This window comes from Cobetia sp. 2AS (genome assembly GCF_029846355.1).
GTDB lineage: Bacteria > Pseudomonadota > Gammaproteobacteria > Pseudomonadales > Halomonadaceae > Cobetia > Cobetia amphilecti.
The window spans coordinates 518882-576552 of the sequence record NZ_JARWKQ010000002.1 but is presented as its reverse complement, the minus strand read 5'-3'; the positions used below and the strand labels follow the sequence as shown (position 1 = coordinate 576552).

The following is a 57671-nucleotide window of genomic DNA, read 5'->3' as shown; positions in this document are numbered from 1 at the left end:
AGCTCATTACGGAGATCCGCTCATTACGGAGATCCGCTCATTACGTAGATCAGCTCATGGCGTCGTTCACTTCCAGACCTGGGAAGCGAAGCCGCGCCAGTAGTCATCCATGTCGCGATAGCTGGTCATGTCATACAGGCTGAACTTGCGATTGAGGCGGGCGCCACCATCGCGGGTCAGCGGATTCCAGGCCAGGCCGACAGTGTCACGGCTGGAGTGCATGAAGAACGCATCCAGCGGCAGCACGATGTAGAGGCCCTTGTCGAAGCTACCCTCCCCGAAGTCGTCGCCGGCATCGGTGAAGGTGGCCCAGGCGCCCATGCGTGCGCCATTGGCGAAGCCGCGTGAGACATCCAGCGTCATGCCGACATCTTCTGCCAGGTAGCGGCCGAAGCTGGCCTTGGCCAGTACGTCTTCATAGCCGGTATCCCAGTAGATGCTGGCATGGCCAGTGGTGGTCGAGTAATCACGCAGGCCGAACTGTTGATCGAACTCGCGCTGCTTGACCCAGTTCACATCGACCCCGTAGGCCAGTGGTGAGCCCAGCGGGCGATAGAGCACCTCCGCGCCGACACCGGCATACATCATTTCCAGAATGCCGCCGTAGGCCATGCCGTACCAATCGCGCCCGAACTGGTGAGTGCGGGTGTACTGCAGGTTGTCGATACCGACGTCGGTCTCTTCGATATAGCGACCGATATAGGAGCGAACCCTGGGCAGCTTGGAGTCCGAGATGTAATCGAACTTGTCGAAGTTGTCGAACAGGGTCAGCTGTGCCGAACCGGAGAGCCAGCCGTGACGATCGGTACGCCAGGCAGCGGAGCCGCGCAGATAGGCCTGATACAGATAGCCATCCGGACCGCCGATGTTCTGGTTGAGGCCAGGCGAGAAGCCGGCACTCCAGCGATCATCAGGATTCTCGAGCAGCACCTTTTCACCGCTGTAGCGGGCCGCGCCTTCGCCATGCGCATCGGTCGGCTCGGTGGCTGCCAACGCATAGACGCTGTGGGTATAGCGCAGCTGCTGGCGCGCATCGTGTCCGGCGCTGACGACATCGGCGCGCGAGTGGACATCTTCGCGCGTGTCCAGGCCGCCGGAACGCAGGCGGTAATGGAAGCTCTCGAAATAGTCATCCAGCCGGTTGTGCAGCACGCGGTTGGCACGCCCTTCGGCCTGAGCGGTGGAGCGGAAACGCGTGCTCTCGCCACTGACGATCAGCGCCGTTCCCTCGCGCGAGAGGCTATCGACACGAATGCCCGATTGCGCCTGAATCTCGCGGGAGAGCTCAGGCCAGCTGACCTGGTTGCGCGTGGGGGCCTCGGCATTCAGACGCTCCGGCGGGCTATCCAGCTTGGCCTGCGAGAGCCCGGCGAGATCCACCCCGAAGTTGACGCCGAACATCGCGGTATTGCCACGCTCCCAGCCGGCCTTGACGGTCAGGTTGTCAGTCACGCTCAGGCGGGCACCCAGGTTGATCGGGCTGTCCTGCTCTTGATCGTTGTCCTGCGGCTCGCTCTGATAGTCATTGCCATCAAGCTCTGCCATCAACACCAGCGGGTCCCACGGTGTCTGCCATTCCACGCCGCCGAAGATACCGACATCGCCCTTGAACAGGCTGTTGAGGGAGAACTCACCGCCCTGATCTCCGCCGGTCTCACCACGGCCTGGGCGGTCGTTGTAGCTGTCACGCACCCAGCCGAGCGGGTTGCTGATATCACCGCGTGAACCGAGATAGCCCCAACCCAGCCCCAACGTGAAGTCGAGGTCATACCAGCGCTTGCTGGCGACCAGGTACTCACTGCCGAACAGGCTGGTACCGCCCATATCGCGCAGGCCGACCGCGACTTCAGGCAGATAACGACTCTCTTCCCACAGGCGGAACTTGGCGTCGACACCCTTATCCAGGTAATCGCGGTCACCGGCGATGGCTTCGCCGTACAGGCGGTTGGTGACTTCCGTGTAGCGGAAACCGACCTCCAGCCAATCGAGCGGCTGCAGGCTGACGTTATAGCGCCGGTAAGGCTCGACCTGGCTATAGGAGAAGTGAATGCTGCCCGCTTTCTGCATGCGCGCGGTGGGGGTCTGCATCAGGCCGACGCCGCCGAAGTCCGATTGTCCATGCCCGAGGCCACTGAGACGTGTCTCGATCGGCTGCGGACCATCCAGCAGGCCGGCGTAGGTCATCGGGGCCAGCAGCACGCCCGCACTGAGCATGGCCAGCTGCCGGATGGCGCGCGTCAAGGGAGTGAGCCGGGCACGTGCCGGCGCCATGGAAGTGAAGTGCGAATGATCCATGCTGTCTGCTGCCATCCTTTGCCTGCCTGAGCACGAGGCGTCCTGCTGTGTCATTGTCACGTCGCTCATGGAGTGTCGCCCTGAGGGAGCGAGCCACTGTCCGCGTCATCACGGTGATCACTGTCATTACGGTTATCACGGTCATCACTGTCAGCGTATTGCCGCGCTACCTGCAGATAGTCGCGCTGCTGCGGTCCCCCCGTGATGGCGTCTACGCTGCGGCACTCCTTGCCCGGCCATTGCAGACTCAACCACTCGGGCAGGCTGCGATTGACCCAGGCGGCTGCCGCCGAGATACGCGGCATGTTGACCACGACACGGTCGCCCGGCGCCAGCGTATAGGGCTGGTCATTCCAGGCGCTGATGCCGCGGACGATGATTCTGCCGCCCAGCGTGATGATACTGGCGTGTTCCGAGTCCGCCTGCGCGCCCGGCAGGCCAGCGATGGCGTCGTGCAGCGTCAGGCCGGGGCGCCAGTCCAGCTGGCGCACGCCAACGGCACTCCAGAGCTGAATGCGCGTCTCGGTCTGACATTGGCCTATCCAATCACCCTTCGTGAGCGGGATGTCCAGGCGCGGAAAACGCCACAGAGCGATGGGATCGATCCGTCCGACCTGACGCCCCTCGATCGGCGTGCGGCCGATGATGCGCATCCAGTGCTTGAGGCCTTCAGCTGACAGCCGATCATCAAAGACGGCCTGCGAACTCAACTGACGCAGCTCGAAGAACAGGCGACGCCCCAGCTGACGAGCCCTGTCGCGTGTCTGTTGGGTGGCCACGAACGCATGCGGCCACTCGATACCATTGGCATTCGTCAGAACGCCGAGCTGGCGCGATAGCGCCTCACTGATGGTCAGAGTCTGGGCGCTGGCCTCCTGGTCTTGGGATGGGCCTTGCGATGCTGCCGGAGTCTCGCTGGCGAGCGCTGCGCCAGGTAGCAAGAGGGCACCGCAAGCAGAGGCGAGCATCGCGACGCCAAGGGCGGCCTTCAGACGTTCATGCAGATAGCTTTTCACGACACCTCGACGGGCAAGAGACACGACACCTGGATGGACAGAAGACACACTGCCGACTCGTGCAGCCGGGGCGGCATGATCATGGCGCTGAAAGAAAATTTCTTGGCATTTACCACCAGCCACGCGCGACCTCCCAGCTCCAATAATGAGAATCCGGCCAGGGTTGAACATCCGCCGCCCAGATTCTTGGTGCCGCATTGGCATCAGTCGCGGGGGGATCATTCACAGTAGCAACCGCATAGCGATTGACGCTACGCGAGCCATCTTGCCAGAGGATGTTTTCCTCACACTGGGCAACTGTCTGATCGCCCAACGGCAAGGCCTGCACGGCGGGGGCCGCGCACTGCCAGCGTGCCTGGCCCTGCGCATAGCCCTCTATCCCGTCGGCGCGCTGCCAGCGAGAGTGAATCACGTAGCTGGGCGTGGTTTCGCCCCTGTCCAGCGCAGACATCAGCGTGGTCAGTGATACATCGCGTCGCATGTCCAGCAGGTCGGTATCGAAGCCGGCGGTACCGCTCAGCCAGCCGTTCTCCAAGCGCACGAAGGCATGATCCGCCGTTTCAAAACGTGCCAGCTCTGTCGTGCTCGAAGGCTGTCTTGCCGTCGACTCAACAGGCGTGGCGGAAGAGGGCAGGGCTGCCAGAGGTGTCAGCCCTGCGTGTTCTTGCTGATAGGTCGCGTCCGTTGCGTCCATGTCTTTGCGGGTCGCTGTCTCCAGAGACGCCAGCACCACCATCCCGGTGTTGCCGTCATAGCTGAAGCGCAGCGTGGCATAGGGCAGCGCGCGCGCGCGCTCGGCATCGAATTGATCGCTGCCGAGTATTGCGCTGGCCGTCTGCCCCAACTGCCCCTGCTCAAGTGCGGAGCAGCCCCCAAGCATCAATGCGCCGGACACAAGCAAAGGGGCCGCCAGGCGGCCCCCCATCATGATGGATGTCGGCTTCATGGTGATCAGAAGGTACCTGTGGTGCCGGTGGTGCCGGTGGTGCCAGTCGTGCCGGTAGACCCTGTGGTGCCAGTCGTTCCGGTCGTACCCGTTGTGCCAGTGGTACCGGTGGTGCCTGTCGTGCCCGTTGTACCGTCACCATCCCCCGGCTCGCCGCCTTCATCCGGATCACTGCCGTCATCAGGGTCGGTCGTGCCGGTAGAGCCTGTGGTGCCGGTCGTGCCGGTGGTACCAGTTGTGCCGGTAGTCCCAGTCGTGCCATCGCCGTCACCCGGGTCCGTGCCATCACCCGGATCAGTGCCGCCATCGCCACCATCACCCGGACCAGTGCCGCCATCGCCACCATCACCCGGATCAGTGCCGCCATCGCCACCATCACCCGGATCAGTGCCGCCATCGCCACCATCACCCGGATCAGTGCCGCCATCGCCACCATCACCCGGATCAGTGCCGCCATCGCCACCGTCACCCGGATCAGTGCCACCGTCGCCACCATCGCCCGGATCAGTGCCGCCTTCGCCACCATCACCCGGATCAGTGCCGCCGTCGCCACCGTCACCCGGATCAGTGCCGCCGTCGCCACCATCGCCCGGATCAGTACCGCCATCGCCACCATCACCCGGATCGGTGCCGCCGTCGCCACCATCACCCGGATCAGTGCCACCGTCGCCACCATCACCCGGATCAGTACCGCCGTCGGCACCATCACCCGGATCAGTGCCGCCATCGCCGCCATCACCGCCATCACCTGGATCAGTGCCGCCGTCGCCGCCATCACCCGGATCAGTGCCGCCGTCGCCGCCATCACCCGGATCAGTGCCACCGTCGCCACCGTCACCCGGATCAGTACCGCCGTCGCCACCGTCACCCGGATCAGTACCGCCATCGCCGCCATCACCCGGATCAGTACCACCGTCGCCGCCAGTGCTACCGCCACTGCTGCCGTCACCACCGGAGGCGACGGTAGCAGCGACACCGACCGCCGCCGCCAGGCCAGCGGCGACAGCTGCAATGGTGCCAGCGGCCATGCCACCAGCGGCGCCAGCGCCTGCTGCCGCACCGCCAGTACTGCTGCTTCCTGTGCTGGAAGATGCTGTGCTGGAAGGTGCCGAACCTGTCTGAGCCGGTGCTTCACTTTCGGCACGGGCTATCCCGGCAACCAAAGGAGATAAGGCCAGTCCCGCGATGACCAATGTTGTAGCAGTGCGTTTCATGTGCGTTCCCTTGTCTTCCCGTGTAGGAAATTCTCACGCTCTCTGTGTTGGCACAGGCGCTGATATGACTTGCTGGGCGATTGATTCTTTCTGAGAAACAATAGAAGGTGTTGGAGACTTGTCGTGCACAACGTTCTATCGCCTCGTGAGACAGATTTCAATACGCGAATGTTGTGGAAATTAACAGAGTTCAGGTTGTTGGTCGACTGACATCTAACCGTAAACAACCATCGAATATGATGATCGCGGCATCATGCTTGACAAGAAAGGCCTCGGACTCTCGACAATAATCGCAAGAAATGCGAGTCGGTAAAAATTGGCCAATCTCGGAAGAGAGCATACGGGCTTGAATTCTGGGTCGTGAAACTCGTTATCTTTATCGGCAAGCCCATTTCAATACTGATTGATGATGCTTTGATGGGATGGCTAGTCATTTTGTTATTGGTTAATTGGTACTTTGTGTAAACTTTTCGTTTCTGATTGATGCTGATGCGTATCGCGGTCAGCCGTGGCCGAGCTCGGTGTCTCCTTTTGGATACGCAATGATTCATGATCTAATGCCCTGCAATGCGGCTGCTGGTGCCCAGAGGTCCGCATAATACTAAAAATATCAGTCATTTAGGTGTTATCGTCTCGCTTTCACGCCTTGGTGGGCGGCAGGGGAATATGAATAAAGGGTGGAATGAGAGTCCCAGAATGCAGTATCATGCGTCCCTTATTGAAAAGGCTGTGTTTCTTTTTTGCGACGCAGGAAGGATGGGTCACCGGTGGAACGACATGCCGCGTTGACGACACGCAGGAAGGATCTTGCGCTTGCGGTGTTGGTGTCTCTACCAACGCCCGATAGATTTTCTCCTCAGCAGTGTCGGTAACAGGCTGTCATGGCGTGTCAGCCATTGGATTTGCAGTGACTGGTACCATCCAGGCAGTGCGAGCCGATAGGGTTGTACAAGTCTTATTAGTTCGAAACCTGAATACTGTACTCATTTGAACAAAAACAAGTCCTCATCTGATAGCACTGGCGATCTACAAGACGATTGCTCTGCTAGGGTTTATTGCGTCTTGAATTTCGGGATTACCTTTCTGGTTTTTAAGTATTAGCTAATTTAATTTTGTGCTCGATATCTGTCCACGAGTTCAGTGCGCCGGATTTTCCTCAAGAGGAATGATCTTGCCTTGAATTCGGGTTGCCACTCGCAGCAAGGCTTTCTTGCGTCAGTGAAGGATTGATGCTGGCTGGGAAACAGGTGGCCAGGCACGACACAAGCTGGAAGACATCAAGATCTTCATGTCAGGGCCTCAGGGATGCGCCGTCAACCACCCTGGGGCGGTAGCGTGCCTAAAACCAGGTCGCGCTCACGAAAGGTCGATGGGGTCGGGGAGACACATCGCAGGCCTAGTGCAATGCAGGCCGATATCAGACAGCTCTCTGACTGTCCTCGAGATTCACCCAGCGCATCCTTTTCTACATTCTGTCTCTTCACCCTGACTGTCACGTCGGGATTGGGATGCTGAGCCTATTTTCGGTTGACGACTTTCGATTGACTCCGTCGCGGCATGACCACGACGCCTTCTCTTCCAGGGCAGCATGAGGCTGCCCAATCCATCTTGCAGTTTTCGGGGGTTTTACATGATCAAGGTCACCATGTTTGGCAAGGGCTGTGCGCTGTCACCGCGCCCCCGCCTGGCAATGACCACCGCGCTGTTGATTGCCATGTTGTCTACCACGGGTTGTGCTTTCGCACCGGGTAGCCATATGGATTATCAGGCAGAAACGGCAGATATCGATGAGTTGGTTGATATCCAGCCGATTACACCGGGATTGGTGGCGAGCTATCGAGCAATGCATTCTCATAGTGGTCACCCTATGCCAGCTGAGCTTCGTGACGCGATAGATGAGTATGTGTACCGCGTCGGGAAGGGGGATGTTCTCGATATCATTGTTTACGACCACCCGGAGCTGACATCACCTGCAGGAGAAGAGCGCGGTGCAGTGGAGGCTGGGAACTTAGTGCGCAATGACGGGACTCTTTTTTATCCTTATATTGGGCGCGTGAATGTCAGTGGTCTGACCTTGGACGAGATTCGTGACCTGCTGACGCGGCGCCTCTCGACTTATCTTACCGACCCTCAAGTGGACGTCAAAGTTGCTGACTTTCGTTCCAAGCATGTTTACATCTCTGGTGAAGTCGGAACCCCGGGACAGTTACCTATCACGACGGAACCCCTCACTGTGCTTGATGCCTTGAGTCGGGTTGGCGGTGCAACATCACGTGCCAATTGGCATCGTATGATTTTGACGCGTGATGGACAAGAAACCCAGATATCACTATATGCGCTCATGCGAAAAGGGGATCAGCGAGAAAATCACCTATTACGAGATGGGGATGTAATACATATCACTAGCGCAGAGGACCAAGGAGTCGCAGTGATGGGGCAGGTTCTACGCCCTGGTAATGTGGCTCTGGGCAACGAGCGATTGACTCTGACGAATGCGATTTCACGCTCTGGCGGGATCAACGAGACCAGTGCTGAAGCTTCCGGGATTTTTGTTATCCGTAGCAAGCCTGAATCAGAACAGCAGCTGGCAACGGTCTATCAGCTAGATGTCAAAAATGCAGCAGCATTTACACTAGGCCAGCGATTTATTTTGGAACCTGGCGATATAGTCTATGTCACGACAGCACCAGTCGCGCGGTGGAACCGGGTTATCAGTTTATTGTTGCCCAGTGTTGAGCTTCCCGGATCGGTTGCTGATACAACAAGCGAGCTTAGCAATCAATAAAAGCTTACTGCGCTATTGATCTAAGTATTCGTAACACCTAATTCTTGCACCTTTACGCTTCGGAATTCTCATGTCACAGACCCCCACTCCAGTCACACCTGCAGATGATGATTTGGACCTCGGCCGATATTTTGGTCTTTTGGTTGATCACAAATGGTGGATTGTCACCATCACAGTTCTCTTTGGGGTGATGGGCAGTGTATATGCCACGCTTCAAACTCCTATCTATCGCGCAGACTCACTCGTGCAGATTGAAAGCGGGTCGAATGCTGGTCCTATTCAGGGTCTGGCTTTCATGACAGGCGAAGAATCCAAGATCGAGGCTGAATTGGGTATTCTGCAATCCCGTATGGTACTGGGACAGGCCGTTGACCAGCAGCAGCTCACCTTGTCAGTCACACCGGTGCGTTTTCCGATCATTGGGGAGTTCCTCTCGCGCCAAGGTATGACAAAACCTAGTTTTTCTGACAAGAGTGCATGGGCTGGTGAGAACATTAGTGTCGGTAAGCTACAGGTGGATACTGCATTAAATGGCCAAGCTCTACAAGTACGCATTCTCAATGAAAAACGATATAGAGTAGTACTAGCAGAGCGGGAGCTAGGTGTTGGGGAGGTCGGAGTTAATGAAAGCTTTGCCGATGGGCGTGTAGCACTACGTATTGCAGATATACAAGCAAGACCGGGTTCGACTTTTAACTTGCGCCTGACATCGCGACTTGCAGCCATCAACAGTCTACGTGGTCGCCTGAGTGTTAACTTGCAAGGTAAGGATAGCGGCCTTCTGCAACTGGCACTGCAAGGGCCAGATGCTGATCAGGCCCGCCGAACGTTGGATACCATCAGCGAAGTTTATCTATTACAGAATATTCAACGGCAAGCTGCAGAAGCTGAAAAGAGTCTTGCCTTCCTTGAAGATCAAGCGCCTAAGGTTCGCAAGGAACTCGGTGATGCGGAAGATTCTTTGAATGCTTACCGCTCGAAGCAGGAAAGTGTTGACCTATCTATGGAAACGCAAACGATGCTGACACGCTCAGTCGAGCTGGAAAAGCAGCTCAATGAGCTGAATTTCTCTGAGAAGGAGCTCCGGCGTCGCTTCACTCCGAGCCACCCTCAATATCAGGCACTAATGGAAAAGAAAGCACAGATAAGTAGAGAGAAAGAGCAGCTAGAGTTACAGGTAGAAGATTTACCGGAAACACAGCAACAGATTTTACGCATGCGCCGTGATGTAGAGGTCAATCAGGAAGTCTACGTTCAGTTGCTTAATAAGATCCAGGAGATGCGTATTGCCAAGGCAGGGACGGTAGGCAATGTGAGAATATTGGATGAAGCTGTTGCACAGCCTACCCCTATTGCACCACATAAGAAACTAATCATTATGTTGACAACTATTATGGGCGGGATGCTCTCAGTAGTTGCAATACTGGTGATAGGCCTATTGCGTCGTGGCGTCGAGGCTCCTGAACAGTTGGAAGCGCTAGATATACCAGTATATGCCACTGTGCCACTATCAGAGGAGCAGGCGAGGAACTCAGTAAATCCTAGTACCAAAACTGAGAAAGTAAAAATAAAAAATAAGCGAAAGAAAAGGCTTGATGGGTTGCTTGCCTCAAGAGCGCCGACTGATATCTCGATTGAAGCTTTGCGTGGGCTTCGTACAAGTCTTCATTTTGCTATGCTCGATGCGAATAATAATTGCGTCATGATCACAGGCCCATCACCAGGAGTGGGTAAGAGTTTCATCAGTGCCAACTTTGCTGCCGTTTGTGCCCAAGGGACTCAGAAAGTATTGGTGATCGATGCTGATATGCGTAAGGGGCATATGCACGAAGCTTTCGGGGCCAAGAGTGCTGGAGGCTTGTCTGAATACCTATCAGGCTCAAAAAGCTTGGATGATATAATACGTGCAAGTGATATAGTTGGACTTTCCTTTATAACTCGTGGAATTGCTCCACCAAATCCTGCAGAGCTTCTGATGCAGAATGGATTCTCGAAAATGTTACAGGAAGTCTCGGAGCGATTTGATTTAGTTATCATTGATACGCCCCCGGTGCTCGCAGTAACAGACGCTGCGGTTGTCGGTAAACAGGTAGGCACCACATTGCTTGTAGCACGTTATGGATTGAACCCGCCCAAGGAAGTCAGTATCGCCAAGCATCGCCTTGGTAATAGCGGAGTGCAAGTGAAGGGCGCAATTCTGAATGCTGTCGAACGTAGGGCAGCCACTAGTTACGGTAATTACGGCTATTATAATTATAGTTATAAATAACCGTAGGCGTTCGGGAGGGGTCATGAAGACTCAAAGAGAATCAGCGATGAAAGATGGTACATTTACGATGGAACATCAGCGACGGTATTCACGCTATCACGAGCGTTTGATAGCCAGCAAACGTCTACAGACTTTTTTCGGGGTATTGTTAGTTGTTGTTCTACCCGCAGTATACCGATGGGGCTTCGACTTTTGGCTGACTTCGACGACAGCACAGTGGAATGCTTTCATTGGGACCGCCGCCGCTTTTACGCTATCTATAATACTTATTAACCGATTATGCCAATTACCCGGTGCTAAATCATTTACCTACGTCATTCCTACAGTAACTTTATCCTATATAATATTGATTGTTATCTGTGGTTTATTAGAGATTGATATCTCTCGTCTGCAGATTGGTATCTCTTTTATCATGGCGGTAGTGTTTGGGGGGGGGTTCTATTATGTGGATTCAAAGCTCACGACAAAGCGGTTGGCAGTGGTGCCCTTTGGTAAAGCACTAACGCTTTGCGTACAAGAGAAAGAGACTGTCCGCTGGTACATGTTAGACAATCCTTCATTGCTCGGAATAAAGCGTATTGATGCTATTGTAGCGGATCTGCGTGGTGATCTCCCAGAGGATTGGCAGCGCTTTTTAGCTGAATGCACTATTCACCGTATTCCTGTTTATCATGCTACCCAAGCTCACGAGATGATTACTGGCCGTGTATTGCTTGATCACCTTTATGCCAATGAATTTGGCTCTCTCACCCCCAATGAAAGCTATGAAGTGATCAAGCGTGCGCTGGATATTCTAGGTGCATTACTCTTACTACCTATAGTGAGTCCTATTATGTTGATTACGGCTATGGCTATACGTCGCGATAGCCCGGGGCCTGCGCTTTTTTGTCAACCACGCATGGGCTTCCATTGCCGTCCTTTCAATGTCTTTAAGTTCCGTAGTATGTATATGAATCATGAAGGGCAAGGGTTCACCGAAGGTGACGATGACCCGCGAATAACTCGCGTAGGACGAGTTATTCGTAAATATCGACTGGACGAGCTTCCTCAGCTTGTGAACGTATTGAAAGGTGACATGAGTTTCATTGGTCCTCGGCCCGAATCTATGTCTCTAGCAAGTTGGTATGAGAGGGATGTGCCATTCTTTCATTACCGGCATGTCGTCCGTCCAGGAATTTCAGGTTGGGCACAAGTAGAACAAGGTTATGCTGCTGAGGTAGACGGTATGATCGAGAAATTAGAATACGATTTTTATTATATAAAAAATTTTTCAATATGGCTCGACTTATTAATTGTTTTACGCACTTTAAGAACTGTAGTTACAGGTAAAGGTAGTAGGTGATAGTATTTGGTGATAAAACTTTTAAATAGAGCACTGAATATCATGATAATAGTATATTTTGACGTAGGTCACTTGTCACCACTTTTCGGTTAGAGGCAGCCTAACCCTCTATCGTTTGATAGGGCTATCAAATTATCGGGTTCTGTTCACTGAAGCAGAGCATTATAAGAAGAAGAAGATTACTCTCCAATGTAACCTCTAAGCCAGATGTAGCCGATACTATCTGGAGAATAGTTGATTAATATGCTGGAACCATCAAGCTGTCGTGGGTCGTGTCGGGAGAGGGGGCACTATCTAAGTAATCGTATACTACGAGTCTATTGCATGTAAAAGTTGTATTCACTAGCCGATGAAACACCTGAAGATGTCTTCTACGACAGCTCAGTGATTGGCGGTTTTGTGAGTATTGATCTGGCTATCCTGAGCGAGCCGGATGCGATTACATTGCTTCGCATCTGACATATGTTTAAAAATATGCTCTGATTTAACTTCTCTTCGAAAAATAAAATTCACTTAGCCTGAAATTGACTATTTATGACTGAGGATACCATTATCGAAGCTAGAATTGTATTCGTCGCAGCCCTTCACCAAGATCGAAATCAGGGAGCACGACTCCAGGATAAAATAGATCTGTAAGGTAATTTGTGGTATTTCGATTTGAAACACCAAGCAGGCGTCTAAGCCGTGGCTGAGCGCCGCATTTCCAAGTTGCTACAACAGTTAATGTGGCAGTAGTCACCATAATAGTATACTTGAACCAGGATGATGAAAAGTAGCATTAAGCTGAAGCTGGCTACAACGGTATCGGGAAACACTTAGGCATGAAGGTGTAGCAAAGGATTCCATTATTGTACTGCGGTCAATCGGGAAAGAATCAAGGAGATGAAAGTAAGTCTGCTAAAAGAACTATTGACGAACGCTTGAGCAGTGGATACTTCTAGCACTATATACCTGTTATTCCCACACGATAAATAATGTAATAACTTTATATGTGGCGATGTATTCGAATATTAATGCTATACTATATCATTAAATTTTATTTCAAATAATTTAAAAAATTTTGAGTGTTTAAAGGTGCTCGTTTCTATGAAGAAAATATTATCTAATACATTTATAAAAAATGTATTAGTTTTAGCATCTGGTACTGCAGGTGCTCAAGCTATTACTATGGCGTTTTCACCTGTTTTAACTAGACTTTACAGTCCTGAAGCATTTGGCATTCTTGGTATATTTTCATCTATTACTGCTGTGTTGATACCTCTGGCTACACTCTGTATACCTATGGCTATTGTTTTACCCAAACGTAATTGTGATGCTTACAAAATAGTTTTAGCTTCTCTTTACGTTACACTTATTACAAGTGTAATAATTTATTTCCTGCTTCAATTGATAAACCTAAATTACTTCGTTTCACTTGACGAAAATGCGTTACAAGTATTTATATATTTAGTGCCAGCGGCTATGCTTTTTACTAGCTTCATGGAAATTGCCACTCAATGTTTTGTCAGATTAAATGAGTTTAAAATATTAGCCAAAATTTCGATCGTAAAGTCGCTAATTTTGGGCACTCTTAAGGTGATTGCTGGATTGGTCTCAGGATCATATATTTATTTACTGGCTATCGCTACCTTAGCGGGGTTGTTTCACACTGCATTATCATATATATTCATAAGAGATAAAGTCTCTAATATACTAAATTTCAACTTAAAGCCATCTAAATATGAAGTGGCAGGAAAGTTAATTGAAAATAAGGATTTTGCTATTTATAGAGCACCTCAAGTTGCAATAAACTCAGCGGGACAAAGTTTACCTATTATTTTATTGGCAATTTTATATGATCCAGTTGTGGTCGGATTTTACACATTAGCAAAGACAGTTTTAGCAATGCCAACAACATTAATGAGTCAAGCTATTGGATCTGTGTTCTATCCGAAGTTTTCCAACTATTATAATAATGGTAGAGATATATTTGGATTACTTTCTAAGACAACTTTATCATTAGTTGTATTGGGGGCTATTCCTTTCGGTTTAATATTTATATATGGTAAAGAGATCTTTTCATTTGTTTTTGGTGAGCAATGGTACGAAGCTGGAATATACAGTCAGTGGATTTCAATATGGGCATACAGTGGTTTTATTAATAGAGCCAGTCTTAATGCGATAACAGTACTTTCGTATCAAAAAATATTATTATTATACGAAGTGCTAAGCATTAGCTTAAAAGCAATTGGGTTATATTTAGTATTTCTCCTGGATTATAATGCGGAAATTTCTATAGCAGTTTTTTGTTTAATTAGTACTTTTTTGAATATTGCATTAGTGATATTTTCACTAATTGTTACTAAAAAAAATTCGAGGGGTTAATTAATGAGCGATTTTATATTTACCAGTAAAAAAGATACTAAAAATAATTTAGTAAATTCTATTGAGAAATACTGTCTTAATAAAAGAGATGAAGTATTTTTCTTTAATGGAGTCTGGGGTAGTTTATTACTAACCAAAGGTTGGTATTATGGTTATGATCCTATAGAAACTGAGCAGTATATTTGTGCTGTCATTGGGGGGCCTGTTTTAACAGGAAAAAATAATAATTTTGAGAATGCTAATTCGGGATCTGAATTGGTTCTGGGCATGTGGCTGCAAGGGGTCTATAAATGGGATGAAGTACTTAGCGGCCCTTTTATTGTAATAATAGTAAATAAAAAATCTAATCAAATGTACTGCATCACTGATCTAATGATGTTTTTACCCGTATACAGTAATAAAGTTAATGGAGATTTGGCTTTAGCTTCTCATGTGGACCTAATTGCAGATTACTGTAATGAAATAGGTAATATAGATGAAGTCTCTTCACTTGATTTTATAATTCACGGCTGTGTAACTTATCCATATACAATATACAGAAATATTAAACAATTAAATCCTGCATCAGTTCATGCATACCCTTGTCCTAATTCTTGCCTAGAAAAATGTTCTAAGATTTGTGAAGATATAAGTGTTTATTGGGAACCTAGTGAAAATAATATATTCCCTAATATAATCGATGCTGCTCAATATTTAAGAGAGGGAATTGAAAGCTATATACGAAATATCATTAAAGATAATAGCAATATAGCACAATTCATAAGCGCTGGAGAAGATTCTAGAGCGTTGGCTGGTATACTTCCTATATCGCATAAGCGTGATGCGTTTATTTTTTTAGATAAAATGAATCGAGAAGGTAAGATTGCAAATAAAGTCGCTAATGTGTTTGGTCTTAATTTTATATATAGCTATCGTAGTAGTACTCACTATTTAGACATTATCTCAGAAGCTAGTAAATTGGTAGGGACAGGACACCAATATACACATGCACATAGCTTACGTTTCGATAAGATAAATAACTTAAATAGTTATGATGCAGTTTTTGGTGGTCTGGGTTCAGATACATTATTAAAACTGCACTTTGCTAACAAAGATAAAAAAAGAACAAAATTTCCTTTCTTACCTCAAAAGTTAGTTAGCCATGAAAAATGCGATTATAAAAATTATGAAGCATATTTTTCTCTTGAGATTATAGACTTAGTGAAAAATAGACGTGACAAGCACTTTCATAAATTAATGAGACTTAGACCAAATAGTGCCGCCGAATGGATGTGTATTTGGCCAGCGACTATGTATATCGATATTCCTAATTTGTACTGTAATCGAAGGTTATTTCCAAGTTATGAAGTATTTATGTGCAATGCAAGTGTTAAAGTAGCTTCAGCCGCACCTACTAATTGGAAAATAAATAGACAACTCTTTCTAAGAGCATTTAAGCCATCATTAAAAACTACTAAGTTTATGCTTCATGCTGATGGTAGGTTGCCCTATTACTCATGGAAACTAAATCTACCTATTCACAGTAGTATATGGCTATATAGGAAAGTAAAGAAAAAAATTACTAACAGTAACAATAATGAAGGCCCTTGGGGTGAATGGAATAATGTAGTAAAAACGAGCGAGTGGGAAAATAATATTTATAAAGTGGAATCCAATCAATTTGCATTTGAAATTGATAATGCTGTTAGACAAAATATTCTTTTAGACGAGAAAATACCAATAATTAGCAAAGTCAATTTGATGCAGTTGTATGTTAAGTAAATGTAATTTACGTAATACTTTGGCCATTGATTCTAAATTTTATTCCTGACTAAGGCGATAATTAGAGCACTGTAAGAAATCCTTACGCAGCTGTCTGATCTCCCTAGGGGAAGTAGAGGCTGTCTATCTTGCAGTGCTATTCTATAAATCGGATTTCGTACTTTCTAGTAGAGCATCAGAACGAAAAGAGGATTACTAGCTAAAAGTCCCCTAGCCTACATGTCGATGGTGCTATCTTAGTAACGATTAATCACTGCATTGGCGCCTTCCTGTTTATCATCCACGTCGGGCAAGCGGTGCAGTAACGTTTGGCAATGGCTATAATTACAACAAAGATGAATATAATTAGTTATTCCGACCATGTAAGACTCAAATTTATAGCACACAAAGAAAAGCAAAGAAGTGGCTTGTATGCTTTATTGTCTGTCAGTAGTTTTCTTACACTAAGCTAGTTAATCAAATTATGGGGCTGGCGATGTTAGTATCTATTATTATTCCCTGTTTTAACAGGGAAGAAATGATCCTTGAAACTTTAAACAGTGTTTATGCACAAACTTATCGTCCTCTTGAGCTCGTAGTAGTTGATGATGGTTCTACCGATAATAGTATTGAAGTCGTAAAAAAATTTAGTAGACAGAATATCTCTGATACTAGTTTCAAAGTTAAAATTTACCAGCAAAAAAATAACGGAGCCCCTTCAGCCCGTAATTTTGGTTTAAGACATTGCACTGGAGATTTTATTCAATTTCTAGATTCTGACGACATACTTTGTAGCAATAAAATCAAGAAGCAACTAGAATTTTTAACAAGCTTCCCTGACTGTGATTTTGTTTACTGTCAATCTATGATATTTAATCACAGTATTGGTGATACAGATGAAATCGTTGGTAACGAAAAGTCTAAAACTTTAAAAGGGCACATTGGTGCTAATGCACTTAAAACTGATTTAGGACTTTATAGAGTAAACACAATTACTAAAATGGGTTTTTGGAATGAAAATTTAAAAGTATGGCAAGAAAGAGAGTATAATCTTAGGCTGTTTACTAATAAATTGAACATAGGTTATATACCCGAAGTACTTGCCTACTATAGAGTACATTCCAACGAAAGAATTTCAAAGACATTAACAGAACAGCGACATCTCGATAGTTTAAAAGTTTTGGAGCGTACAGCTATCAATGGATTATCTAGTGATGATCTAAAAGTTGCTTATACTGAGATTTGCTCGCATTATTTTAGTATATATAAACATGCTTTAGCTTCTAACAAAAAGAATATTGCTAAGTCTGCAGCTTACAATTCTCTTGTTATCAGCTTAAAATCTTTAAACTTTAAAAAAATTTTAAAGAGCATGGCAATAAACATTTCAATGTATATTTTTCCCATTAAAGTCAGCCATAGCTTAATAAAGAGGTTTTTATAATTTTAATTATAAGGTGATTTGATATTTTTTTATTAATATATCGCATAGTATAAGTTAAGTACTTCCGTTGGCCCAGTATAAGTAAGATAACCAGGCCGGTACCCTCTCTGCTTACCAACCAAAGTGAATTAGAGCATGAGCTACCAAAAAGTGAACCCAAACTCTACGATACAAGATTCATGTACATCGTGATGTTGGGATGAGTCGACGACAGATCGTAAACGCTCTGGGCATCCATAACAGTACCGTCAGTCGTGTGTTGCTTCGGTACGCGACCGATGGTAATTCCCTCCTGCATGCGCGCCCTTTTCACCGATCATCGCCCTCGATGTGCCAGAAAGTACGCCAAGCGCTTACCCAGCCAGATCGCCGCAGTAGTCGGTCACCTGGGTGAGGAATGGAGTCCAGACTAGGTCTGCCGATTTATCGCACCCTTGCCAGGTATGAGTGTCAACAATCAATGGATCTATAGGATGATCTGGAGTTACAGGGCCTCTGACGGCGATCTCTGGAAGAAGTTGCGACGCCCGAAAGCTTGGCAAGCGTCGTAGGGATGCCAGCAGGCCGAGCTTGGCAAAAATCAAACCGTGTTGGGATCGAGCAACCCTACCAACAAGATAAAGTATAGGTGTTTCATCGGGCGCAGGGAGGGAGATGTGGTGGCCTAGGGGCAAAAGCAATCAAGGCTGATCACGCTGGTAAAGTGTCGAAGGACCACCTCTTTGCCGCACGATTGTGCAAGCTCACTCCAGAGCTGATACAACAGGCGATGTTTCGATTACGGGCCACTCATCCAGTTGCCGTCCAAACACTTACCCTCGATAACTGCTTGGAACTTACCGACTATAAGGCAGTGGCGAAGCCCTGGTCAGCAAAGATATCTTGCTGTTCTCCCTACTGAGCGTCTAGCGAGAGACTTAAGAAAATTCTGATGGCTTAATGCGACATTACTTACCTAAGGGAGCGAGTTTTCGACAGAAGAACTACGCAAGGTGGTCGAGAAACTGAAAGGCCTCCCGAAAACGCTTTGGCAATCGTACAGCAACTCAAATATGCTATGGGGAATATTCAGAAGCTTTGGTTACTGCAGGTGCTGTATTCATTACTTGAATTCAGGAACTAGAACTTGTATATGTTCGTTTTTGTATTTCATTTAGGCAGAAGAGTGGACAAGGAGAAGTCAGAAGGGCTGCCATATTAATGGTTGATGAAGATCACAAAAAGTCAATGTTAGCGTTCGTCTTATGGTTAATTATCCATCCCATGTAATAAATTTTTTGGGCTAGCAAAAGGCCAATGCTAAATTATAAAGCGTCTCCCTGTAACCACAGATACTCAATTGAAAGAAGCGAGAGCACTAAAGACGCAAAGCTCGTGACATTATAATACGGCAGTAATTGTTAACTACCCAATCAAAAGTACTTTTATGTTCTATTAGTACAGGTTTTGAATAGCGTGATTATTTAGTATTGAAGTTAGAATAAAGCGTTTCAGATAGTATGTTTAAAAATTCTTTTGATATTTGAGACTCAGCTGATTTACTACTAGAGAATATTTTTATGAAATTAGGCATTGTTTTAGAGCATTGGGGGCTGGGCGGGACGGAGACGTATGTAGAAGGATTAGTCAAGCATCTGGATAAGTGTGGTTATGATGTGTATATCATTACTCTTAAAAAAGATGCTGAACACTCTATTAAATTTATAAAAAAAGATAGAGTATTCGTGTGTGATAAATATAAATTGCCTGCTTTAATTTCGTCACTTGACCTCCGCTTATTAAACCTACATTTATATACTAGTTTACTCCCAATAGCTGCACTAGCTAAAATTAAAGGGGTTAAAGTTGTTAGCACATTGCATATGCCGCTTAACTCATGGGGCATAAAAATACGAATAAGTTGGATAATTGCGTGCCTATTATCTGATACAATAGTTGGTGTTTCTAGGCTTGTTATAAAGCAGATTGAAAGATATCAGGCATGGCCACACCCTTTGCCTGGTGGCATAGATAATATATTCTTAAGTAAATCAAGGAAATTTAAATATTCAACAGAGACTTATCGAATAGCTGCTATTGGAAGACTTTCTTCTGAGAAGGATTGGGGTACTTTAATTGATGCAGTTGCAATGCTAGTTGATAACATAAAGGAAAAAATTACAATCGATTTTTATGGAGATGGTACCTTACAAAAGGTATTATATGAAATTGCACAAGAAAATAAAGTTAATGTTTGTTTTCATGGTCATTTAAGTAAAGAGGATTTGGTAGAGGAGTTGGATAAGAATTTCTTGTCTGTACTTCCATCCAAATTTGAAGGCCTCGGACTGTCGGCCGTTGAAAGTATGGCTGCAGGATTACCTATGATTACTTCGAATTTTGAAGCCGCTAACGATTTTATCGAAAATATGCGCACCGGTCATATTTTTGAGTTTAACAATCACAAGCAATTATCTAATCTCATTCTATGGCATATTGATAATCCCATAGAATCTAAAGAAATTGCTAAAGCTGGTCAAGTATACGCTAAGAATAATTTTTCACCCAGCGTTGTATATTCTGGATATATAGAAATATTCAAAAAATATTTATAGTTATTTTTTAAGGAAACACTATGCGCATTTGCTTCGTAGATAGAGAGGCCGCCCACTCCATTTGGTCATTAATTGATTTTATAGCAGAAGATCTTATAAGGCTTGGCCATAAGGTTTTCTATTGTAGGTTCTGTGATCAATTGACTCGCGTTAATCGAGAAGTACCTAGTGGTGTAATAGTATCTGATATAGTTGTAGGTAAAAAGAACAATATTCTTTCTGTACCTGGCCAAATACTAAGATTCAAACGAGAATTTAAAGCTATATTAGCAAAAGAAAATTTTGATGTGGTTCACACTAATTTTGCTTTGCCTGGAAACATAGCACGTAGTTTAGCTAAAACCAAGAGCCACGCTTATGTGATAAGTACCCATCATGAAATATTTGACTCTATGAATTATTTATTAAAGGTATGGACTAGATATACTCGCACGCATTGTGACGTAGCGGTCTACATCTCAGAAGTGGTACGTAAATCTTATTTATCTGTTAAATATAAAAGAGATATAGTAATAAAAAATGGGATCGATGTAGATAAGCTAAATAATGTAGAAAGCTATCCTACAAAGAGTACACAGTCTCCTATATTTTCATGTGTCGGTAGACTGGATAGCGTAAAAGGACAGTCTATAATTATAAAAGCATTTTCAAAAGTAGTAAGAATATTACCTGATGCAAGATTATATGTTGTAGGTGATGGCCCTGATAGAGCGATGTTAGAAGAATTGACTTCACAGTTAAATGTCTGTGGTAATGTAATTTTTACTGGATGGGTTACAAAAAGTGAATCTTTAGATTATATAAAAAAATCGACCGCGTTACTAATAGCTAGTGATGGAACTCAAGAAGGTTTTGGCTTAGTCTTAGCAGAAGCCATGGTGTTAAAAACTCCGATTATTTGTTCTAGTATACCCGTGTTCAAAGAAGTAGCCGGTACCACAGTTAGTTTTTTCCAAGTTGGAGATCATGAAGATTTACTATACAAAATAAACGACTTATTGAAAAACTACGATACATCTACGTATACTGCTGAATTGGCCTTTAAGCGCGTAACAGAACTTTTCAATAAAAATACTATGGTAAATAATTATCTGAAGTTATACTTGAAGGGTGCATAGGATGTTAAATAAATTTATTAAGCTTTTTAGCCGTTTTAATTTTTGCCATTTAATATTTTTCATTTTAAAAGGGCTATATGTCACTGTATTTAAAAAAATTAGATCTAAATATTATCAGTACAGCTATGGTTATGGAAAAAATTTCTCTCTCTCCCCTGGTGCAAGGCTTGCAGCACCTAAATCACTTAATATAGGTAATAATGTTAGTTTTGAAAATTATGCGAAAGCCTATTACGAAGATTTGGGGGTTTTAACCATCGGTAATAACAGTAGAATTGGACGATATTCCATACTTGATTTTACAGGTGGACTCACCATTGGCGCTAGAGTTGTTGTGTCAGAATCAGTTAAATGCTATACACATTCACACGGGCATAACCCTAATAACCCTCCTAAAGGCATTCACAAAATTATTGGTGATGATGTCTGGATTGGAAGTAATGCCATAATAACTGAGAATTGCACTGAGATTGGCTCTAATTCTATTGTAGCTGCCGGATCTGTTGTTACAAAAAATATTCCTAGTGGTTGTCTCTATGCAGGAAACCCAGCAAAATTTATTAAAACTATAAGGTGACTCTATGGCTAAGGTTAGAATTCTACATATACTTCATACAATTGAAAAGGGTGGTGGTGTACAAGAGCGTAGATGTTCTATAATCAATAGTACGAGCCATATTTACGACCATCATATAATTGTCCCTAAGTTGACACAGAATGATATAGAGCTTAAATCAAGTGTAAAGGTCGAAAGTTTGAACTTGAGGTTTAATAAAGAGTCTCTTTTGGTCTTTACCTTGTTTTATCCTCTGCTCAATTTTTTAAAAGCCAACAGAGCGTTCGATATAATTTTTATATCTCCAGTCACAATTGCTATCCCTTGTATCATACTAAAAATGTTAAGGCTTACTGAGGCCAAAATTATATCTAGCGTTCATAACGCTATGAATACCCAAGGTCTAAATATCACATCAATAAAAAATGTAATTTATCTTTCTATATTTAAATCTTTATCTAAAAATATTGAAAAGCTTGTTTTCGTATCTGAAGGCCTAAAAAAAGACCTTGAAAATAAGTTTTTAAAAGATACAAAAAAATCTTTACTAATATACAATCCTGTTGTAGATGAAGACTATTACAATGCTATGTCCCAAGAGTCTATAGGTACTGTTTTTAGCGAGAATAAATTCAGTTTTTTAACTATTGGTAGATTGCATCCACAAAAAAATTATCCCTTAATGATATCTGCGTTTAAAGCAATTGACAGTAGTGATATAGAGCTTGTTATTATAGGTGATGGCCCAGATGAACTAAAATTAAAATCTCTTGCTGGTGATGTATCCAATATAAAGTTTTTAGGCCATCAAGATAACCCATATAAATATTTAGCCATGTGTGACGCCTTTATATTAACGTCTCAGTGGGAAGGCTTTGGCAATGTCGTAGTCGAGGCTTTATATTTCGATAAAAAAGTAGTCGTCTCTGACTGTGATTACGGACCATCCGAAATAATTGAGCAAGGAAAATGGGGAGCAATATTCCCAAAAGACGATATTTCTAGTTTAATAGATGTAATAAAAGCTACTGTAAATACAGTTCAACCAGCTTTTACAAGAAGCCGAGCCCTTGTTTTTTCTAGCGATAATTCCATTAAATCTTATAAAGATATGTTCGATAGCCTTTTGCTGCAATAGTCTATTAAGTCCTAAAGGTGTATAATATGTATAGAGTTTCAACTGGAGCTAAGATATGTGGGGCATATGCCTTTTGTTCAGCCATATTAATCACACCACATTTGCCAGTGGTTGGTTATAAGTTAACTTTACCTGATTTTGTTTTTGTTATCTTAATTGCATATTTTGCATTGAGTGCGAGAAATAATGATTCGTCTGGCAAGATCAAGATTAATTCTGTAGCTACTTTTTTCTTTTTAGTTCTCCTATTGTTCGTAGTTTCATGCTATTTTTCCGTATTATTCAATGGAATAAGTTATGTCGGTCAAGATTACATTACTTATATGTCCATTGAATTTGTTAACTATATATATGGATTCATATTGTCTTTTATCACTTGCTTGTTGTTAAATAGTAAAGAAGATATTTATTGTGTGATAAAATGCTGGATCTTTGGCTCCATTGTATTAGGATTTGGAAGTTTTTTAGCATTCATGGGAGTCGGAGGGGATCTCTTTATAGATGATTTTTCAGGTAGAATCTCCTCTACGATGAGAGCTATCAATCAAGTCCCTAGTTTCGTGGCACCTGCATTAGCTTTTAGTTTAGCATTGTCATTTAATACTTTTAATGAAAAATTATTAAACATCAAATGGATAGTTTTAGGTTGCGTGTTCTCTATAATAGCGCTTTTAGCTACGGGTAGCCGTACTTCGCTAGGTATGGCCGTATTGGTTTTTTTATCATTACTTGTATATTCATATTTTTTCCCTAGCTCTAAGAAGAAGAATTTTTCAGTTTATCGATTTTTGTTGACTACAGGCTTCATATCTACTTTAGTTACTTACTTCATGGTTGGTTTTTTTTATATAAGTACATCACAGGATTTGCCGGCACTATTTAGACCGATACAACTAATGCTCACTTGGCAAACAGGAATCTTAGATGTAACGGACACTACACGTATCGAGCAAATTGAGGTAGGTTTAAAATCTATTAATGATTATCCTTTGTTTGGCATTGGCCCTGGAGCATTTATGCCAAGACATCATATGAATGAAATACACAATTCATTTTTAGGTGTTGCTGTTGGTCAAGGAATTCTTGGGATATCACTTCTTATTATACTTATAGGATTATTGATCGCTATAGTTTCTAAAGGTATACAAGTTACTAGTGATCTATCTATGAAAATTATTGGCTTCTCGTTGCTTGTTGCCTTTATTTCGCTTGTTGGTTACGCATTTTTTGTTTATGGAATGAGGCAAAGGAACTTTTGGCTAATTATAGGCTTAATCCTTGCCTATTATAAAGTTTCTATTTTAAATAAACATACTCTTAATAGCAGACTAACCCCATGATTAAAGTATCACATGTACAGTTGCTACCATTACTAAGTGGAGTTCAAAGAGTAACTCTTGATGAACTCGAAAGATTAAACGACGAGACTATAAAATATCTATTCTGTCAAGGTCGAGGCCCTTTGACACAAGGTGCGATAGAATCTGGTTCAAATGTAATTGTGGTGCCTGATCTAGTTCGTGAGATTCATCCTGCTCGAGACGTTCGAGCCTTTTGGTATCTTTGGAAATGTTTTCGGCGCGAAAAATTTGATGTTGTCCATACTCACTCAAGCAAGACTGGTGTGATTGGCCGGTTGGCTGCGAGGTGGGCTGGCGTACCTTGTATCGTTCATACTGTACATGGTTTTGCCTTCCCTGCTGCTAAGAGTCTTCTTCAAAAGAGAGTCTTTCATGCAATGGAATGGATAGGTGCACGGTGTTCTCATCGGGTCATCTGTCTACACGAAGATGATGCAAAAATTTGCCGAGATAGACTTGGACTTTCCAATAAGCGTATCGAGATCATGCCTAATGGAATAGACCTTCAAAAATTTTATCCGTTATCTCTTGAGGTTGATCGTGAAGCCTTGAGGGTGGGGGTAGGCTTCCCTGCTGATCGTAAACTCGTCATGATGGTAGGTCGATTATGGGAGCAGAAAAATCCAGAGTGTCTCGTTGAAGCTTACTGCCAACTCTGGGAGTCTGGCGATCCAGGGGCAGACCTAGTACTGGTGGGGGACGGTGCCTTGAAGGAGCCCTTGGAAGCCAGGGTCAAGCTTGCAGGTCTTGAATCACATGTCCATTTTCTGGGGTGGCGGACTGATACGCCTAGGTTGCTTCGTCTTTGCGATGTCTTTGTCTTGCCTTCTCGGTGGGAAGGAATGCCCTTGGCCATCCTTGAAGCGATGGGTTGCGGGCTGCCAGTTATCGTCTCAGACATCCCCGGAAATCGACATCTTGTCCACCATGAGAAGAATGGACTGCTGTTCCCCGTGGGAAACGCTGGATCTCTGGCCAGTGCGTTGGTAGAGCTACTTGAGAATGCTAGCTTACGTATTCGCTTGGGCGCCGCCGGCAGAGCCAAGGTAGAGGCTGAGCATGATATTCAACAGAGAGTACGAAACATGGAAGCTCTGTATCGTGACGTGTTAAGCGCTGGTGACTAGCCAGGATGTCTGATATCCGGCCTTGCTACCATGGCCGTTCATTTTCACTATGTTGGCTTTCTTCGCCACTTCATCATATTCACAGGATTCAGCAATGAAAATCGCCATCGCAGGCACAGGCTACGTCGGACTTTCCAACGCCATGCTGCTCGCACAGCATCATGAAGTGATCGCACTGGATATCGTGCCAGGGAAAGTGGAAGGGCTGAACCGTGGTGTCGCACCGATTGAAGACGCCGAGATTGACGAGTTTCTGGCACGTGGGGACCTGAATTTCCGCGCTACCCTCGACAAGGAAGAGGCCTATCGCGGTGCCGATTTCGTGATCATCGCGACGCCGACGGATTACGATACCACCACCAACTACTTCAATACTTCCAGTGTTGAAGCGGTGATTCAGGATGTGCGCGACATCAATCCTGAAGCGGTAATGGTGATCAAGTCCACTGTGCCAGTAGGCTATACGGTAGAGGCACGTGAGCGTTTCAATACCGAGAATCTGATCTTCTCGCCGGAGTTCCTGCGCGAAGGCAAGGCACTGTACGACAACCTGCATCCGTCTCGTATCATCGTCGGTGAGCGCTCCGAGCGTGCCGAGGTGTTCGCTGGTCTGCTCAAGGAATGCGCGATCAAGCAGGGTGTTGATGTGCTCTTCACTGACAGCACCGAGGCGGAAGCCATCAAGCTGTTTGCCAATACCTACCTGGCGATGCGCGTGGCCTACTTCAATGAGCTGGATACCTACGCCGAGTCACATGGCCTGGATGCCAAGCAGATCATCGAAGGTGTGGGGCTGGATCCGCGCATCGGGCAGCATTACCACAACCCGTCATTCGGGTATGGGGGCTACTGTCTGCCGAAGGATACCAAGCAGCTGTTGGCCAATTATCAGGAAGTGCCCAACAACATGATCCAGGCCATCGTCGATGCCAACACCACGCGCAAGGACTTCATCGCGGAGTCCGTGCTCAACCGCAACCCACAGGTGGTGGGGGTGTATCGCCTGGTGATGAAGTCCGGTTCTGACAACTTCCGCGCCAGTGCCATGCAGGGTGTGATGAAGCGCATCAAGGCCAAGGGCGTGGAAGTGGTGGTATACGAGCCGGTGCTGGAAGAAGACACCTTCTTCGGTTCACGCGTCATGCGTGATCTCGAGGCGTTCAAGCAGGAAGCGGATGTCATCCTGAGCAATCGTATGGCAGAAGAGCTTACTGATGTGGTCGATAAGGTTTATACCAGAGATCTATTTGGTAGCGATTAATATATTTTTTCTTATTTATAAAGGCGGATTTTGCATTGCTTTTTACGAAAAGTCATTTTGGCTGTTGTGACTCATGTGCATTCAGTATAGGTACGGTATGGTAGGACGCTACAAAATCTCTGATAGCCAATGGCAGTTTATCGAAGATCTAGTGTCACCGGCTCAAACAATGAGAAGGCTCAGGAAAGGTGACAGACAGATGCTGAATGGTATCTTTTGCGGCCTTTTCCCTGACGCTAAATGGCGCGACCTTACCGAACGTTAAGGCCCGTGGAGTACTGTCTACGCCAAGTTCCGATAATGGTGTAATAACGGCCCCTTTGAGGCTGTATTTATATTGTCGCGTTTTCGGCTTCGCAAAGTTTGTCTGGTGGATCTCGAGACCTGGATGATCGACTCAACGTCCGTTCGAGTAACATGAGCCTCCGTTGGTGAAGGCAAAAAGGGGTATCTGAAGAACCTTTAGAACACCGTTGGACCGGAGTCATGGCGGTAGCAAGATCAATATCCATTTGAGCTGTAGTCGGCTTTTCTGGCCCGTCGCCTTCACACTTTTGTTCCTGGATTCATAGAATAACCGCAGCACTTTGGACCGTAAGGTAGAGGCAGGAGGGCCAGCGCCGGTACTCTTCTCGGCTCACCGACCAAAGTGAAGCAGAGCATGGAACACCGACAGCTGACCCAGACCCAACGATACCAGATCCACGCCCGCTATGACTTGGGCATGAGCCAGCGCCAGATCGGCAGGGAGCTGAACCTCCACAGCAGCACGATCAGCCGTGAAATTCGCCGTAACGCTACCGCTGATGGCTATGATCCCGAGCAGGCTCAGACACTCAATGATCATCGGCGCCGCACTGCCACCAAGTGGACAAAGCGCCTTCCAGGCATGATGGCCGCCGTTGCCGGTCGACTACGTGAGGAGTGGAGCCCACAACAAATCAGTGGCTTCATGGCGCCCTTGGCCGGCGTTAGTGTCAGTCATCAATGGATCTACTCCTTGATCTGGGACGACAAGGCACGGGGTGGTGACCTTTGGCGGCATCTCCGTCAGCCCAAACGCCGCAATAAGTACCGCACGCACGCCAAGAGCGCCGGGTTGGGCAAGATTCCCAACCGAGTCGGTATCGAGCACCGCTCAGATGAGATTGATGACCGGCGCTTCTTCGGCCACTGGGTGGGCGACACCGTGATACAGGGCCACAAGCAATCAGGCCTGGTCACGCTGGTCGAGCGTCGCAGTGGCTATTTACTGGCGGCACGACTGCTCAGGGTCTCGGCCGAGTTGACGCAAGCAGCCATGATCCGCTTGTTGAAGCCGCGTCGGGGAGCGGTCCAGACGATCACGCTGGACAATGGCTCGGAATTCGCCGGCCACGAAGCGGTGGCCAAGGCCGTGACGGCGGCGATGTACTTCTGCGATCCCTACTGCTCTGGACAGCGTGGGACCAACGAGAATACGAATGGCCTGATACGGCAGTACTTCCCCAAAGGAACGGATTTCCGCCTGGTCAGCAATGCAGAGCTACGCAAGGTGGTCGAAAAGTTGAATGACCGTCCTCGAAAGCGACTCGGCTACCGGACACCGGCGCAGGTGTTTCTAGGGGAATACTCAGGAGGCCTGGATACCGCAGGTGCTGCGCTTATTGCTTGAATTCAGGGTTTAAGCACTTATCGTAATTACTGTTAATATAATTTTAGGATTTAGTGATGGAATATAGAAAAGAAATTGATGGGCTAAGGGCTGTGGCCGTTTTACCCGTAATTTTATTTCATGCTGGTTTTTCGTTATTTTCTGGAGGCTATATCGGCGTTGATGTTTTCTTTGTTATTAGTGGTTATTTGATTACATCAATTTTGATCAAAGATTTTGACCAAGGTTCATTTTCTATTCTAAAATTTTATGAGCGCCGCGCAAGACGTATTTTACCTGCTTTATTCTTTGTCATGATTTGCTGCATCCCTTTCGCGTATGCATGGATGCTGCCTCAGCAATATAAAGATTTTTCACAAGCACTAGTGGCTGTATCTTTTTTTGGGTCTAATTTTCTTTTTTGGAAGAAGACGGATTACTTTTCTCCGAACGCTGAAGAAAATCCATTGCTACATACTTGGAGCCTTGCTGTTGAAGAACAATTTTACGTTTTCTTTCCTCTTATAATTTTATTATTATGGAGATACGGTAAAAAACCATTGTTCTACACTGTGTTTTTGCTTTCTGTTTTTAGTTTTATACTATCAGAATGGAGTTGGAGAAACTTACCGGTTCAAAACTTTTATCTATTGCCATCAAGAGCATGGGAATTAGGAGCTGGTGCATTATGTGCGCTCATTCTTACTCAAAGTAAAATAAATAGTAACTCTTACTTGTCACTGCTAGGCCTGATTATGGTTGTGTCTTCAATATTTATATATTCAGAGGCTACTCCATTTCCATCCGCCTACACTCTAGTACCAGTGATTGGTACAACTCTAATTATATTGTTTTCAGGTAACTATAATCTTAGCTATAAAATTCTCGCGAATAAGCTTTTTGTTGGTATAGGTACTATAAGCTTTAGTATATATCTCTGGCATCAGCCTCTATTCGCTTTTGCTAAAATTAGGTCCCCTTTTGAGCCTTCCTTAAATTTAATGCTCATTTTATCTTTTGCTTCTATTCTATTGGCTGTTTTTTCATGGAAGTATATAGAGCAGCCTTTTAGAAATAAAAGAATTTCTTTGTCAAGAAGTAGTATTTTTGTATACTCAGTCTCAGGTACCATTTTTTTTATAACATTAGGTCTCTATGGACATATAAATGTTGGGTTGCCAAATAGAACGGCGCCTTCTGGATCTACGTTTGCCGAGCTTAAAGTAGATGAACAGTTACAGGTAAATAACGGATTAAGCCCTGCATGCGAAGGTGAATTTACTACTACGGCAGCATGTAGGACTGGAGATGAGCCAGTGATTATGGTCTGGGGGGATAGTTTTGCGATGCACCTAGTACCCGCCATTTTATCGAGTCAAAGTCTGAAGGATAAAAAAATTATACAGTTCACTAAGTCAAGTTGTTCGCCAATAGTCAACCTCGCCCTTACAAATCATATGTACGCTAAATCTTGGTCTAGTGAATGTATCGAGTTTAACCGCTCTGTAATTGAATGGATGTCTAAAAATGATAGCGTAAAATATGTTGTAATGTCTTCTCCATTAGGTATTTATAATAGTGATACTTATGATGAGTTTGGTCAATTACATCGTCCTTCAAAAACCCTTGTTCTAAAAAAATTGAACCAAACAGCTAGGTATATTAGATCTTTCGGTAAAGAACCAGTTTTTATTTCTCCTCCTCCTAGAACTGGGGAAGATCTTTCAAGTTGTGCTATTTATAACTCGGTGTTTACACGGGACAACCATATAGATTGTTCCTTCTCATTAAATAATGTTTCTTCCACACATATGGATGTAATTAGCCTGCTTCAAGATGATCGCCTGAGTATTCCAGTAGTAATGTTAGAAGATTATATTTGTTCTGATGAGATTTGTAATAGTTCGGTCCATGGAAGTAGCATCTTTAGAGATGCCGGGCATCTTTCTCATCATGGATCAAGTTACTTGGGTAAAAAAGCAGATTTAGTTCGTGTGGTAACAGAGAAAGCTTGGACAGAGTCTATATCTTCTTCTAATGCTTCTTTTTAGCGTGTTATCCAATTTGGACTGAGTATGTGCCCGTTTTAAAATCAACTCAGTGTAGCAGTTACTGATTATGTATTATTTCAAGGGATACGCGCCTCACCTTCCTCGGCTCATGCAACATGTGCGATGCCCGAGGCGTTCAAGCAGGAGGCGGGCGTCATCCTGAGCAATCGCATGGCCGAAGAGCTCGCTGATGTGGTCGACAAGGTCTACACCCGCGATCTGTTCGGCAACGATTGATCCAGAGCCCTAGTTCTTGATCAAGACTCAAACGCCGCATCCTCGTGATGCGGCGTTTTCGTATGAGCACACAGGGAACGGGATAGAGGGAGCAGGTGATGACTTTCATGCTGCGTGCCTGATGCCAAGGAGGAGGGCAGTTGTGTCAGGCTATCCCGCTCATCAAGCTCACGATGGCGCTTTGCCGAAGTCGGCCGAGTTGCCCGTATCACCGTTAACATCGTCATCATTGGATCAGGAAGGCCAGGTATGTCGTCATTCGCTTCTGCTGCGCGCTCGGATTCATCCGGTGTTTGTCCATATTTTTCCCCTATGATCTCGCGCGCCGTTTCCTGCAGTGTCTTTCTGTTTGGCTTGCTCAGCCTGGTGATGCCTGCTGGCTATAGCCTGGGGCCGGCGTTGCTGGTGTTGATCAGTGGCTATTGCCTGCTGCGCGAGCCGCGCAGGCTGTTGAGGGCCGCCCACAAGGAAGACCTGGCAGTGATCGGCGTGGTGGCAGGCCTCGCTGCCTTGTTGCTGGTAAGTATCCTGCTGCAGGGGGATGCGTGGCAGACGACTGACGTGCCGATTCGTCTGTTGTTGGCTGTGCTAGTGCTGTTGCTGGTGTTGTCGTGCCCCCCCTCGCTCGGGGCCATGTGGGGCGGGTTGATCCTCGGTAGTGTGCTGACCGGCAGTTGGGCGATGTGGCAGAAGCTGGTGTGGGGTGTGCATCGTGCGGGTGGCTTCACCAATACCATTAACTTTGGCGATATCTGCATGTTGATGGGGCTGATGTGTCTGGCAGGCCTTGGCTGGGCGATGAGTCAGGCGGGAGCTCGGCGGCGCTATTGGTTGCTGGCGCTGCTGATCGGCGGTGCGTTCGGTATCATCGGCTCCTTGATGTCGGGGACGCGCGGCGGTTGGATCGGCTTCCCGTTTGCCGCATGGGTGCTGTATCGCAGTTATGGTGAGGTGATCTCGCAGCGTGTGCTGCGGCTGGGCGTCTTCATGTGTGCCGGGGTGATCGCTCTGATGGTGATGACGCCGGCGACCGGTATCCAGCAACGTGTCGAAGCCGGTGTCTCGGATGTCACGAAGTACGTGGAGGATCGCAATGCCGGCACCTCCGCGGGGGCACGACTCGAGATGTGGCGGGGGGCTCTGCTGATGATCGCCGAGCAGCCGTGGCTGGGCAGAGGCGAGACAGGTTACGCCGAGGCGCGTGATGCGATGATCGAGCGGGGCGAGCTGAGTCGCCATGTTCAACCTTACGAGCATCCCCACAACGAGTTTCTCGATGCCTGGGTCAAGCGTGGAGTAATGGGCTTGCTGGCGTTGCTGGCCCTCTACCTGGTGCCGCTGCGACTCTTCTACCGTCGCCTGGACAGCGACGACCTGACATTGCGCTCACTGGCTGTCGCCGGCGTGTTGCTGCCGCTGACCTTCCTCGACTTCGGGATGACCTGGGTGATGTTCTCCCAGGCCAGCGGCGTGATGGTCTATGCCTTCTGGCTGGCGATCGTGTGGGGCACGCTGCGCGCCCACGAGCGTTGCCTTGAGATGCAATAGGCAAGGCCGCGCTGAGCGACAGCCTCCCCACCCATTGCCGACGATCTGTACGGACCTGGTTGCACCGCTGGCCTGCGCCCATGATCTCAAGGGGGCCCCTGGCCGTGTCGCCACTTTGACCTTGGCTGGCGAGAGGGCTACAGTACGCGCAAATTTGAGCAATCGCTCACTAATATTGACGTGCGGTGAGGAAGGTTGTTTCACCGCTCAGGAGAATGGATATGCAAGACAAGCTCAAGATCGACATCGTCTCCGACGTGGTGTGCCCGTGGTGCATCATCGGCTACAAGCGCCTCGAAAGCGCCATTCAGTCACTGGGCCTGGAAGACAGGGTCGAGATCGAATGGCAGCCCTTCGAGCTGAACCCGGACATGCCGGCGCATGGCGAGAACCTGCGCGCACACTCTGAACGCAAGTACGGCACCACGCCCAAGGGCAGTGTCGAGGCGCGTCAGAACCTCGCCAACCTGGCGGCTGAGGAAGGGCTGGTCTTCAACTACTTCGACGACATGCGCATGGTCAATACCTTCGAGCTGCACGTACTGCTCGAGTACGCCGCCGAGCAAGGCATGCAGCATGACCTGATGATGCAGTTCTTCGCGGACTTCTTCACGCTGCAGAAGGACATGTCGGACCGCGCCGTGATGGCGGACTCGCTGGCTGCGGTCGGGCTGGACGCCACGGAAGGACTCGCGCAGCTCGATGACGCCGAGGCACGTGAGCAGGTGGTGCAACATGAGAACCACTGGAAGCAGATGGGGATTTCCAGCGTGCCAACCTTCGTCTTCAACCGCCGCAGTGCCCTGAGCGGTGCTCAGCCCAAGGAAGTGTTCGAGCAGGTGCTGAGCGAGCTGATGGCAGAGCAGTCTTGAGCCACTGACATCTGGCGCCGGCACTTATTCCTGTCGTGACAAAAACGCGGCCCCGCTGAAAAGCAGGGCCGCGTTTTTCGTTGTGGGGTGTGTCAGCCGTCAAGGCGTTGAGAAATCTCGGTCAGACTGGGCTCACAGCTCTGGTCAAAGACCCGCCTTGATATTGCTCAGCTGCTGCATGAGCGTGTCGAGGACGGCGTCGACTTGCGCTTCGGTGTGCTCGCAGGAGAGGAAGAAGCGCAGTCGCGCGCTCTTCTCCGGCACGGCGGGGTGCAGGATGGGCTGGACGTTGAAGCCTGCCTCGAACAGCTGGTTGGAGAGGCGTGCGGCTACCAGTGAGCTGCCCAGAATCACCGGCACGACGGCAACGCCCAGGCTGTCGCCGACATCGAGCCCCAGTGCGCGGGCGCGCTTGAGGAAGTAGCCGGAGACGGCGTGCAAACGCGCGATACGCTGTCTGGCATCGTCGCCTTGGAGCAGTTCGAGAATCTTCAGCGATGGTGCTGCGACCTGGGCCGGCATGCCCACCGAGTAGAGGAAGCCCGGCGCGAAGTAGCGCAGCATGCTGACCAGCTCCTTGCAGCCGGCGATGTAGCCGCCGCAGCCGGACAGCGTCTTGCTCATCGTGCCCATCCAGATATCGACGTCACGCGCAGCGATGTCGAAGTGCTCCCTCAGGCCGAGCCCGCGCTCGCCGAGTACGCCGAAGGAGTGGGCTTCGTCGACCATCAGCCAGCAGCGGTACTTCTGCTTGAGGGCGATCAGGCGCGGCAGGTCCGGCACGTCGCCGTCCATGCTGTAGAGGCCTTCGGTGACGATCAGCACGCGCTCGAACTTGCCGCGCTGACTGCTGAGCAGCGCTTCCAGCGCGTCCGGGTCATTGTGTGCGAAGGGCATGCGGCGGGCGCCGGATAGCTGGGCGCCGACCAGCGAGCTGTTGTGGATCCACTCGTCATGCAGGATCAGGTCCTTCGGGCCGAGCAGATAACCCAGTGTGGAGACATTGGTGGCGTGGCCGCTGACGAAGACCACCGCATCCTCGACGTCGTAGGTGCGCGCGACGGCGGCTTCCAGCTGCTGATGGATCGGGCGCTCGCCGGAGACCGCGCGAGAGGCCGACACCGAGGTGCCATAGTGCGCGGCAGCCTCAGCCGCGGCCTTGACCACTTCCGGATGGCGCGAGTAGTCGAGGTAGTTGTAGCTGGCGAAGTTGACCAGCTCACGCCCCTCGATACGCGTCGTGGCGCCGGCACAGCCTTCATGCACGCGGAAGAAGGGCTCCGGCACGCCAAAGGCGGCGCCGGCCTGCTGCATCATGCTGAGTTGCTGATAGCCGGGTTGGCGATCGAAGCGCACGAAGTCATCACTGATCTGAAGCGGTTCAGCGCTCTTGTGGGCGAAGATATCCTCATCATTCGACTGCGTATTGGCCGGGCGAGTGCGGCGCGCACGCGCCTTGTCGAGCAGTTGCTGCTTCATGTCACTGGCGGATGAACCGGGGGAATTGCGGGTTGCCAAGAGTCGAGTTCCTTACACATGTGATGCTGACCCAAAAACGGGCGCAAGAGCCTTGGCTCTCCGCCCGTCGGGGATCTTCAAGCTGATCGTGTGCGCTGACGAGGCATGGGCCTTGGCGAGAGCGGGGATTGCTGTCAGGGCCCGATCTGGCGATGTCCGTCTGCCTGGTGCCGTCGCGCGAATGGGTCGACGTTACGCCAAGATGGCGCATGGCACCAGCCCACACCTGCCATCCGGCATCAAGGCGTGGGCTGGGCGCCGGAGCTGGTGGCTACTTGCTGACCATCTCTCCGCGCTCTGTCAGCGTGGCCGTCTCGCCGCCATGCTGCTTCACCAGCTGCGCCATGGCCTGATCTTCGGCGCTGCTTTCGGCTTCTTCGCCGTCAGCATTGCCCATCTTGTGCATCAGGCGCTCCGCCAGTCGCCACAGGGTGGCAGCTTCACTGATCATCATCACCGGAATGCTGATGCCCAGGCGTGCCTCGACCGCTGTCATCAGCTCGACTCCCATCAGCGAGTCGAAGCCCATGTCGTAGACGCTCTTGTTGACGTCGATGGCGCTGGCGTCGATCAACAGAATCTTGCTCAGCTCACCCTTGAGAATCTCGACGATGGCGGTCTGCAGCGCTTCGCCGCTCAATCCCGCCAGTGCCGCGGCGATATCATCCTGCTGCGCCTGGCTGTTGTTATCCTCACCGGCGTGGCGGGCGATTTCCTCGAAGCGGGGCGTGCCGGCGGTCGCTCTAGGGGGCACGCCTGATGATTATCTATCTCAATCGGCTAGGCCAGTGGGGCAATCGCAAGTGAATCTGCGTCACATAAGGCTTCAGGGCATCTATTTGCGACCGCGGACCAGCCTGCCGGTCAAGAAGGGCAGCCCTTACCGTCTGGGTGGCCTGATGGTCAGCCGAACAAATCAAGTTTTGGAGACTGACATTCCCTATATTTTTGGAGCGCGGATTGGTGTATCTAGTGGCAGTGGTAGACTGGCCGAGCCATTCAGCGCTGCTATGTGCTGGATAACGACTTATATTGATGCCTTGCAATACGCGTTGGCACCTGAGGAGTACCGGAGATTTTCAATACGGAGCGTCGTCGCGGAGCGCCTCGGTGCAGCTAAATGTATGAGCACATCTACTTGAAGGCCCGCAAGGACGAAGCTCTGCAGAAACTGGAGCAAGGGCGTTGTTTCACTTGGTTCAACAACAGGACAGGCCTCATCAGGGGCGATGAGACACCCGTAGAGCTGTATTTCTCTCAATCAATGAGCAAGGCGGTACGAGGTTGATGATGATCCGATCCGAGCTTGGATGGCCTGTCAGTAGGGCCAAAGAATTGGTCCATTTCAAATATCCCTGCTTTATGCTCTGTGATGCCAAAATGATCTCGATTTCAAACAGGTATGACCAATGAAGCGGAAACCCGCCGTAACCTCTCGTGAGGTAGCCGAGCTGGCCGGCGTGTCCCAATCGGCCGTCAGTCGCTGCTTTTCGCCCAAGGCGAGCATCTCAGAGCGAACACGCCGCAAGGTGCTGGCCGCAGCCAAAGAGTTGGGCTACCGGCCTAACAGCATCGCCCGGTCGCTAATTACCCGCTCGTCGCGAACTATTGCGCTGGTGTTGTCGAAACTCGACAACATGTTCTATCCCCTGGCGGTGGAGAAAGCTTCTCTGCGCTTCCAGACTGAGGGCTATCACCTGCTGCTATTCGTGGTCCCTGAGAACGGTGACTTTTCCGATGTGCTGGACCAGATCCTCCAGAGTCAGGTCGACGGCATCCTGATGATGTCCGCTTTGCTGACATCATCACTAGCACGTGAGTGCGTGGACGTCGGCGTGCCGGTGGTTCTGCTGAACCGAAGCGTGGAGTTTGAGGGAGTCAGTCAGGTATATAGTGATAATTATCATGGTGGGTTCTGGGCTGGCAGCTATCTGGCCACAGGTGGCCATGAGCGGATTGCTTTTTTATCGGGACTTGCATCTTCCTCCACCAGTCAGCGTCGCTATCAGGGGTTTGTCGATGGTCTGGCATCCCATGGTCTGGAATGCCAGTCCGTGGTGTACGGCAATTATGACTTCGAACAGGCCCGCCAGGCGACTCGCTCTTTGTTCTCCTTGGCTTCTCGGCCTGATGCCATTTTTGCCGCCAGTGACCATATGGCGGTGGCAGTGCTCGAGACGTTGCGACATGAATTGAATTTGCAGGTACCCGAAGACGTGTCGGTCATCGGGTTCGATGATACGCCGGTAGCAGATTGGCCTAGCTATCGACTCACCACGGTACGACAGCCCATCGACCAGATGGTTGAAGAGGCGGCGACGCTACTGCTCAAACAGATTGGGGAGGAGGGCGCGGTTGCTGAGTGCCGAGTGCTGCCGGTAACGCCGATTCTGCGCTCTACGGCGCGAGCGCCCCTAATGGCGAAAGCGCCCACCTGAGCCTCACTTTGCAAGCACTGAGTCTTGGGGGGCTGTGTTCCTGCCATAATTGACATGTTTTTCATGCTGACCTTGGCTGATTCGGTTAGGCGTTGCAAGCGTATGCAATCTGTGCCATTTTTTTAGGGTCCACACCCTTCCAACAATCAAAGTGGAACCCGCGATGGAAAATTTTGGCACTCTCAACTGGGCGATCCTGATCTCCTATCTCCTGATCAACCTGCTGATGGGCTCGGTCCTCAGTAGGAAGGTACAAAGCGCTGAAGACTATTATTTGGGGAATCGAACCACACCTTGGTGGGCTATCGGACTCTCGGTCATGGCGACCTATGTCAGTGCGATGTCTTTTCTCGGCGGTCCTGCCTGGTCCTATGGCAGTGGCATGGGCGTCATGATGATCCAAATCAACTACCCGTTAGTGGTCTTCCTGGTGATCACGCTATTCCTGCCGTTTTTCTACAATAGCGGGGTAGTGTCGATCTACGATTATCAGGAACGCCGCTTTGGCAAGAAGGCACGCGCTGTGATGTCGATCATCTTCATGATGACCCAGACCCTGTCTTCCGCGGCGGTGCTCTATGCTACGGCGCTGGTGCTAAGCTTCATTACCCAAGTGGACGTGACATACGCGATATTGGCGATCTCGCTGATTGCGCTGGTGTATACCATGATGGGGGGGATCACAGCGGTAATCTGGACAGACGTACTGCAGGCAGCGGTGCTGCTAGTAGGCGCCGTCATCATCTTTTACGCCCTGATCGACCGGATGCCCGACTCGCTAGGTGTATCTCTCGAAGCCCTGCAGGCCGAGGGAAAGATGAACATCATGGATTGGTCCTTCGATCTTGGCGTGTCGGCCACGGTATGGTCAGGGGTTATTGCCATGACGCTCTACCATGTGACCGTCTACGGCGCCAACCAGATGGTCGTGCAGCGGGCGCTGGCCGCCAAGAACATCGGCGATGCCAAGAAGTCGTTCATGTTCATGGGCTTCGCAGCATTCTTCATCTACTTCCTGTTCCTGCTCATGGGGGTGCTGTTTTATCACTACTACCAGGGCCGAGAATTCGAAAACGGCAATACTATCGTGCTGGAGTTCGCAGCGGAATATGGCATGCCGGGATTATTGGGGATTGTCGCCGCGGCGGTGGTGGCTGCCTCAATGTCGAGCCTGGATTCGGCGCTGAACTCACTAGCGACTGTCACCACCGTCGACTTCTACGAGAAGTACTTCAAGAAGGGCGCCTCATCGCAGCACTACCTCAAGGCTTCGCGCCTGTTCACCGTTATCTGGGCGGTGCTCATAGTGGCCCCGGCGATTCTATTTGCCGAGAACGAAGGTTCGGTTCTCGAGCTGCTGACCAAGGCGGGATCCTACTTTGTCGGCGCCCAGCTTAGCATGTACGGACTCGGTTTCTTCTCCAAGCATACCACCGAGCGAGGCTTGCTGGTCGGTGTTGCAGCAGGCTTTGTCGCAGTATGGCTAGTGGCCACACTAACCGGGATCAGCTGGCCCTGGTTCTGTGCGATCGGCGCGGGGGTCAATATTCTGGTATCCATAGTCGCCAGCCTGCTGATTGACGGCCGCCAGACGGAGTACTCGACGTACACGGTCAAGGGGCAGAAAGCTATGTTCCGTGAGCAGGGCCTGCCGACCGAAGAGGATGGCTGGTCGCTCCTACCGGGCAAGGTCGACAACATCAGCTGGCTCCTTGTGGTCTTTTTCGTGATTACGATGCTGGCGCTCTATCTCTTAACAGTGGGCATCTAAGTGTCCCTTGGCCCTGCTCCTCAAGGGTAGGGTCTTTTTAGATATCTTTTTGCATTCGTATGCATAAAATGCCAGTTTGAGGTGTCTTACAGGCGCGTTGCCTGACCTCATGTGGCGCGCACAACAATATCAACAACATCCAATAAGGACTCGTCATGATTCGTCATTTCAAAACTGGTGCCCCCGCCGATACTCGAGCTGAAGCCGACCGCAAGGTTCGTGAAGTGGTGGAAAATACCCTGGCTGATATTGAGGCAAGGGGAGATGCCGCCGTTCTTGACCTTTCAAAGCGCTTTGATAACTGGTCGCCAGCTAGCTTCTTTTTGACTCAGGAGCAGATCGACGACGCGATTAGTGAGTTATCCCCTCAGGCCCTCGAGGATATCCGCTTTGCACAGGCCCAGGTGCGTCGGTTTGCCGAAGCTCAGTTGGCATCCATGCAACCCGTCGAGATTGAAAACAGTCCCGGTGTGATCCTTGGGCACAAGCACGTGCCGATCGAATCAGTAGGCTGCTATATACCCGGCGGCGGTTATCCGATGGTGGCATCGGCCCACATGAGCGTACTCACTGCCAAGGTGGCTGGCGTAAAGCGTGTGGTCGCTACGGCACCGCCCTACAAGGGCAAGCCACATCCGGCGATTGTTGCCGCCATGCATCTGGCGGGGGCCGATGAGATCCTGGTGCTGGGCGGTGTTCAAGCCGTGGGCAGCATGGCCATCGGCACCGAGACCATCGCGCCGGTAGATATGCTGGTTGGGCCAGGTAATGCCTTCGTGGCCGAGGCCAAGCGTCAGCTATTTGGGCGGGTTGGTATCGATCTCTTCGCTGGGCCGACCGAGACCCTGGTGATTGCCGATGACAGCGTCGATGGCCTGCTGTGTGCTACTGACCTGCTGGGGCAGGCCGAGCATGGCACCAACTCCCCCTGTGCACTGCTGACCACATCCGAGGCGCTGGCCCGGGAGACCGAGAAGGCCATTGCCGTGCTGCTCGACAAGCTGCCTACCGCCGAAGCCGCTCGACAGTCCTGGGAAAACTTTGGCGAGATTATCGTCTGTGACACACATGACGAAATGCTGGCGGTGGCCAACGACATGGCTTACGAACACGTACAGGTCATGACCGAAAACTCTGACTGGTACCTGGAGCACATGGTCAATTACGGCGCACTCTTCTTGGGCCCGCGTACCAATGTCGCCTATGGGGACAAAGTTATCGGCACTAATCATACATTGCCCACCAAGAAAGCTGCGCGCTACACCGGCGGTCTCTGGGTCGGCAAGTTCCTCAAGACTTGCACTTATCAGAAGGTACTGACCGATGAGGCCTCGGCTCACATCGGTGGCTATTGCTCGCGGTTGTGCGCCTTGGAAGGGTTTGCCGGTCATGGTGAGCAGGCCAATGAGCGCGTACGTCGTTACGGCAAGCGCGATGTGCCTTACGCCGGACAGGTGGACGCATGAGCGACATGATGGCGTTGCCTAAAACGCCGAACCTTAGCCTCGTTGGGCGCACTGCGCTGGTCACCGGTGCCAGCAAGGGGCTGGGGCTGGCAGCGGCCTGCGCTCTGGCGCAAGCCGGTGCCCGGGTCATTTTGGTGGCCCGTTCTCCAACGGCACTTGAGGATACGGTGGCGGCTTTGACCGCTGCCGGCCACTCAGCCGAGCTATTGACCCTGGACGTGACCGATACCGCCGCGGTGCGCGAGGCGCTGACTGGGCGGCGTATCGACATCTTGGTCAACAATGCCGGCACCAATCGACCCAAGCCCGTCGGCGAGATCAGCGAGGCGGATTACGCCGCGGTTATGGATATCAACGTGCGCTCCGTCTACTTCCTGGCACAGACGGTCATTCCGTCGATGCCGGCAGGTGGCTCGATCATCAACATGTCGTCCCAGATGGGGCATGTGGGGGCGGCTAACCGTAGCCTCTATTGTGCCTCCAAGTCTGCCGTAGAGGGCATGACTCGGGCGATGGCTGTCGAGCTCGGTCCACTCGGGATTCGCGTGAACAGTATTTGTCCGACTTTCATTGAGACCCCAATGACGAAACCGTTCTTCGAGCAGCCAGGCTTCCTCGAGTCGGTTCTGGCCAAGATTCCTCTAGGGCGGTTGGGCCAGATTGAGGACGTAATGGGGCCCGTGGCCTTTCTCGCCTCTGACGCCGCGGCTCTCGTGACCGGTAGCGCCCTGATGGTCGACGGCGGTTGGACTGCCCAATAATCTCCATAGGAGAAAGCATATGAGCCTAAATGGATTTGACGAACGTTTCACGAATCTTCGTGATTACATCCTCACGATCACTGAATGGATCTGGGAAGGACGCGGTATCGACCTGATCCGCGACTATTATGACGAGGATTGCCCTGTGAAGACGCCGGCGGGCGCCTTCAGCGGAGTCGAGGGCGTGATCCGTGGCACCCTGGAAACCCTGCAGGAATTCCCTGACCGCACCCTTCTTGGTGAAGACGTCATCGACAGCGAGGACGCCCCGGGCACATATTACTCTTCGCATCGTATCTTCTCGTACATGACCCACCAAGGGCAGGGTGTATTCGGAGCGCCCACCGGGGTAAGGGCCGGGGTCATGACTATAGCGGACTGTCTGTGTCGTGAAGACCGAATCGTCGACGAATGGCTGGTGCGCGACCAGGCGGGCTTGGCGCTGCAGCTGGGACATTCACCGGAGGCCATGGGGCGTGCCTTGGCCGAGAAAGCCACGATGCCTGCAGCTGAGGAGCTGGTACAGCGCTGGCGCGGTCCAGAGGGTGATCTGGACATCGACGCCTTGGGCCCGGTAGCCCAACGCTACCGCGATCTCTGGCAGCAGGGACGCTTGGAGCAATTGCGCAGCGGTTACGATCGGGCCATCGATGCCAAGGTGCCCGGTGCTCGCACCTTGCGTGGTCATGACGACTTAGAGCGTTTCTGGTTCGGCTACAAGGCCGCCTTCCCTGCCGGGACCTTCCGGGTTCACCACTGGATCGACTGCGAGGATGCCGCTACTCCGCGCCGCATTGCGTTGCGCTGGTCCCTTGAGACCACCCACCAAGGGGGCGGTGTCTTCGGTCCAGCCAGTGGCGCGTCGGTCGTGCTGCTTGGCATTACTCATGCCGAATTGCGTGGCGATATCGTGGTACGGGAATGGCATCAGCTCGACGAGATCGCCATCCATGCACAGATCGCTCAGCATCGTCAGCAGGGGGCCTCATGACCTGGAGTATGGATGTCCTGGCTACACGGCGTGTGCGATACGCTGATCTGGTGCCTTGCCGTAATGCGTTCGTCGACACCCGCTCACCTGGGTCGGACCGCAAGGAAAACTTCACCATCATCGGGCCCGGCGTGTCGGAGAGCGCGGGTCAGCACGTGCATATCGCTGAGACGCATGGTTTCAATGTGGGGGGGGCGCGTCAGCCTTATGGCTGTCTTAACTCCCAACACTCCCACGAAGGAGCCGAGGTGTTCGTGGTGCATACCGGCCGCTGGCGCTTGTTTTTCGGCCCCGAGCGTGAAGATGGTTGTCTCGATATTGGCCCCGGCGATGTAGCGAGTGTGCCGATCCACATGTTCCGTGGGTTCGAGAAACTCGATGCCGGCACCGGTTTTCTTTGGGTGGTGCTGGGCGGAGATGATCCCGGTCGGGTGCGTTGGGCGCCCAAGGTCTTTGACCTCGCGCGAGAACACGGGCTGATATTGCTCAAAGGGGGGCGTTTGGTGGATCTGGCCGCGGGTGAGACGCTGCCCGATGACGCAGAGCTGGAAAAAGCCCCCGAAGCGGACGAGATTGCGCAGTTGGTCACCCCGTCTTCGGATCGCCTGGCTCAGTGCCTAGTTCGACACCAAGACCTGAGGCCCAGTGCCTCTTCGCCGTTGGCCAGGGAGGGCATTGAGGAGTGTTCGGTGATTGCCCCGGCTGCTGGCGCCGACGGCATCGGGCCGGGCCCGATAACTGGCTGGTGGCCGCACGGTTTTCAGCTGAGGGTCTTGCGTCTAGCCGAAGGGGCGTCGACCCCACGCTATTACTGTGAGGAACCCGAAGTGCTGTTTGTGCAATCTGGCCGAGCGCGGATTGTTGGGGAAGCCGGTGAACTTGACTTGGTCGCGGGAGATACCTTCACGTCTCCTCAGGGGTGGGAGCATTTTATCATCTCCGACGCCGATACCGAGCTAGTGGTGGTGCGTGGCGGCGATGCGCCGGCGGGCCCATGCCTTACCGCTTAGGCAGGAGGGGGGCTATGCGCAATAAACCACCTCTTGTGCTGCTCCCCGGCACGCTCTGTGATGAGCGTCTCTGGATGCCCCAGATTGAGGCCCTGATCGGTCGCGCGGATATCCTTGTACCCCGCATCGATAGTCGTGATGACTTGGAGGGTCTGGCACGTGACATCCTGAAGCGAATCCCTTGGCCCAGCTTCAATCTAGCGGGGTTATCCATGGGCGGGATCCTGGCGCTCTCTCTCCAGCGCCAGGCGCCGCAGCGGATCGAACGGCTAGCGCTGCTCAACACGAACCCGTTCGCTGAGACCCCGGAACGACAGGCGCAGCGGCGCAGTGATATCGAGCAGGCCGAGACGATGGGCATCGCCCGCTATGCTCGTGAGGTCTTGGCGCCGCTGTATCCCGCAGATGGCACTTTGGGCGATACAGGCCATGCCGATCTGGTCGTTGCCATGGCCGAGCGGGCCGGGCTCGAGGCCTTCCGGCGCCAGGCCTTGGCCTTGCGAGATAGACCCGATGGCAGCGCTGGGCTCTCCGCCATCTCTCAGCCGACTCTGGTGCTGTGCGGTGACGGTGATCGCCTGTGCCCCCCGGCGCGACATACCTACCTGGCCGAGCACATTCCTCATTCTGACCTGATGATCCTAGAGGGCGTCGGCCACCTGAGTACCCTGCAAGCGCCAGAAACTGTCAGTCAGGCCCTAGGGCACTGGCTGACGCGCGAACTTCCCCCCAAACAATGGAGAAACTCATGACACTGAGCCCGTCACTACTTGAGATGCTGCGCCGCTTTGATACCCCCACCGTGGCCAACGCCTTGGACCTCGTACGCGGCACACGCAGTGCCGAGGGCTTTACTCGTCGGTCTTTCGTCGCCGCTGATCCGCAGGCAGGGCCTCTGGTCGGCTATGCCCGCTGTGCCAAGATCCGTGCCCTCACGCCGCCGGAAGAGGACGCGGCCACAATTCGGGAGCGTCGCCTCGCTTACTACCGTTACGTCGCTGACAGCCCCGGCGATAGCCTGATGGTGATCGAGGACGAGGATGGTGAGGATGCCGTGGGCGCCTACTGGGGTGAGGTCAATACCTGCCTGCATAAGCGCCTCGGGGTCAGCGGCGTGCTGACCAACGGTGTGATTCGCGACCTTGATGATCTGGAGCCTGATTTCATTGTGCTGGGTGGCCGCGTCGGCCCTTCCCATGCCTATGTGCGGGTCACGGCCGTGGATGAGCCGGTAGAGGTGTTTGGCATGCGCGTGGTGCCTGGGGATCTGGTGCATGCCGACCGGCACGGCGCGTTGCGTCTGTCGCCGGAGGAGGCGCAAGCCCTGCCTGAGGCGATCGACCGCATCGTCGGCGCCGAGAGCGATCTGCTGGCACGCGCCCGGGCGCCAGGCTTCGATTTCGACAAGCTGCTCGAGGCCTGGGAGGCCTTCGAGAAGCGCCGTGTGTAAGGCTCGCGGGTTCTCATATTCATTTCGATTAACCACCGGGCACACGAGCTTACCAGCCGTATTCAGGAGAGCAGCATGTCTTCGCACCAAGTCAACAAGGCTCTGATTCTCGACTTCTATCGCGAGCTTGAGAACGCGACGCCCGAGAATGTCGAACTCATTCTCGCCTCATACATGAGTGATGAGTGCCATTGGCGTGGCGTGTATCCCTTCGGCGAGCAGTTTGGGGCAGAGCGTATCGCCGAAGCATTCTGGCGTCCTTTCTTGTCTGCTTGGGCATCGGTACAGCGCCGTCAAGATATCTTCTTTGCAGGCACCAATGGCAGTGATGACAGCCATTGGGTGGTTAGCATGGGTCACCTGGCGGGATTACGTGATCGCGCTTGGCTGGGAATTCCGCCGACGGGGAAACTGGGCTTTCTTCGCTATGCCGATTTTCATTGTATAGAGAACGGGCGAATCACCCGTACCGGTTTCTTCTGCGACCTGATTGGCGTGATGCAACAGGCTGGGTTGAATCCACTTCCCTCGCAGACCGGGGCTTCTATCCTGACGCCGGGGCCGCGAACTCATGACGGCCTGCTTTATGACAAGCAGGCGCCGGCAGAAGGCGAGAAGACTTTGTCACTGGTCAATCGGATGGTCGATGACCTGACCTTCCTCAACCAGAGCGGTAACGACAGCTGTCCGCCCGAGCTGTTGGCTCAGACCTGGCATGAGGACATGGTCTGGTACGGGCCTGCCGGCATCGGGGCAACCTGTACTATCCCGCGTTACCAAGAGCAGCACCAGTCCCCCTTCCGAAAGGGTTTGAAGGGTAAGGTTTTCAATGGGCATATCACCCGTTTTGCCGAGGGGAACTATGCCGGCTTCTTCGGCTGGCCAAATTTGACGAACACACCAACTGGTGGCTTCCTCGGCTTGCCCGGTGGCGAGGTGGCTGCGGACATGCGGGTTGTTGATATATATCGTCGAGAGGGTGACAAGCTGGCCGAAAATTGGGTATTGATCGATCTTCCCTACTGGCTCAAGCAGCAGGGACTCGACATCTTGGAGCGTACTGCCGGTCTGGTAGACAGGGATCGATCGTAGGTCACAATCCAAAGGCCAAGAGCTCTTCGTCATTCTCTTTCACGATGTAGTGCTCTTGGTCCACATGGCAGTGTGCTGAGCCTTCTTCGAGGAGATGGCTTTCATTCTCGCCCGCGTCCAACCGAGCTTGGCCGCGGCTAATAGCATAAATTCTCGAGCCCCCTCGAAATGCGCCGGAATGCGGAGGCAGGCGCGATCTGCATCGTAAAACTTAAATTGTTTATCGAGGTATAAGGGGTAAGAAGAGACGGTGTGATAATGGCTCTCGCAATCACCTAGGAACAGGTGGTTGGCGTCATTGCCACGCATCATCTCAATACTGGAAATGGTCTATGGCTGGTCGACCAGATCGCCAATGCTCAGACGGAATGCCTTGGCGATGTGCAGGGTCACTGCCAAGGTGGGGCTAGCGCGGCCGTGCTCGATTTGACTGAGTATCGAGCGGCTGACGACACTGGCTGAGGCGAGCTGAACCAGCGTCAGGTCGCACTTCTTGAGTTGGTGGGTGTCATGGTCACCAAAGGGCGCTTTTTCCAATAAAAGGAAAACATTGGTCATTATCGGTTAGGCAACGAGCGGCGTACATGAGTGCGGTAATGTTGAGGGCTTTGGCCGGTCAGTGCCTTGAAACGTTTACTGAAATGATAGGCATCGCAGAAGCCGAGTCGCTCGGCGATATCGGCGATACTCGCATCGCCATGCACAAGCATTGACATGGCCTGGCGCAAGCGCCGTTGATCGATATATTGCTTGGGGCTCATGCCGAGTGCGGACTTAAACAGTTCGCCGAAGCGGTTCCGCGACAGTGAGCAGTGCTCTGCCAATTCTGCCACGCTCGGAAGTGGCGCAGGGCGTTGCTCGATCAATTGCAGGGCCACCTGAAGGCGGGCGAGGGTCGCCAGGCGGTGTTCGGGTTCCGGCTGCCGGCGTGAGGCCGCCAGAATCTCAGCCAAGAAGCGGTAGGCGTCGGCATGGCGGGTCGCTAGGGCTTCCAGGCTGATGTTGTCCTGCCGGGCCAATGTGGCCGTCAAGGCACTGGTTGCTAGAGCAGCATTTTTGGCGGCCTCCCCGGCGATCACTCTTGGGACGCGATAGCCCGAAAACACATCCATGTCGTGATACAGGCTGAAGTGGATGTGCAGTCCATTGGCCATGGTTCCCGGAGCAAATGTCAGGGCATGGCGGGCACCTGCAGACACCATTAGCACCTCCCCTGGCTTCGCCGTCACTTGGCATCTATTCCCCTCTATTGTTCCTTCTATATTTATTTTTGGCTCTTCCTGATCGTCGTATGTACAAGTGTACGCACCTTCCACGACATGCAGTACAACCCAGTAGGGCATGACCCGCCAGCCGGTCTCGACACAGTGACTACTGCGGTGAGCAGACCATTCGACGCGATACTCCAATGGTATCTCATGAGATAGAGGTGCTGTCGTCATGCGAGTGAGAAAGATTGCTGTGAGGGCAAGAGGCGCTCCATACATGCTTGGCCGGCTGTGTGATCTGCTTCAGTGCAAATATACATGAAGGTCGAGGTGTCTGACCATGTGCCGTCGGCCGTCGCCTCCCTAGACTGAGTAGACACCTTAATTACCATCCAGCCAGGAGTTAGCACTATGTCAGGTGCCCGTCCGATTCAAGCCGCTCTCACCCAGAACAATGATCTCTCGAAGACCGAGGAAACCCTGTCCAGCATTGATGCCATGGTCGATGGCCTCAATGATCACGATATCGAGGGGATGGGGAGGTTTTTCTCTGAGTCATTCCGTTGGATGGGCAATGCCGGTTGCGGCATGAAACAAGGGCTTGCCGAATTCCAGTCTAACTGGCAGCGACCATTTCAGGAGGCGTTTTCGGAAAAGGTCTGCATCGACGAGGCTCGTCTGACGCAAGGGGAGTGGTGTGCAGCCTTTGGGCGACAAGAGGCTGTGCATTCGGGAACCTTCATGGGTATCCCCGCGACCGGCAAGCGGGTCGTGATCCGCTACATGGATTTCTGGAAGGTCGTTGACGGCAAGATCGTTGATAACTGGGTCATGGTCGACTTTCCTTCTGTGATGCAGCAGCTCGGCGTCGATCCCTTCGATGGGCATGGCTGGGAACATCGGGACAGCATGCCGGCGCCGCTTCGCTACACCGAATAACAGTAGAGCAAGACATTGCCTCCGATGCATGATCATTCTATATACTGAGACTGACTAACATGTACTCGATTTCCCAACAGAAGGGCGTAATCGGCCGGCTGCACGATACGCTTTACAATATTGATGTGTCTGAATTGCAAGAGCGCCTGTCCGAACTATTTGCGCCGGACTGTGATATTCACTTGGCCCATCCCCTAGGCCAGATGCAAGGCCCCCAAGCATTATATGAGAATGCCTACGCGCCTCTATTGACCGCCATCCCTGATCTAGAACGACGAGACTACATCATGATTGGAGGGGAAGACGGTCAGCCTTGGGTAGGCTGCGCGGGCTTCTATACTGGCGTCTTCGAGCGTCCTTGGTTGGATATCCCGCCGACCCAGCATATCGTTACCATGCGCTATGCAGAATTCTTTAGGGTTGAGGGGGGGCGCATCGTCGAAATGCGTGCTCTATGGGATATCCCCGAAATAATGATGCAGGCTAATGCTTGGCCGATGGGGCCGAGCTTGGGGCGTGAATTGTTGGTCCCAGGGCCGGCGACCCAAGATGGCCGAGTCACAGCTGTTCAGGATAAGTCGCGAAGCTCGCAGAGTCTTGCGTTGGTAAGCGACATGCTTGAAGGGCTGGGTAAGTATGCCGAGGGGGGTGTTGAAGCCATGGAATTGGAGCGTTTCTGGCATCCCAAGATGGTATGGTATGGGCCGGCCGGTATAGGCTCCAGTCGTCGAGTCTCCGGTTTCCGCCATTGGCATCAGAAACCTTTCCTCGGAGGAATGCCGAATCGTCGCTCAATGAAGCAGGACATCATGTTCGCTGAGGGCGATTATGTCGGGTTGTTCGGCTGGCCTGCCCTCGAGGCTACAATCAGCCAAGATGGCTGGTTGGGCATTGCCCCCTCAGGCCAGCACGTCACCATTCGTAGCCTCGACTTTTGGCGCTGTGAAGGTGACCGTATTCGTGAGAACTGGGTGTTGGTCGATCTAATGGACATCTATCACCAAGTTGGCGTGGATGTGTTGGCCCGCATGCGGGAGTTGACACCTGATCGCCAAGCTCAGCCCCCAAAGTTATAAATAAGTGGTTATTCTTTACCCCCTTCCTCCCGCTCTGCGGACGGTGAGGGAGGGGGTGGGGCTGTTCGTGGTTATTTAGTGACGTCTGTCAGTTGCTCACCTTTCTCATATTGGTCAGATCTAATTTTTATCATATGCAAATGAGGGCGGTCTCAATGACCAAGCGCAACACCTGACCATCCGGTATGGTGTTGTCATGACCTCTCGTTCTTGCCATCTCACTGCTGTAGATCGAGCCGCTATCATGATGATGCGCGCCCTGCACTCGATCCGGACCATGCCACTCACTTGGGGTGGGCACCAAGTACTGTTTCGCGGGCAGTTGCTCGCCACACCATCAATCACGTCATTGGCTACGATGTCAGCTTGGCTGGCTAATGGGCTCGCTTGACGCGTCATCAATCTCGTCGTCGCCTCAAGCTGCATCCTGACGGGCCGCTTTACGAGGTGGTGGACTACCTGCTGCGCAAGTCACCGGAACAGATAGCCCGCACACTGAAGTGTATGACTCCCAACGATCCACGTCGCCAAGCCTCTTATGAGACCATCTATAACGCGCTCTATGTAACGCCCCTCGGCAGCCTCGAGAAGGGGCTCATCGCCAATCTACGACAGTGTATCGGCAAACGCTGGCTACGCAGTCGCGGCACAGATCGACGCAACCAGATTCCCCTTCTGCTCAGCATCCATATGCGGCCGCCTGAAATCGAAGACTGGCTGATGCCAAGCCCATTGGGAAAGCTATCTCATCAGGGTGCTAACAACAGCTCTGCCGTCGGTACTCTGGTGGAGCGTACTACGCGCATGGTAATTCGGGCGAAAGTAGATTAAACCACTGCCACGGTGGCGGCCGTCGGCTTCAGCGACAAGCTCAACGAGGCGCCGCGAGTCATACGTCTCTCTAGGTCTATAACTAAGGAAAAGTGATGGTGAAGCATGCGAGATCACGTAGAAGGCCGATACAGCGATCTACTTTTCTGGCCCGCACAGCCCATGACCTTGGGGCTCTAGCCTAAGTAAAGTTAGCCAGTTCGCGCCAAGATTCAGTAGATAATGTGGCGTTTTGCGCTCATTCGATAGCAAATTACATACTGCCTGAGCAGTAATCCAAGTAACTGACAGAAAAAAGGCGAGAGTAGTAGCGTTACCAGCTCTCGCCTATCACTTGGTGTGTTGATACTTATTTACTCAAGGCAGCAGTGTCTTCCCCTTGAGCGATAAAGTTGCCGCCATGCTGCTTCACCAGCTGCGCCATGGCCTGGTCTTCGGCGCTACTTTCGGCTTCTTCGCCGTCGGCATTACCCATCTTGTGCATCAGGCGCTCCGCCAGTCGCCACAGGGTGGCAGCTTCACTGATCATCATCACCGGAATGCTGATGCCCAGGCGCGCCTCGACCGCTGCCATCAGCTCGACTCCCATCAGCGAGTCGAAGCCCATGTCGTAGACGCTCTTGTTGACGTCGATGGCGCTGGCGTCGATCAACAGAATCTTGCTCAGCTCACCCTTGAGAATCTCGACGATGGCGGTCTGCAGCGCTTCGCCGCTCAATCCCGCCAGTGCCGCGGCGATATCATCCTGCTGCGCCTGGCTGTTGTCATCCTCACCGGCGCGGCGGGCGATTTCCTCGAAGCGCGGCGTGGCGGCGGTCGGCAGGAAGCGTGCAAGCGCGCCCCAGTCCAGTTCCAGCACGCCCAATGAGCGTCCCGGCAAGTCGAGTGCCTGGGCCTGCTGATCCGCGCGGATCATCTCGCCGAGACAGGCCAGCGCGTGGTCTGCCATCAGCGCATCACCGCCGAGGCGATTCTTGAGCGCTTCGCGGGTCTTTTCGTTGCGAGCCAGGAAGCCGGCATCCTCGATCGCACCCCAGCGTGCGCAGGTGGCGGGCAGGCCACGCGCACGACGGTGGGCGGCGAGGCCCTCCAGCCAGTGGTTGGCCGCCACGTAGACGCTCTGTCCCGGGTTGCCGAACAGGGTGGTGGCCGAGGAGTAGAGCACGAAGAAGTCCAGCGCATGCTCGGCACTCAGGCGATCCAGCAGGCGCGCACCTTCCAGTTTCGGCGTCATCACGCGCTGGATGCGCTCGGCATCGAGATGGCGAATCAGCGCATCATCGATCACCGCGGCGGCATGGATGATGCCCTTGAGCGGTGCGATGCCGTTGGCGTCAGCAGACTTGCCGAAGCGTGCGAACACCTTTGATAACGCGGCCTCATCGGCGACATCACAGGCCAGCGCATGCACGTTCACGCCCCGGGCCTCGAGACGCGCGACACCTTGCTGTGCTTCTTCACTGGCCGCGCCGGAGCGCCCGAGCAGTACCAGCTCACGCGCGCCCATCGCGGCCAGCCATTCGGCGCTGCGCAGGCCAAAGCCGCCCAGACCGCCGGTGACCAGATAGCTGGCCGCCGGGTCGATCGTCAGTGTCTTTTGATTGGCCGCTAATGCGTCTGAACGAGGGGGCACTGCACTAGCTGTCTGCTCAGCGGCGTGTTCGGCGACGCGCTGAGTGACGACGACCTTGCCGATCTGGCGGGCCTGCTGCATGTAGCGGAAGGCCTCGACCACCTGGCTGGCATCGAAGGTGGTGTAGGGCAGCGGTGCCAGGGTGCCGTCCTCGAACAGCGCCATCATCTCGCGGAACAGGCGCGTGGTCAGGCCCGGGCATTCCTTCATCAGCTGATCGGAATCGATGCCGAAGTAGCTCAAGTTGTTGCGGAACGGACGCAGCCCCATCGGGGTGTTCTCGTAGAAGTCGCGCTTGCCCAGCTCACAGAAGCGCCCGAACGGCTTGAGCACGCGCAGGTTCTGGGCGATGGCTTCACCGGCCAGCGAGTTGAGCACCACATCGACACCACGCGCATCGACGGATGGGTCACGCTGCTGACGTGCGGCGAGATCGGCCAGGATATCCTCGGCGAAGCCATGGCTGCGCGAGTCATAGACGTTGGTGATGCCCATCAGCGCAAGGAAGTCGCGCTTGGCCGGCGAGCCGACGGTGGCGAACACCTCGGCGCCCAGCCATTCGGCGATCTGCAATGCCGCGATGCCCACGCCGCCGGCGGCGCCGTGAATCAGTACCTTCTCGCCTTCTTCCAACCGCGCCAGATGCTTGAGCGCGTAGTAGACGGTGAAGAAGGTGGTCGGGATGGTCGCCGCGGCTTCCAGGCTGACGCCGTGGGGCACATGAGCCAGCGCCGTGTCGGCAATCACCAGACGATCGGAGAAGCTGGCCGGGCCGAAGCCGACCACGCGCTCACCGACCTTGAATTCGGCATTGGTACCGGCCTGAGTGACGATGCCCGAGAACTCGAGTCCCAGGCTCGGGCCGGAGAAGCCGTGTTCGATGGCCTCATCCGACAGCAGGCCGAGGGTGTACATGACATCGCGGAAGTTGAGGCCGGTCGCCTCGACACGCACTTCGACTTCGCCGGCTGCCACGGCGGGCAGAATGCGTGGCTGCCATTCCAGATTGCGCAATTGGCCGGGCTGGCTGAAGCCGAGGCTGACGCCGTGGCGCTGAGCGCCTGGGGCTTTAGAGGCTGATGTCTGCGAGCCTGAGATCTGCAAGCGGGTACTCTCGCCACCAGCGGCCTGCTGAGGCGCCGCCACCTGACGCAGGCGTGTCGCGAAGCGCGCGCCAGTGGCATTCAGCACCACTTCCTGCTCGTGATCCGGCGCTTCGAGTTCCTGTACCAGCGCGCCCATCAAGGCCGGCATGCTGACGGCGTCGTGCTCCAGCGTCGGCGTATCCAGCAGGCGAATGGCCAGCGACTGGCTCTCGTTGGCCAGACTGCGCGCAAAGCCCCAGCTGGCGGCATCCGCCGGCGGGGTCGCTGCGGGGGCGCCATCTGTCTGCCACAGCGTCGCAACGTCATGTGTGAGCACCCACAGGGTCGGGGCCACGCGGCTGTCGTCCTGCTCCTGGGCGCTGTCAAAGGCCTGGGCGACTTGCGTCAGCAGTTGTTGGCGTGCGCACTGGAGAGCATTGGTGTGATCCGCACCATTCTGCTCAGCTGTCGCCGCAGCACTGGGCAGCGCGATCAGGTGATCAACGTCGCCAAGCTGCTCGATCAGTGCGGAGACGTCCGCGGGCAGGCTGGCTGACAGGCGCTGATGGCTGACCTGATGACCACGCGCGGCGAGTGAGTCGCTCAAGCGCGTCAGCAGTGCCTGATCCGCCGGTGCCTGCGGGCTATCCAGCAGCGCGATGGAGAGCGTGGCGGCTTGGCTTTCTACAGCTTTGCTTTCTGCGGCTAAGCTTGCCACTGCTTCGCTTTCCACTGATCCACTTGCCGCCGACTGGTCTTCAGCGGTTTTCGCAAGAGCCGCAAGCGGTGCCTGAGCGGCAAGCGTCGCGGACAGCCACCAGGCGCCTGATGTTTCAGTACCCAAGTGATCGCTGGCCAGGCTATCGCTGGCAGGCGCTGGTGACTCGATGTCGAGGCCCAGCTGGGTCAAGAGACGCTGCCATTGCGCTATGCCCGGATGACTGCGCAGCTGCTCACCATCATCGAGGGCCAGAATCGGCCCGGCCCAGGCCGCCGGCTCACAGCCACACAGCAGCAGCTGCGCGCCTGGGGCCAGACGGGCGATCAGTGCTGTCAGCAGCTCGCGCGCCTGTGACGGTGCCTCGAAGTCCAGATGCACGATGGCGAGCTGCGTCCTGTGAGTCGTGGCGGTGTCCTGGAAGGCCTCGCCCGCGATCACGTCGATCAGCGGCAAGTCATCCTGCAGGCGACTGGCTTCACTGAGGGCGCCGGCACTGGCGGCCACGAAGCGGTAATCCAGCGCTGCGTAGCGACCATTGCGTGCGTCCGCCTCGCGCAGTGTCGCGAGACGCTGGCCCAACCAGGGGCCGCCGGCCCCCAGCTCCAGTACATCGAGACGCTGTCCCGCAGGCAGGGCGGCAAGTGCGCTGCTGATGCGTTGATCGAGCTGTGCGCTCAACCACTGCCAGCCAGCATTGCCGACCGCCGTCTTGAGCAGCGTCGGGATCAGCGGCTGGCGCAGATGCTCCAGTGCGGCACTGGCGTCCGTCGAGAGCAGCGCCTCGCGATCTGCCACCGCTTCATCAGCGGTGCCGTCCAGCTGAGTCCCTTCTGACTGAGCGCCGTCCAACGGGATGCCGTCCAACGGCATGCCGCGATTGAGCCATTCATCCAGATGCAGGTGCAGGCGACCGGCGGCATGCGTCAGCGGGAACTGGCCCGGGTAGTCGCGTACCAGCAGCTGCCAGATGTCATTGGCGGCGGGCAGATCCAGCGAGTTGATCTGCCAGTCGCCGTTGTCGAGTGCTTCCGTCAGGCCTTGTGATTCGGCCCAGTCGAGCAGGGCACGGCTGAACAGCGGACAGCGTCGCTGCCAGCGCGACAGTGCCTCGTGATCCAGATGGGCCAGCTCCGGGTCGCCCGGCGCTGCGTGACGCAGCAGAGTCTCGTGGACGCTGGCGAGCATCAGGCTGTCGAGTAGCGGCTCCAGCTCATCGCGGAAGCACTGGCTGTCGGCCAGCAGTGCCTGTGCGCTGGCGGCCGCGTCGCTCTCAGCAATGTTCTCACCAACATTCGCATCTCCACCCTCACCACCTTCACCACTATCGGCAGCCTCTGATGCCTGCATGGCGTCATTCACCAGGCCTGCGAGATCCAATGCCGGCGCGGACGGCTGAGTGAGCGGGTGCGGTGCGGCAGTCAGTTCGATATCCAGGTAATCCAGATGCGCCGTGCCATCACGTCCCAGGCGTACGGCGCGGAAGCGGGCCTCTTCGGCAACTGCCACGGCGCGGCCTTCGGCGTCGAACAGCTCGAAATCGGCACACAGGGAGTGCGGGCCACGCGAGCGCAGCACGACACGTGCCGTGACGATCTGCGAGGCGCGTACTTGCTCACGCACCTGCAGGCGTCCGACGCGCACCGGCACGAAGGCCATGCCATTGCTGGCCGCCATCTGGCCCTTGAGTACGCCCAGCAGCGGAATGAAGAGCTGGAAGGCGCTGTCGAGCACGCCGGGGTGCAGGTGGAAGTCGGCATCCTGGCTGGCCATTTCCTCGGTCAGCGAGAAACGGGCGAGTACCTGAGGACGCGCAGTGCCCGGTGCGTGATGGTCGGCGCCCGCGTCGACCCAGATCTGCTCGGCGGCGCGGAAGTGCGGGCCGTAATGCAGGCCGAGTTGCGCGGCAGCCGCCACGTGCTCATCGCGGCCGAAATCGGCGGCGCGAGTGGGCATGATCGGGGCGGCTCGCTCCAGCAGGCGTCCACGCGTGGCGGTGAAGGCGCGCGCCACGGCGTGCAGATTCCACTTGTCGGCATCTTCCGCGCGTGTCTCACGACTCTCCAGACGCATGGCGCCATTGGCGCTGTCCAGCGACAGGCGGGTCAGACGCAGCGTGCTGTCATCGAGCAGCAGCGGGGCGCGAATCTCGAAGTCTTCCAGGTCCAGCACGTCGGGCTGGCTGTCCGCATCGGCGCTGGCGGCCTGCCATTCGTGGGCGGCGGCCAGGCACTGCTCCAGATAGCCGGCCCCCGGGAAGACGGCACTCTCGCCGACCTGGTGATCGGCCAGCCACGCGACCTTCTGGGTGTCGAGCTGGGCTTCCCAGGTCAGGCGTTGCTGGGCGAGACGATAGCCGAGCAGCGGATGTACGTAATGACGATCCAGCAGACGCTGGCTTTCGCTGGTGGTCTGGAGCCAGCACGGAATACGTTGCCACGGGTAGCTTGGCAGCTCGATGAACTGACCGGCGACCGGGAACAGGCCGGTGATGTCGACGGCGCCGGAGAGCAGCACGCGACCGCGCAGATGCTCCAGGGCATCTAGCCCGGCATGGCGACGGTCGAGACTGGCGAGCACCTGGCCGGCGGGCGCCTCGTCACTGCGCGCCTTGAGGATGTCGTTCAGGTAGCTGCGCAGGATCGGGTGCGCGCCGATCTCGACCAGCAGGCGATGGCGGCCGAGGGCAGCGTTCTCTTCCGCCTCGGAATGCCAGTTGACCAGCGACGTGACGGCGGCCTCGAACATGACCGGCTGACGGATGTTCTCCCACCAGTAGCGTGCGTCCAGCTGCTCGCCGGCAATGACGCTGCCGGTGACGGTGGAGATGAACGGGGTATGGGTGGCGCGAGGTGTCAGGCCGTCGAGGGATTCGAGAAGGCCTGACTTGATCGGGTCCATCGCCGGGCTGTGGAAGGCGTAATCCAGCCCCAGTACCCGTGCGAAGGTGCCCTGGGCGGAGAGCTCCTTGCTCAGCGCTTCCAGCAGCTCACGCTCGCCGGCCAGGGTGGTGCCGCGCGGCCCATTGATGCCGGCCAGTGACAGCGACGCCCATTGCGGTTGCTCCAGCCATTCGCGCATCTCGCACTCGCCGAGGCCGACGGCCATCATCGCGCCGGTGCCACGGGTGCGCCCCTGGTGGTAGCTGCGCTGGAAGATGACGCGGGTGGCCTGTTCGAGCGTCAGCGCGCCACTGGCCCAGGCGGCAGCGACTTCGCCGACGCTGTGGCCAGTGACGGCAGCAGGGCGGATACCGCGCTCGATCAGCCACTCGGTGACCGCGACCTGCAGCGCGAACAGCGTCGGCTGGGCGATCTCGGTGGCGTCCAGGCGGTTCTCGCCTTTCTCGCTCAGGCTGCCGTCCAGCTCCTTGAGCAGCTCGAAGCCATTGAAGTCGCGGAAGGCGACATCGAGGCGTTCAAGACAGGCGCGCACGCTGGCGGATTCTTCCAGCAGGGCACGGCCCATGCCGGCCCACTGGCAGCCATTGCCGGAATACACGAACACCGGGCCGCGCTCCTGCTGCACGCTGCTGACGACTTTTGCGCCATGGCGCGGCGATGCACCATTGTCGCTGGCGCTCGGCAATGCCGGCAGACGGTCTGCCAGGGTAATGCGCGGATGGTCACCGAGATCCCCTTCGCTGCCGAGGGTGTCGAGGTCCTCGAGCAGGGTGGTGAAGGTATCCGCGCTGAGCAGGGCACCATGCACATGGTGCTCGCGGCGGGCGGCCAGCTGCCAGGCGAGATCGTAGAGGCTGGGCGCCATGTCGTGGGCGGCGAGCTCACGCAGGTGCTCTGCCAGCTCCAGCGCGGATTGCTTGAGCGCCTGCGGGGAACGGGCGCTCAGGCGCAGCGGCGGCGTCTGTTCACCTTCACTGCTCGGTTGCGCTACCGGCTGTTCGGGGGCGCTTTCCAGCAGCACGTGGGCATTGGCACCGCCGAAGCCGAAGGAGTTGACGCCGACGACCAGGCGACCGTCCGCCTTGAGCTTGCGCGGCTGGGTGACGATATCCAGATTCCACTCGTCGGTACGAATCTTCGGATTCAGACGCTGGATCTTGATCGTCGCTGGCACTTCACGGTGCGCGATCACGCCGAGTGCCTTGGCCAGGCCTGCCACGCCAGAGGCGGTTTCCAGGTGGCCCATGTTGCTCTTGATCGAGCCGATCGGCAGCGGGCTGGAGCGCTTCTGGCCGATGGCGGCGCCGATGGCGCGGGTTTCCAGCGGGTCACCGACCGCGGTGCCGGTGCCGTGGGCCTCGAGGTAGTCGATCTCGTCCGGGCTGATGCCTGCCTGCTCGCAGGCCTGTTCCATCAACTGGATCTGCGCCGCCGGGTTGGGCACGGTCAGGCCGGACTTGTAGCCGTCGGTATTGACCACGGAAGAGGCCACCACGGCGAGGATACGATCGCCATCGGCGATGGCCTGATCGAGATCCTTGAGCAGGAAGACACCGCCGCCCTCGGAGCGCGCATAGCCGTCGCCAGCCTCATCGAATACCTGACAGCGGCCGGTCTTCGACAGCATCGTGGCCTTGGAGAAGATCAGGAAGCCGTACGGATGCAGGTGCAGGCTGATGCCGCCGGTCAGCGCCATGTCGGTCTCGCCGCTTCTGATCGACTGGCAGGCCTGATGGAAGGCGACCATTGAAGAAGAGCAGGCGGTATCCAGTGACAGGCTCGGGCCGTGCAGGTCGAAGGCATACGACAGGCGGTTGGAGGCCACGCTGGAGGTATTGCCGGTCGCGGTATTCGGGCCGATGGCGCTGAG

General features: G+C 52.8%; 38 protein-coding genes (1 of these 38 cut by a window edge). 29 read left to right on the top strand and 9 right to left on the bottom strand.

Translation table 11 applies throughout. The annotated features are described in order from the left end of the window. Window positions 1-66 precede the first annotated feature (66 nt). From QD356_RS07505 to QD356_RS07490, 4 genes are all read right to left on the bottom strand, one after another. The gene (locus QD356_RS07505) at window positions 67-2295 is read right to left on the bottom strand and encodes a YjbH domain-containing protein (protein ID WP_225996340.1); all 2229 of its coding nucleotides are present in this window, start codon (window positions 2293-2295) and stop codon (window positions 67-69) included. 65 nt (window positions 2296-2360) lie between these two features. Next, window positions 2361-3311, bottom strand: coding sequence for a capsule biosynthesis GfcC family protein (locus tag QD356_RS07500; RefSeq protein ID WP_192837804.1), 951 nt, complete (start codon window positions 3309-3311; stop codon window positions 2361-2363). 109 nt (window positions 3312-3420) lie between these two features. Continuing rightward, entirely contained in the window at window positions 3421-4155 is a 735-nt protein-coding gene (locus QD356_RS07495; RefSeq protein ID WP_279877391.1) for a hypothetical protein, read from the bottom strand. Between the two features lie 10 nt (window positions 4156-4165). Then, window positions 4166-5317: a hypothetical protein gene (locus tag QD356_RS07490; RefSeq protein WP_279877389.1), complete on the bottom strand. Its 1152-nt coding sequence runs from the start codon at window positions 5315-5317 to the stop codon at window positions 4166-4168. A 1784-nt stretch (window positions 5318-7101) separates the two neighbouring features. Between QD356_RS07490 and QD356_RS07485 the strand changes: the two genes are divergently transcribed. The 17 genes from QD356_RS07485 to QD356_RS07405 all read left to right on the top strand — a co-directional run bounded on the left by QD356_RS07485 (window position 7102) and on the right by QD356_RS07405 (window position 32911). Further along, window positions 7102-8256 carry a polysaccharide export protein gene (locus QD356_RS07485; protein WP_225996693.1) on the top strand — a complete coding sequence of 385 codons (1155 nt, stop codon included), beginning with the start codon at window positions 7102-7104 and terminating at the stop codon, window positions 8254-8256. Between the two features lie 70 nt (window positions 8257-8326). Then, entirely contained in the window at window positions 8327-10525 is a 2199-nt protein-coding gene (locus QD356_RS07480; protein WP_192839493.1) for a polysaccharide biosynthesis tyrosine autokinase, read from the top strand. A gap of 22 nt (window positions 10526-10547) precedes the next feature. Beyond that, on the top strand, window positions 10548-11867 hold the full coding sequence (locus QD356_RS07475; RefSeq protein WP_225996694.1) for an exopolysaccharide biosynthesis polyprenyl glycosylphosphotransferase: 1320 nt from the start codon (window positions 10548-10550) through the stop codon (window positions 11865-11867). Between the two features lie 1086 nt (window positions 11868-12953). Further along, the gene (locus tag QD356_RS07470; protein WP_192839494.1) at window positions 12954-14231 is read left to right on the top strand and encodes an oligosaccharide flippase family protein; all 1278 of its coding nucleotides are present in this window, start codon (window positions 12954-12956) and stop codon (window positions 14229-14231) included. Window positions 14232-14234: 3 nt separating this feature from the next. Next, on the top strand, window positions 14235-15992 hold the full coding sequence (locus QD356_RS07465) for a hypothetical protein (protein ID WP_192839495.1): 1758 nt from the start codon (window positions 14235-14237) through the stop codon (window positions 15990-15992). Window positions 15993-16467: 475 nt separating this feature from the next. After that, a complete protein-coding gene (locus QD356_RS07460) occupies window positions 16468-17415 on the top strand; it encodes a glycosyltransferase family 2 protein (protein WP_192839496.1) in 948 nt (315 codons plus the stop codon). 1559 nt (window positions 17416-18974) lie between these two features. Then, entirely contained in the window at window positions 18975-20009 is a 1035-nt protein-coding gene (locus QD356_RS07455; RefSeq protein ID WP_192839498.1) for a glycosyltransferase family 4 protein, read from the top strand. A 20-nt stretch (window positions 20010-20029) separates the two neighbouring features. Then, window positions 20030-21127, top strand: coding sequence for a glycosyltransferase family 4 protein (locus QD356_RS07450; RefSeq protein ID WP_192839499.1), 1098 nt, complete (start codon window positions 20030-20032; stop codon window positions 21125-21127). Window position 21128: 1 nt separating this feature from the next. Then, window positions 21129-21704 carry an acyltransferase gene (locus QD356_RS07445; RefSeq protein ID WP_192839500.1) on the top strand — a complete coding sequence of 192 codons (576 nt, stop codon included), beginning with the start codon at window positions 21129-21131 and terminating at the stop codon, window positions 21702-21704. Between the two features lie 4 nt (window positions 21705-21708). Then, on the top strand, window positions 21709-22821 hold the full coding sequence (locus QD356_RS07440; protein ID WP_192839501.1) for a glycosyltransferase: 1113 nt from the start codon (window positions 21709-21711) through the stop codon (window positions 22819-22821). A 26-nt stretch (window positions 22822-22847) separates the two neighbouring features. Further along, on the top strand, window positions 22848-24161 hold the full coding sequence (locus QD356_RS07435; protein ID WP_192839502.1) for an O-antigen ligase family protein: 1314 nt from the start codon (window positions 22848-22850) through the stop codon (window positions 24159-24161). After that, window positions 24158-25309, top strand: a complete 1152-nt coding sequence (locus tag QD356_RS07430) for a glycosyltransferase family 4 protein (RefSeq protein ID WP_192839503.1) — start codon at window positions 24158-24160, stop codon at window positions 25307-25309. Before QD356_RS07435 ends, QD356_RS07430 begins: the two co-directional genes overlap by 4 nt. A 94-nt stretch (window positions 25310-25403) precedes the next feature. Further along, window positions 25404-26570, top strand: a complete 1167-nt coding sequence (locus tag QD356_RS07425; RefSeq protein ID WP_192839504.1) for a nucleotide sugar dehydrogenase — start codon at window positions 25404-25406, stop codon at window positions 26568-26570. Between the two features lie 661 nt (window positions 26571-27231). Further along, a complete protein-coding gene (locus QD356_RS07420) occupies window positions 27232-28224 on the top strand; it encodes an IS30 family transposase (protein WP_192839505.1) in 993 nt (330 codons plus the stop codon). A 56-nt stretch (window positions 28225-28280) separates the two neighbouring features. Further along, a complete protein-coding gene (locus QD356_RS07415; protein WP_192839506.1) occupies window positions 28281-30254 on the top strand; it encodes an acyltransferase family protein in 1974 nt (657 codons plus the stop codon). Window positions 30255-30860: 606 nt separating this feature from the next. After that, on the top strand, window positions 30861-32039 hold the full coding sequence (locus QD356_RS07410; protein ID WP_192839507.1) for an O-antigen ligase family protein: 1179 nt from the start codon (window positions 30861-30863) through the stop codon (window positions 32037-32039). A gap of 221 nt (window positions 32040-32260) precedes the next feature. Beyond that, entirely contained in the window at window positions 32261-32911 is a 651-nt protein-coding gene (locus QD356_RS07405) for a DsbA family oxidoreductase (protein WP_192839508.1), read from the top strand. Window positions 32912-33055: 144 nt separating this feature from the next. Here QD356_RS07405 and QD356_RS07400 read toward each other — a convergent pair whose 3' ends face one another. Continuing rightward, a complete protein-coding gene (locus QD356_RS07400) occupies window positions 33056-34390 on the bottom strand; it encodes an aminotransferase class I/II-fold pyridoxal phosphate-dependent enzyme (RefSeq protein ID WP_192839512.1) in 1335 nt (444 codons plus the stop codon). A gap of 310 nt (window positions 34391-34700) precedes the next feature. Beyond that, the gene (locus QD356_RS07395; protein ID WP_279877374.1) at window positions 34701-35183 is read right to left on the bottom strand and encodes an acyl carrier protein; all 483 of its coding nucleotides are present in this window, start codon (window positions 35181-35183) and stop codon (window positions 34701-34703) included. 655 nt (window positions 35184-35838) lie between these two features. On the opposite strand from QD356_RS07395, the gene QD356_RS07390 reads away from it, so the two are divergent. The 9 genes from QD356_RS07390 (at window position 35839) to QD356_RS07350 (ending at window position 45408) form a co-directional block, all read left to right on the top strand. Next, entirely contained in the window at window positions 35839-36867 is a 1029-nt protein-coding gene (locus QD356_RS07390; RefSeq protein ID WP_192839533.1) for a LacI family DNA-binding transcriptional regulator, read from the top strand. 163 nt (window positions 36868-37030) lie between these two features. After that, window positions 37031-38638, top strand: a complete 1608-nt coding sequence (locus QD356_RS07385; RefSeq protein WP_192839532.1) for a sodium/solute symporter — start codon at window positions 37031-37033, stop codon at window positions 38636-38638. A gap of 155 nt (window positions 38639-38793) precedes the next feature. Continuing rightward, the gene (gene hisD, locus QD356_RS07380) at window positions 38794-40104 is read left to right on the top strand and encodes a histidinol dehydrogenase (protein ID WP_192839531.1); all 1311 of its coding nucleotides are present in this window, start codon (window positions 38794-38796) and stop codon (window positions 40102-40104) included. Then, window positions 40101-40865, top strand: coding sequence for an SDR family NAD(P)-dependent oxidoreductase (locus QD356_RS07375; protein ID WP_225996699.1), 765 nt, complete (start codon window positions 40101-40103; stop codon window positions 40863-40865). The genes hisD and QD356_RS07375 overlap by 4 nt, the downstream gene beginning before the upstream one ends. 19 nt (window positions 40866-40884) lie before the next feature. After that, on the top strand, window positions 40885-41856 hold the full coding sequence (locus tag QD356_RS07370; protein WP_192839530.1) for an ester cyclase: 972 nt from the start codon (window positions 40885-40887) through the stop codon (window positions 41854-41856). Further along, entirely contained in the window at window positions 41853-42866 is a 1014-nt protein-coding gene (locus QD356_RS07365; protein WP_192839529.1) for a cupin domain-containing protein, read from the top strand. The genes QD356_RS07370 and QD356_RS07365 overlap by 4 nt, the downstream gene beginning before the upstream one ends. A gap of 14 nt (window positions 42867-42880) precedes the next feature. Further along, window positions 42881-43618, top strand: coding sequence for an alpha/beta fold hydrolase (locus QD356_RS07360; protein ID WP_192839528.1), 738 nt, complete (start codon window positions 42881-42883; stop codon window positions 43616-43618). Further along, on the top strand, window positions 43615-44316 hold the full coding sequence (locus tag QD356_RS07355) for an RraA family protein (protein ID WP_192839527.1): 702 nt from the start codon (window positions 43615-43617) through the stop codon (window positions 44314-44316). Before QD356_RS07360 ends, QD356_RS07355 begins: the two co-directional genes overlap by 4 nt. 75 nt (window positions 44317-44391) lie before the next feature. Beyond that, window positions 44392-45408 (top strand): nuclear transport factor 2 family protein, encoded by a 1017-nt coding sequence (locus QD356_RS07350; RefSeq protein WP_192839526.1) that lies wholly within the window; start codon window positions 44392-44394, stop codon window positions 45406-45408. A gap of 330 nt (window positions 45409-45738) precedes the next feature. Here QD356_RS07350 and QD356_RS07345 read toward each other — a convergent pair whose 3' ends face one another. Together QD356_RS07345 and QD356_RS07340 are read right to left on the bottom strand one after the other, a co-directional pair. Further along, entirely contained in the window at window positions 45739-45966 is a 228-nt protein-coding gene (locus tag QD356_RS07345) for a helix-turn-helix transcriptional regulator (protein ID WP_192839525.1), read from the bottom strand. After that, the gene (locus QD356_RS07340) at window positions 45966-46562 is read right to left on the bottom strand and encodes a helix-turn-helix transcriptional regulator (RefSeq protein WP_192839524.1); all 597 of its coding nucleotides are present in this window, start codon (window positions 46560-46562) and stop codon (window positions 45966-45968) included. The genes QD356_RS07345 and QD356_RS07340 overlap by 1 nt, the downstream gene beginning before the upstream one ends. Before the next feature lie 465 nt (window positions 46563-47027). Between QD356_RS07340 and QD356_RS07335 the strand changes: the two genes are divergently transcribed. From QD356_RS07335 to QD356_RS07325, 3 genes are all read left to right on the top strand, one after another. Further along, window positions 47028-47555, top strand: coding sequence for an ester cyclase (locus QD356_RS07335; RefSeq protein ID WP_192839523.1), 528 nt, complete (start codon window positions 47028-47030; stop codon window positions 47553-47555). 59 nt (window positions 47556-47614) lie between these two features. Further along, complete coding sequence (locus QD356_RS07330; RefSeq protein ID WP_192839522.1) at window positions 47615-48631, top strand: ester cyclase; 1017 nt, start codon at window positions 47615-47617, stop codon at window positions 48629-48631. A gap of 387 nt (window positions 48632-49018) precedes the next feature. Then, on the top strand, window positions 49019-49462 hold the full coding sequence (locus QD356_RS07325; protein ID WP_192839521.1) for a hypothetical protein: 444 nt from the start codon (window positions 49019-49021) through the stop codon (window positions 49460-49462). Between the two features lie 349 nt (window positions 49463-49811). Here the strand turns inward: QD356_RS07325 and QD356_RS07320 are convergent, their stop codons facing one another. Then, window positions 49812-57671 carry the 3' portion of a polyketide synthase gene (locus QD356_RS07320; protein ID WP_279877359.1) on the bottom strand. It continues 402 nt past the right edge of the window, so only the last 7860 of its 8262 coding nucleotides appear in the window; its start codon lies off the right edge, out of view — the gene reads right to left on this strand; its stop codon occupies window positions 49812-49814.

Excerpts from the sequence above, each read along its gene's own strand:
- QD356_RS07475 (WP_225996694.1), top strand. The coding sequence starts at position 10,548 with ATGAAGACTCAAAGAGAATCAGCGATGAAAGATGGTACATTTACGATG.
- QD356_RS07465 (WP_192839495.1), top strand. The coding sequence starts at position 14,235 with ATGAGCGATTTTATATTTACCAGTAAAAAAGATACTAAAAATAATTTA.
- QD356_RS07375 (WP_225996699.1), top strand. The coding sequence starts at position 40,101 with ATGAGCGACATGATGGCGTTGCCTAAAACGCCGAACCTTAGCCTCGTT.
- QD356_RS07400 (WP_192839512.1), bottom strand. The coding sequence starts at position 34,390 with ATGAAGCAGCAACTGCTCGACAAGGCGCGTGCGCGCCGCACTCGCCCG.
- QD356_RS07450 (WP_192839499.1), top strand. The coding sequence starts at position 20,030 with ATGCGCATTTGCTTCGTAGATAGAGAGGCCGCCCACTCCATTTGGTCA.
- QD356_RS07405 (WP_192839508.1), top strand. The coding sequence starts at position 32,261 with ATGCAAGACAAGCTCAAGATCGACATCGTCTCCGACGTGGTGTGCCCG.
- QD356_RS07385 (WP_192839532.1), top strand. The coding sequence starts at position 37,031 with ATGGAAAATTTTGGCACTCTCAACTGGGCGATCCTGATCTCCTATCTC.
- QD356_RS07340 (WP_192839524.1), bottom strand. The coding sequence starts at position 46,562 with ATGGCCAATGGACTGCACATCCACTTCAGCCTGTATCACGACATGGAT.
- QD356_RS07505 (WP_225996340.1), bottom strand. The coding sequence starts at position 2,295 with ATGGATCATTCGCACTTCACTTCCATGGCGCCGGCACGTGCCCGGCTC.
- QD356_RS07460 (WP_192839496.1), top strand. The coding sequence starts at position 16,468 with ATGTTAGTATCTATTATTATTCCCTGTTTTAACAGGGAAGAAATGATC.
- QD356_RS07370 (WP_192839530.1), top strand. The coding sequence starts at position 40,885 with ATGAGCCTAAATGGATTTGACGAACGTTTCACGAATCTTCGTGATTAC.
- QD356_RS07430 (WP_192839503.1), top strand. The coding sequence starts at position 24,158 with ATGATTAAAGTATCACATGTACAGTTGCTACCATTACTAAGTGGAGTT.
- QD356_RS07485 (WP_225996693.1), top strand. The coding sequence starts at position 7,102 with ATGATCAAGGTCACCATGTTTGGCAAGGGCTGTGCGCTGTCACCGCGC.
- QD356_RS07410 (WP_192839507.1), top strand. The coding sequence starts at position 30,861 with ATGCCTGCTGGCTATAGCCTGGGGCCGGCGTTGCTGGTGTTGATCAGT.
- QD356_RS07440 (WP_192839501.1), top strand. The coding sequence starts at position 21,709 with ATGGCTAAGGTTAGAATTCTACATATACTTCATACAATTGAAAAGGGT.
- hisD (WP_192839531.1), top strand. The coding sequence starts at position 38,794 with ATGATTCGTCATTTCAAAACTGGTGCCCCCGCCGATACTCGAGCTGAA.
- QD356_RS07335 (WP_192839523.1), top strand. The coding sequence starts at position 47,028 with ATGTCAGGTGCCCGTCCGATTCAAGCCGCTCTCACCCAGAACAATGAT.
- QD356_RS07435 (WP_192839502.1), top strand. The coding sequence starts at position 22,848 with ATGTATAGAGTTTCAACTGGAGCTAAGATATGTGGGGCATATGCCTTT.
- QD356_RS07360 (WP_192839528.1), top strand. The coding sequence starts at position 42,881 with ATGCGCAATAAACCACCTCTTGTGCTGCTCCCCGGCACGCTCTGTGAT.
- QD356_RS07470 (WP_192839494.1), top strand. The coding sequence starts at position 12,954 with ATGAAGAAAATATTATCTAATACATTTATAAAAAATGTATTAGTTTTA.
- QD356_RS07355 (WP_192839527.1), top strand. The coding sequence starts at position 43,615 with ATGACACTGAGCCCGTCACTACTTGAGATGCTGCGCCGCTTTGATACC.
- QD356_RS07350 (WP_192839526.1), top strand. The coding sequence starts at position 44,392 with ATGTCTTCGCACCAAGTCAACAAGGCTCTGATTCTCGACTTCTATCGC.
- QD356_RS07425 (WP_192839504.1), top strand. The coding sequence starts at position 25,404 with ATGAAAATCGCCATCGCAGGCACAGGCTACGTCGGACTTTCCAACGCC.
- QD356_RS07365 (WP_192839529.1), top strand. The coding sequence starts at position 41,853 with ATGACCTGGAGTATGGATGTCCTGGCTACACGGCGTGTGCGATACGCT.
- QD356_RS07455 (WP_192839498.1), top strand. The coding sequence starts at position 18,975 with ATGAAATTAGGCATTGTTTTAGAGCATTGGGGGCTGGGCGGGACGGAG.
- QD356_RS07445 (WP_192839500.1), top strand. The coding sequence starts at position 21,129 with ATGTTAAATAAATTTATTAAGCTTTTTAGCCGTTTTAATTTTTGCCAT.
- QD356_RS07480 (WP_192839493.1), top strand. The coding sequence starts at position 8,327 with ATGTCACAGACCCCCACTCCAGTCACACCTGCAGATGATGATTTGGAC.
- QD356_RS07415 (WP_192839506.1), top strand. The coding sequence starts at position 28,281 with ATGGAATATAGAAAAGAAATTGATGGGCTAAGGGCTGTGGCCGTTTTA.
- QD356_RS07390 (WP_192839533.1), top strand. The coding sequence starts at position 35,839 with ATGAAGCGGAAACCCGCCGTAACCTCTCGTGAGGTAGCCGAGCTGGCC.
- QD356_RS07420 (WP_192839505.1), top strand. The coding sequence starts at position 27,232 with ATGGAACACCGACAGCTGACCCAGACCCAACGATACCAGATCCACGCC.
- QD356_RS07345 (WP_192839525.1), bottom strand. The coding sequence starts at position 45,966 with ATGACCAATGTTTTCCTTTTATTGGAAAAAGCGCCCTTTGGTGACCAT.
- QD356_RS07330 (WP_192839522.1), top strand. The coding sequence starts at position 47,615 with ATGTACTCGATTTCCCAACAGAAGGGCGTAATCGGCCGGCTGCACGAT.